This window comes from Thalassospira sp. (assembly GCF_048059015.1).
In the GTDB taxonomy this organism is placed as follows: Bacteria; Pseudomonadota; Alphaproteobacteria; order Rhodospirillales; family Thalassospiraceae; genus Thalassospira.
The window spans coordinates 1-57,671 of the sequence record NZ_JBLLNT010000008.1; the positions used below are offsets into that span (position 1 = coordinate 1).

Sequence of the window (57,671 nt, forward strand, 5' to 3'; positions counted from 1 at the left end):
GCCCATCCGAAGGTGTTTGAGGTAAATGTCGTGCTCGGTTCCTTCGGGGTAGGCAGACTGATCATAGGATGGGTCAATCTGTGCCAGGGCCAGTTCGATTTTGTCAAACAGTGCCATGTCATAGCGTTTTGATTTCTGGCGCAATTCATCGAAATGCTGTTTGACGACAAGGTCGCTATCCACAATCTTGCCCAGATCATTGAGGATACGCAAAATCCGCGACCCCAGCGGGATGTCTTTGCCTTCGGGGCCGTCAGATGGAAAACCACCATCGTTATAGTCACGGTTTTGCAAATAGACGATCTCGGCCACATTTTCGAGACGCGGGATGTTGGATACCAGATTGCGCGCGACTTCGGGCGTGCGGCGGACAATATCGCGTTCAAGCGGCTGTAACGGTTTGTCTTCGCCCAGTCGTGCCAGAATTTCGGCTGGCAAAGACACATAACCGATTGGCGCCAAAAGGGCCGCCAGACCCAATTCCCAAGGGTGCGGATAATTGATTTCACCCGTGATTATGTCGCACCAGCGTTTGGCACGCATCGCTTTGCCAAAGATGATCGGGTTGAGTTGAGCCAAAACCTCGGTCAGGACTTTGATACTACCCGCCAAGGTTTGTTCGATCAGGGCCTTTTCGGCTGTGATTAGTTGATATTGGCGAAGACCGGCCTTTAACCCGCTGATTAGGTCATCATCGTCACAGGGCTTGTTAAAGAAGCGGAAGATATGCCCGTGATTGATGGCTTCGACCGCGGTTTGCTGATCGGCATTGCCGGTCAGCATCATATTGACCGTGTCGGGGCTTAGTTTTTCGATCTCGGCCAACAGCTGCACGCCATCCATTTCAGGCATGCGCATATCGGCAACACAGATGGCGTATTGTGTGCCGCTTTTGAATTTGTTCAGTGCTTCGGTCGGGCCAAGTGCCGTGTCGATATTGAATTTGCCATGCAGCTTGCGTTTAAGCCCCATCAAAAGGTTTTCATCATCATCGACAAACAGGACAGGGGGATTTTCCATGATGCTCCATCTCCCTCATTTGACCAGATCGGCGTATCTTTCTTCGACGATACGTGCCGTTTCACGCCAGGCCGCCAATCGATGGCTTTTGCCCAACCGTTCGATATATTCCAGATCAATCCGGCTTTCGGGTGCTGTGCCGGTTCGAAGTTCAATGGCGATTTCGCGCGCAAGGTTCTGGGCAATGTAAATGGTGCTTAACGCATTCATTTCCGTATGCGGGGTGTCTTGCGGATGGTGATGATAGGCAACGGTTTGCACCATCGCGCTTGGAAAACCCCAGAGTCCCAATAGATACGCACCGACCTCGGAATGGGTTGCACCAAACTGATCGCGTTCGGCGACGCTGACGGGGATGCCTTCCTGCTCAACCCGTGCAATGACATCAGACATTTCTTTTGAGCGGAAGGCATAGAGGATCAGGCTGCCGGTATGGCTGAGCATGCCAATGGCGGCCATCACGCTTACGACTTCACGTGGCAGATTTTCCTGTTCGGCAATGATGGTGGCAAGGACGCCCAATTGCTGGCTGCGCTGACAAAGTTGGGTAATGCGTGCAGCGTCGGCTTTTGCGCCCGTGAAGCTTTGAAACAGGCCGTTAAACAGGGCGAGTGCCTTTAACGTATCAATCCCGACCATGCGGATAGCCTGTGAGATCGATGTGATCTTTTGCCGGATGGCGAAATAGGCCGAATTGGTCAGTTTCAGGATTTCGGCGGTCAGTGCGATGTCAGATGCAACAATTGCTGTTAGCGCATCGATCGAGACCATCGGGTCATCAAGCGCCTTGAGCAGATTGGTATAGGTGCTTGGCGGGGAGGCCAGACTTTCAATACCCCCGACCAGGGCGCGCAATTCCGGATTGCTGAGCAAATGGCGCAGATCAAGGGCGTTATCGATGGTTTCAAGCAACATGTCATTGTCGCAGGGCTTTGCCAGATATTGATGCGCCGGGCCGACTGTGCGCAAAACGGCTTCTTCTTCTGAAAAGCCAGACAGGATGATCCGCGCACTATGAGGGTGCTTTTTCTGCATCTGGGTTAGAAGGGCTGCGCCATCCATACCGGGCATTCGCATGTCGGATATGATGACGTCTGGCTCCATCTCGTTTGTCAGGGCCAGGGCGCTTTCTGCATTTTCGGCAAAATGAAGTTCCCAGTCCGGTCGCGCAGTGCGCAGCCGGCGGCGGAGCCCTTCAAGAATGTTGGTTTCATCATCAACAAACAGGATGATGCTCATGATTTGCCTCTTATGCGTGTCTCATCATCATTACATGGGGCTAAAAGGCTGTAAATCATAGTCCGCATATGAGGAGGATTGCTGCCATCCTGCTTTAAAAGCGCACTATTCTGAGTGTATGGACGGTTTGTGTGGCGGGATTAAATTTTTGCAACCATGCGGTGTGGCAGGGTTCTTATTCGTCGGTCAGTTCGTGATACCGGGTTGCCACGATCCGGGCGATGTTGGTCCATTCTTCAAGTTTGTGGTCTTTGCCAAGCGCGCTTAGATATTCCATGTCGATATGGCTTTCGACGGTTTTACCATTGTCATATTCGCCCAATTCACGCGCAAGATGCTGGGCAATATAGATCGTGGTCAGGGCGCTCATTTCCCGGTGGGGTAAATCCATCGGGCGGTGGTGATAGGCAACGGCCTGAATGATTGGGGCAGCAAAACCCCACAATCCCAAAAGATAGGCTCCGATTTCCGGGTGTGCTGCGCCAAATTGCTCGGTTTCGGCCTCTATGATCGATATGCCTTCTTGCTCGACCCGTTTGGTGACGGCCTCCATCTCGTCGGGTTTGTTGGTGTAAAGGATCAGGGTGCCGATATGGCTTAGCATGCCAATCGAAGGCACTGCCTGACAGATTTCCCGTGGAAGATGCTCGAACTCGGCAATCAGGGCGGCGGTGACACCGATCTGCTGGCTGCGGTGGCATAGTCGTTTAAGACTGGCGGCCTGACTGGGTGGTCCTTCAAAGCCGCGATAAAGCCCGACAAACAGAGCAAGTGCCTTAAGCGTTTCCATACCCAACATGCGCACAGCATGGGCAACGGATGAAACGTTCTGGGTTACCGCGAAATAGGATGAATTGGTCAGCTTCAGGACTTCGGTGGTCAGTGCGATATCGGACTCGACAATCTGGCTTATGCTATCAAGCGAGTAATTCGGATCGGAAAAAGCATCCTCAAGGCGCATATAGGTATCAGGCGGCGAGGCGAGGCTTTTTGAATTTGCGACAAGGCTTCGCAACTCGGGGCTTTGCAGCAACTGGCGCAAGCCAAGCGCATTTTCAATGCTGCCAATCAGGACATCATTTTCACAAGGTTTGCTCAGGAACTGATGGGCCGGGCCGATGGTGCGCAGATAGGACGCATTATCTGCATGACCAGTCAGGATAATCCGGACTGCGTCAGGGTGCGTTTCCTGGAGCGTTTCAAGCAAGGTCACCCCATCCATTTCCGGCATTTGAATGTCAGAAACGATCACATCTAAGGAATGATTGTTGGCCAGTTCGATTGCTTCGGCACCATTGGCGGCAAAGTGCAAATCCCATTCCGGGCGCAAGCCGCGCAGTCGGCGGCGCAGTCCACTTAGGATGTTGGCATCGTCATCGACAAAAAGAATGTGGTGCATGGCCTCGATTCTCGAAAATCATTTTAGTGCAGATGGGATTTTGGGGGCTTGATCACAAGATTGGATGACCACATGTCTAAAATTAGCACATGATAATTCGGGGTCGTGCAATGGTCAGTTCTGCCAATTGTGCAGTGATATCAGTGTGTAATCATTTGGTGCACGATAAGGAGGCGAGATTTAAGTCTTGCTACCTGTACAATTGTATATGTTGCTTTGGTCTAAGCATCTATATCTACAATGTATTTTATACAATTGTCATATTTTGTCAGACTGTTGATGGCCCTGCTTGAGTACAATCTGGAAGACGTAAAGAACAACAAAACATCACGCAGTCTTTGATCGACCGGGAGTGCGATCCACTAGATGACAACGCGTACAGAACTGATTGAAGCGATCAAGAAGCACCAGCTCTATGCGATGAAGCAGCCGGGCGGTAAGCGCATGCAACTGCGCAATGGCAACCTGTCGCGCATCAAGATGAGCAAGATCAGTCTGGAAGATGCAATTCTGCCCGGATCGAATTTCATTCAAGCCAGCATCCGCGAAGTAAACTTCAATTTCTGCGACTTGTTTGGCACCAACTTTGTCGAAGCCGACCTTGAAGGTTCCAGCTTCATTCGCGCGGATATGCGCGGTGCAAACATGGCGCGCGCCAAACTGCGCGGTGCCAACCTTAAGGGTGCTGATCTTCGTTCTGGCGTGATGGTCATTGTCGATGCGGGCCGCGAAAAGCGGGTCAAGCGCGAGACGGATCTTGCCAATGCCGATCTTGAAGGATCGATGATGGCGGGTGCGAACCTTTCTGAAAGTAACATGTCGGGTGCGCGGTTGGCTGATGCGGATCTCAGTGATGCCAACATGTTTGCGGTTAATCTGGCCGGTGCGGATTTGTCTGGCTGTAACCTGTCCGGGGCCAAACTTAAAAACGCCAACTTGAAAGGTGCAAAGCTTCTTGACGCCTTGCTGGTTGGAACGGACCTTTCCGGGGCAAATCTCGGCAATGTTGATCTCAGTAATGTCGATCTGACACAGGCCAATACCGCCAATTCGATTGGCAGTAAGTCAACCTCGCCCCTTCCAGAAGATGTGCGTGCAGTCATCAATGCACATACAGAATGGCTGACCAGTGGTGGGGCATCGGGTCAGCCACTTAACCTGACCGGGCGTGATCTGACCGAGCTTGATTTCACGGGGCTTGATCTATCGGCGGCCTGTTTTGATGACTGCATCCTGCGCGGGGCGATCCTGGTCGACACCATTCTTGCGATGACTTCCCTGCGCAATGCCGATCTGACCCGTGCCCGCCTGAGCGGTGCTGTCATGAATGGTGTTCGGATGTCTTATGCCAATTGCAGCAAAGCCATTTGTCAGGGTGTCAAGTTTGGTGGCGTCGAACAGCGTGACGCCAAAGGTCAAAAGACCGGCGATGTTTGGCGTGCGGATCTGACATCTGCCAACTTCTCGCACGCGGACTTGCGAAACTCGGTTTTCGATAAGCCGCAGATGAAAGGTGCCGACCTGACAAAGGCGAATATTGCGGGTGTGGCGTTTGGTGAAACAGACCTGTCCGAGGTCGAAATGGAAGGCACGAACACCAGTTCTATCCTGAGCGGGAACGTGTCGGAAAAAGCATAGGCCGCCCCACCCGGAGGCAGGCTTTCTTAAGCCACATCGGTCGTGGACAGAAAACATTTCTCCTGATGGAACAATAAGCGGGATTCGTGGCGTGATTTGCGTTGCCTTCTTGTGAAACTGTTGCATTCTAGAAGCTGAATTAAAGAAACGTAATTTAGCGGCGGAGAATGCTGCCCGATGTCATCGCGCTCTGAGCTGATCGAAGCAATCAAGCTGCATCAGCTTTATCTCAATCAAAAGCCGGGTGGCCGCCGCATGCAGATGCGTAATGGTAACCTGTCACGCATAAAAATGAGCAAGATCAGCCTGCAAGACGCGGTACTGCCTAGCGCGAATTTCATTCAGGCAACCGCAACAGAAGTCTGTTTTGATTTTTGTGATTTGTTCGGCTCCAACTTCATCGAAGCAAATCTGGAAGGGTCGAGTTTCCAGCGAGCGGACCTGCGCGGGGCCAATATGGCGCGCGCCAAACTGCGCGGTGCAAACCTTACAGGGATCGATCTACGCGCTGGTATCATGGTCGTTGTTGATGGGGCGCAAGAACGCCCCGTTAAAAGAACCACCGACATGACCAATACCGACCTTGAAGGGGCAATGATGTGGGGTGCCAATCTTTCGGGTGCCAACATGTCGGGGTCTCGCCTTGCCAATACCGATATGAGCGATGCGAACTTGTTCGCGGTGAACTTGGAGGGCGCCGACCTTACGGGCTGTAACCTGAATGGCGCGAAGCTGCGTAACGCAAACCTCAAAGGAGCGAAGCTTAAGGGATGTGAGCTGGTTGGTGCGGATCTAAGCGGTGCGAACCTGCGCAATGTCGATTTGACGGATGTCGATCTTTCACAGTCCAATACTTCCAATTCCATCGGTGGTGGTGCTCCGGCAGCACCGCTTCAAGACGATATTCGTGATCTGGTGAATGGGCACAGTGAATGGCTGTCATCGGGCGGTAAAACCGGAATGCCGATGATTGCGGCCGGGCGTGATCTGTCGGGAATGGATTTTTCGGGAATGGATCTGTCCGGTGCTGTGTTTGATAAATGCACGCTTCGCGGTGCGTTGTTTGTCGATACGATCCTTGCGATGTGCTCGATGCGCGAAGCCAATATGCAGAAGGTTCGCATGAACGGTGCTGTTATGGATGGTGTGCGTATGGCCAAATCCGACTGCACCGAAGCCGTGTTTCAGGGCGTACAGTTCGGTGGTGTCGATCAGCGTGACAAGAAGGGTGCAAAGACCGGTACGGTTTGGCGTGCTGATCTGACAGACACCATTTTCGAACAGGCTGATTTGCGTAACTCGATCTTTCAGGAGGCGCAGATGAAGGGCGCAAACCTGACAAAGGCAAATGTCGCTGGTGTGGCCTTTGGGGATACTGATTTGAACGAGGTCGAGCTTGACGGTGCCAATGTCGGGTTGGTTTTGAACGGGAATATCCCGCGCAAGAGATAAAACCGCATCCGACAGCAAAAGCAAAACGCCGCCCATTAAAGGCGGCGTTTATGTTTTTTGTGCTGTCGTTTAAGACGCAATCAATTAGCTGCGGTAATCCGCATTGATCGAGATATAGCCATGGGTCAAATCACACGTCCAAACCGTGGCAGCACCGTCACCAAAACCAAGGTCGGTATCAATGTCGATATACTGGCCTTTGATGTGCGCTTTGACGGGCGCTTCGTCATAGTCCGCAACGCGTTCGCCGTTTTTCGCAAGCTCAATGCCACCGATTGAAACGGTTAGTTTGTTTGGATCAGCGGTCACGCCGCACTTGCCAACCGCCATAACAATACGGCCCCAGTTGGCGTCTTCACCCGCAATGGCGGTTTTAACCAGTGGGGAGTTGGCAATCGCCTTGGCGGCAATCTTGGCTTCTTTTTCGTTCACGGCACCGGTGACATTGACCGTGATGAATTTGGTCGCACCTTCGCCGTCACGAACGATCTGATGGGCAAGATCACGCAGCACGGTTTCAAGGGCTTCCTTGAAATCTGCCAATGCCGGATCGTTGATATTGGAAACTGCCGAATTGCCTGCCTTGCCGGTTGCGGCCAGAAGGACGGTATCAGACGTCGATGTGTCGCTATCAACCGTGATCGCGTTGAAGCTGCGATTGTTGCAATCAGCAAGGATTGGCTGCAGCACGCTGTGCGGCAGGTTTGCATCGGTAAAGACAAAGCCAAGCATGGTGGCCATGTTCGGCTCGATCATGCCAGAACCCTTGGCAAAGCCTGCAATGGTGACCTTGGTGCCATTGATGGTGGCGGTTGCCGATGCACCTTTCGGGAAGGTGTCAGTGGTCATGATGGCCTTGGCGGCATCAAGCCAGCTTGCCTCGTTGGTCAGAAGATCACCAATCGCATCGGTGATGCGATTGGCCGTGGTTGGTTCGCCAATCACGCCGGTGGATGCGGTGAAAATCTCATTCTTTGCACAGCCAAACGCCTTGGATGCGGCTTCGACCTTATCGGCAACGAATTTCTCGCCCGCCTTGCCGGTGAAGGCAACGGAGTTACCGGCATTCACAAAAAATGCGCGACCCGATCCGCCTTTCAACGCCTCGCGCCCCCAGCGAACAGCCGCAGATGCGGTGGTCGAGGTGGTAAACAGACCGGCAACCTGGGTGCCCGGTTCAAGTTCTGCCAACAGCACGTCCGGACGGCCCTTGTATCGGATGCCAAGCGTTGCAGTATGCAGTTTGACACCATCAATGGCCGGAAGGTCCGGGAAAGCCGCAGGGGCAAGGGGTGAAAGCGAAGTCGCAACCATCAGTGCAAATTCCTTAAGTGGTATGTTGGGGGCAGTGACCCGTTGGTCAGACCCAAACTTATCCTGCCGTAATGGTGGCGAAAATCAAGCAGCAGAATAGTTCTTTGGGATCAATGTTCTGGTAACGCAAAAACGGGGCAAAGCCAATGGCCTCACCCCGTTTGTCTTTACGTCTTTTCAAGACGGGTTGCATCAACCCGGTCTGATCAGTTTTTCGGAGCTTCCTTGGCGGCTTCTTCAGCTGCTTTTTCAGCTTCGATTTCGACATTGTTGACGATATCGGCTTTTTCGCGAAGGTCATCAACGATCGCGGTGATCGCATCGCGGGTTACTTCGGCGGTAAGCTGCTGACGGACTTCATCAAGGGATGGCTGGGTGCCAGCTTTTTTCTCTTCAACCAGGATCACGTGCCAGCCAAACTGGGTCTGAACCGGTTCCTTGGAATAGCTGCCTGCGTCCATGGCAAAGGCAGCTTCTGCAAACGGTGCGACCATGTCGGCACGGTTAAAGAAGCCAAGGTCACCGCCATTCGGACCGGACGGGCCGGTGGACTTTTCTTTGGCGAGTTCGGCAAAGTCTGCACCATCGTCAAGTTCTGCGATGATGGCTTTGGCGTCTTCTTCGCTTTCAAGCAGGATATGACGTGCGTGAACCTGCGGTTCCGGTTCGTTGCTTGCGACGAACTCGTCATATTTTGCTTTGATCGCGTCTTCGGTGACCGCTTCATCAAGTGCACGGTCAAGGAAGGTTTCTGCGATCACGCGGCGCTGCAATGCTTCAACGCGTGCCTTGACGTCGGCATCTTCGGCAAGACCGGCGTCGCTGCCAGCAATCATCAGCAGGCGCTGATTGATTTCACGGGTCAGCAGATCAGGTTTAAGCATCTCGAACGGAAGCTGGCGATACTGTTGCGGCAGGCCCTGCTGGGTCGCGCGGACTTCAGATTCAAGGATTTCCTCGCCATTGACCGTCGCCAATACCGGATCTTCGGCCGGTGCAGCGTCCTGTGCCATGGCAGGGGTAGCAAAAATGACGGATGCCAGCGACGCGGCAAGAAGGGTTTTGCGCAGCATAGTTTCTCCAGACTTTGATTTCAGACGGGCTTTTTTGCCCGGCGCCTCGACCCACGGGTAAATCACATAAGCGTTTCATGCACAAGGCTTCGCCGTGGGAGGTTGGCCTTTTCGCAAAGCAATCTGTCCAAATTGTGAAACGCTTACATACGCGCTGGGACATATGGGGAGGATGCCTGCGGGTTAAAACCGCAAGGCTGTGTGAGCCCACCGGGATGCCGGGCGAGATGATGTTTCAAACTCGGAGATCTACGTCACCATCATAAGGTGACCGTTGCGTGAAATTTATTGGGGGAGTTAGATGCTGCTGACTGCCTAAGCCCTGACGTCAAAGAAGACTTCGCCAACCTGGCCGGTCGATCCGTCTTCACGCTCAAACTGCGAACTTGCCACCAGATCACCGCCAATCAGGCGTTCATCAAGTTGTGTCACAAGCGATAGCGAAATTGATTTGATCCCCGCATCGGCAAGGCTTTGTTGGCTGCCGTCAGCATGCAATAGAACGAGCGAGCTGAATACACCATCCATTTCGTCAATCAGGCCGTCCAGATTATCGTCAAATTTGGCCAGCTCTTCAAAGCCGTCCTTGGCACCGTTTTGATCGCCAAACAGCTCACGGCCATCATTGATCTCGCCATCACCATTACGATCCAGTGCCAGAAGCGCATCGGCACCGCGGATCCATGCGGTTTGATCAACCGATCCGTCGCCATCAATGTCAAACTGAACACCGTCTTCAAGGCTTGTGATGTCAATGCCATTGCCATCAAGGTCAAGGATCAGCGGATCCTTTTGAAACGCTTGGGCGATCTCGACCCGGATCATTTCGATATGCGCTTTGAATTCTGATACGGAAATATCAACTTTGCCCGCAGCCTTGGCAAAGCGGGTTTCAATTGATGAGAAATCGATTGAAACCTGACGGGAGCTAACCGACACCTGACCAAGATTAACCTTGGCCTTGCCATGGGAAATGTTAACGGCCAGTTCCTGCACGGATGCAGAACCACCTGCACCAGTGGCATTGGCAAGTTTCAGGTCGGAGGGATCACCGCCGGTCATGGCATTGGCCATCGCACGTGCCTTGGCGGGCGGAACACCCATCATGGCAAGAACGATGAAAGCCTCGCGGTTCAGACGTGTCTGGGCGTCATCCAGTGCCGGTTTCAGACCTTTGTAGACTTCAAGGATATCGGTCTCGAACTCAAAGACCGGGCGCTGAAATTCACCAATGGCATCATTGATGCGGCGGTTGGCCTCAAGGCTTAAATCGATCTGATCAACGATGGAGCGTTGCTGTGCAAGATTGGCATCCTGATCACTGGTCGCATCAGATGCCAGCGCGCCATTCGGTGCTGCGCGCGATGATGCGATGTTCGCTGCATTTTGAACAGCGCTCTGATTGGAAAGTGTGGAATGATCAAACATACAGCGCCTCCTTCCTGAAGGGCTGCGGGATGTTGGTGACCAACATCCCGTCGCAGATTAAATCAGAACATCCTGTTCCTGGGTCGGGTCAATCACCGGCACAGTTTCACCGGTTGGGAAGCTGAAGGTCGCATTGCCATCATCCTGGCCAAACCGGCCCATCGGCATCAGCATATCGACGCTCAGTTGCAGCTGATTGCCTCCTTCGCCATTTTCGGCCGGGATTTCGTTGATGCCACGAACGATCAACGTCGCCTGTTCCATGAACTGTTCAGTGATCTGGGCATTCAAGGCCGCCATCCGTTCAGCGGAAATCGACGGACCAGCCACGGCATTACCAGAGGCGAGGGTTCCGTCTTCGCCTTCTTTGGTGTCTTCGGTGCCAACGGTTGCGTTCATCAATTCACGGATGAACTCGGCGACTCCGTTGTCATTGATGTCAAACAGAAGGCCGCCATCCCCGGCACTTGCCGGGTTGCCAAGCATATCAACCAGCGATCCACCACCAAGCCCGTTCATGACATTGCCAAGCGCGCCAAGGGCAGCACCCATGCTGTTGCCAATTGCAACCGCTTCGGTGCGGACGACTTCAACCTTTGCCGCTTCGTAGTTAAACGAAAACTCGCCGGTTTCGTTGTTGATGCTGATATCAAGCGATTGTACCGCCATCATCGCAGACTCCGATACACCAACCGCGGCACCATTGGCCCCGGCATAGGAGATCGCGGTTTTGCTGTGGCTGGCGATAGCCTGATCAAAGGAAAATTCGAACTGGTCCTGGCCCTTCGCCGCGTCCTTGATGCCGTTAAACATCGCATCGGTAGCGGCAATCGCGTCTTCCTGGCTCATGCCAGACAGGGCAAACATTTCTTCGACACTGCCACGGATCAGCTCAAGCGACGCATCAAGCGCGCGCTCAAACAGCTCTTCGGTCGTCAGTGGTTTTGAAGACAGCGCCTTGCTGTTGGCTGGTGCCAGTTTCTGGCTGTCATTGTGGGCCGCCAGTGCATCATCAGATAGTGCAACCGGATCAATGCGGGTGCGCGCATCGGTATTGGCCTGCGCGGAATTCTGCCCCGCATCGGGATTGGTTTTGGCAAGTGGCTGACGCGCATCAGTCAGGCCTGATTGGCCCTGACGGAATGGATTAAGCGCGGAGAAATCGACCATTTCCTCCTCCTGAGGATGTTTTTGGCGTGGATATCAGGATCATCCTGATTGCCAAAACAGAGCTACATGCTCTTTGAGTTTTAAAACTATGACGCGAATAGTACGATTATTTTGCACATATCTCAAGCTTGAAGCGTATTCGGTGGTCTGTTTGGCAATATGTAGACAGGAGATTTCACGCCGATTTGCGTAAATTCCGGCCCAACATTAGCGATATTGGTTCGTTCCGTTGACAGATGGCAGGCAGGGTTCTATCTGTGATCGGGCTCGGCTTTCTGCCGTTGCCTAATCGTGTCTTTATTCATTTGTTCAGGAACGTATTAATGCTCGGCGCCATTGCCCGGAAAATTTTCGGTTCAGCTAACGATCGTGAAGTCAAAGCCCTGCGGGCCACGGTCGAGCAAATCAATGCCCTGGAACCCGAAGTCGAGAAGCTGACTGACGACGAACTGCGCGCCCGGACCGATTGGCTGCGCGAACGTCTCAAGAATGGCGAGACTCTGACCGATATCCTTCCTGATACCTTTGCCACCATCCGCGAGGCATCCAAACGTGTCCGCGGCGAGCGCCATTACGATGTGCAGCTTCTGGGCGGTATGGTTCTGACATCCGGCAAAATTGCCGAGATGAAAACCGGTGAGGGTAAAACCCTTGTTTCGACCCTTCCGGTCTATCTGAATGCGCTTGAAGGCAAGGGCGTTCACGTGGTCACGGTCAACGACTATCTGGCCCGTCGTGATGCGGAATGGATGGGCGAAGTTTATGGCTTCCTTGGTCTGACGGTTGGCGTGATCATGCATGGCATGACCGATGATCAGCGTCGCGAAGCCTATGCGTGTGACATTACGTACGCGACCAATAACGAGCTGGGCTTTGATTATCTGCGCGATAACATGAAGTTCCGCCTTGAAGACATGGTGCAGCGCCCGTTCAACTTTGCAATCGTCGATGAAGTCGACTCGATCCTGATTGACGAAGCCCGTACCCCGCTGATCATTTCCGGCCCGGCCGAGGACAGCTCGGAACTCTATCGCGCGATTGATGCGCTGATCCCGAAACTGACCGAAGAAGATTTCGAGAAGGATGAAAAGGCACGCGCCGTCACCCTGACCGAAGAAGGCACCGAGCATGCCGAACAGCTTCTGATGGAAATGGGTATTTTGACCGAAGGCACGCTTTATGACGTTGCCAACGTTCATCTTGTCCATCACGTCAATCAGGCACTTCGTGCGCACAAGCTGTTCCAGAAAGACACCGACTATATCGTCAAGGACGACAAGGTCGTCATCATTGACGAATTTACCGGTCGTATGATGGAAGGCCGCCGTTATTCTGATGGCCTGCATCAGGCGCTTGAAGCCAAGGAACAGGTCAAGATCCAGAACGAGAACCAGACTTTGGCATCGATCACCTTCCAGAACTATTTCCGTCTGTATCCGACCTTGGCGGGTATGACCGGTACGGCAATGACCGAGGCCGAAGAATTCGAGGAAATCTATAGCCTTCAGGTTATCGAAATCCCGACCCATCGCCCGATTGCCCGTAAAGACGCCGATGACGAGATTTATCGCACCGCCAATGAAAAGTGGGTCGCTATTTCCGAGCAGCTTGAAGACTGCCACAAACGTGGTCAGCCGGCACTGGTTGGTACGGTTTCGATCGAGAAATCGGAAATTCTTTCAGAGCTTCTGAAAAAGAAGAAAGTCCCGCATGAAGTTCTCAACGCCAAGCAGCATGAGCGTGAAGCATTGATTGTCGCACAGGCTGGTGCACCGGGCGCAATCACCATTGCGACCAACATGGCCGGCCGTGGTACCGACATTAAGCTTGGCGGTAACGTCGAGATGCGTGTTGAGCACGAACTGGCTGATGTTACTGACGAAGCCAAACGCGCGGCAGCAATTGAAAAGATCAAAGCCGAAGTCAAAGCCGATCAGGAAAAGGTTCTGGCGGCTGGTGGTCTGTTCGTGATTGGTACGGAACGTCACGAATTACGTCGCGTGGATAACCAGCTGCGTGGTCGTTCCGGCCGTCAGGGTGACCCGGGTGGTTCGAAATTTTATCTGTCGCTTGAAGATGACCTGATGCGCATCTTTGGCTCGGAACGTATGGACGGTATGCTCCAGAAGCTTGGTCTGCAGGAAGGTGAAGCGATTTACCATCCGTGGATCAACAAGGCACTTGAGAAAGCCCAACAGAAAGTTGAAGCGCGTAACTTCGACATTCGTAAGAACGTTCTGAAGTTTGACGATGTCATGAATGACCAGCGTAAGGTTGTTTATGAACAGCGCCGCGACCTGATGCAGGCAAAACATGTTGCCGAAGATGTTGCTGATATGCGTGCCGAAGTCATCGAGGACCTCGTTGATAAATACTGCCCGGCCAAGGTTTACCCGGAACAGTGGGAAGCAGCCAGCCTGCACGAAGAAACCACCCGTCTTCTGGGCATTGATCTGCCGATTGCAGATTGGGTTACCGAAGAAGGCATCGATCAGGAAGCCATGCGCGAGCGCATCGAAAAGGCTGCTGACGAGAAAATGGCGGCCAAGGTTGCCAATTACGGTGCCGATATCATGCGTCAGGTCGAAAAGAGCCTGGTGCTTCAGCTGCTTGATCAGTCCTGGAAAGAACACCTTCTGGCCCTTGATCACCTGCGTCAGGGCATTGGTCTTCGTGCCTATGGTCAGCGCGATCCGCTTAACGAGTTCAAGCGCGAAGCGTTTAACATGTTCGAAGCCATGCTGGTTTCCTTGCGTGAACGTGTGACCCAGATGCTCTCACATGTTGAACTGCAATCGACCCCTCGCCCCGAAGACCTTGAAGCGCGTCGTCCGCAGCAGGAAATGCACGAAAACCGTGATGAGCTTGAAGGTGGCGAAGCAGCTGCCGAAGGCGGAACTGTTCAATCCCGTCAGGCATCTGGTCCGGCGAACCCGAACGACCCGTCAACCTGGGGCCGCGTCGCACGCAACCAGGCCTGCCCATGCGGTTCAGGCAAGAAATACAAACATTGCCACGGTCAGATCGCCTGATCAGACCGTTGGAGTAAGGTCAAAAAAAGCGCGCCTTCGATTGGAGGCGCGCTTTTTTGTTGTTGGGTTCAGCTTGATGGCAAGTGTTGCCCAAGGAATTCGGAAACTGGTCCCAAAACAGCGTTATTGGTGGTCAGATAGAAACCTAGTGAAATCAAGGTTCCGGCATGACCGGTTTCCTCGATCTCAACCAACTTGGCGTTAGGGGCCAGTTCCGCAAGTCGGCGCGAATTGCGCGGGAAAACGGTGTGGTCGCGATTGCCCGTGATCAGAAGAAGCGGCGGCATGGCGGATAGGTCCATTTCGACTGGCTGACTTTTGCTAGCCGGGGTGTCGCCAAAGGCAATCTGTGTTGCGCTGACATCGTAAGGATGGAAGTCATAGGGGCCAGATAGACCGATAATCCCGGCAATATCATCACTATCCAAACCGACATCACGTAAATAGACCGGGTCGGCTACCACCTGAACAGCATTATAGGCGCCTGCCGAGTGCCCTGCCAGCATGATTGGACCAGGTTTGATTTGGGTACGATGGTTCTTGGCATAACCCTTCATGAAGGCAATCGCAGATGCACTGTCTTCGATGAATGCCGGGAAATGTACATCGGGTACCAGCCGATAATCTGGGATCGCAACTGCATAGCCAAGCTCGGTAAAGCGTTTGGCGACGAACGCATATTTCGCCTTATCCCCCGAATCCCATGATCCGCCGTAAAACCAGATCAAAAGCGGGGCCGGCTGAACAGCAACGTCTGGCAGATAAAGATCAAGCTTTTGACGGGGATCATCGCCATAGGAAAGATCAGCGATGTCAGGTTTGAAATCCCCTGCCTGCCAATAGTTATAGGCACCCAGTTTGTCGCAGGCTGTCAGAAGAAATGCAGCAACAAGGACATTGGTCGTTAATTTCAAAACGCGCATTGGCCATTCAAATCAATAAAGGTCGTAACAACATCAATCTATACGCCGCAAATGAAGCGTAAGATCGTTTCTTTGCTAAATTGCTTGTTGGGCTGGCATCAGGACGACCACAAATGATCCTGCGATCGCTGATATCTGTCGCAATGTTGACGGCCGTGACTTGGGCCGCACCAGCCTGTGCCCAAAGTTCCGACTATGAAAAGGCAATTGCAGGAATCCTTTCCAATCCGCAAGCGGCGTTTGGCAGAATTGCCGGGCGAAATGATGCGCTTGGTGTTCTTGATCAGATGCTGATCCGGTTTGCGCTTGAGCAGCAAAGCTCTGAACGTGACCAAGTCATTTCTGAGTTACAGGATGCGTTGTTGGCGGCCGTTCCAAACGATCTTGATCCTGCAGTGAGGGAGCGCATTGGCACGCCGCCAAAGTTTGATGGTACTGCGCAAAGTCTGTTTCCAACCATCATTCTGGCATCTGTCAGCGGCGCCGCCATCACGCACCCGGATTTTTATGCCATTCCTTGTGCCGTCTTGCGTGTTGAACCAGCGTTTCTTGGCGCACTTGATCCTCTGTTTGGTGGGGCAGGGGATGAGAAAATCCCACGGGGTGGCTGTATTTGGGGGTGCGGCGTTTTGCCGAACTTCCCGTTGGCCGAAACCTCAGAATTTTTGGAGCAAAGCTATGCACTGACCGCATCAAATAGCTCCAAACAGATCCTTGATGTGGTTAGGAAAACGCGTGTCTTGCAATCGGCAATGATCCGTCCTGAAACCATGTCAGATCGTTGGCCAGTAACGGGACTTCCGTTCGAGAACTGGTCACTGGTCATCCCAAGCAAGCAACAGGCATATGACAGGATTTCAGAACTTGGTGCACGAACAGCCGAACTATTGGCGGCCTATTGGCGATCCGAGGGGGGGGGCTGATCCAGCGGCAACGCAATACGCAACGCGGTTGTTGTTTGAGCTGACCTACGGTGTTGATTGCGACGGGCTGGTGCCGGAAAATGCGATCCGGGCAATGCTGCTTGGTAATGCATCTGCTGTGGCCTTCGCTGCCCTTCCATCCATCCCGAGTGTAGCGATGCTTTACATGATCAGAGCATGCGGTGGCGTTGGTCCATCGGCACCTTTGCTTCATGCTGTGGTCGCACGCGGCGATGTATTGCCGATCTTGTGGGCGCGGGGGTATTTCACCGATGTCGAGGCGCGCGACCAGAACGGTAAAACCGCCCTTATGGCAGCAGCAGAACGCAACGATCTGCGTTCTGTGATCTGGTTGCTGGGGCACGGCGCAGATGTAAATGCCAAGACAAATTTGACGGGTCCGGCAGAGGTGCCAAAACATGGTGCGCAGACAGCACTTCACTATGCCGCTTCTTCCGCCAGTCTTGAGGTGATTACCCGTCTGATGGCTGCAGGTGCTGATCCCTATAATGCTGATGATGAAGGGTATCGTGCGCTTGATTACCTGACCGGTTGGGCACAGGGTGGCGGCAACAGGGTACTTCCGCGTACTGATTTTGTGCAGGCGGAGCGGATGTTGGGTGGCTAATTTGAAGTTGGCTGCGCTCAGCACTTGGCGAACGCAAAACGGCGCGATAAAACAGTGCCATGACAATACAACAACCAGATAAAGGCTGCATGTCGGTTGACTTGCGCCAGGGGAAAATCCCGGAGAAAACGGTGTTTGTCAGTGCGATTGCGCTGGTGGATGCCGATCATCGTGTGCTGATTGCGCAGCGCCCGGAAGGCAAGTCGATGGCAGGGCTGTGGGAGTTTCCCGGTGGCAAGGTTGAGCCTGGTGAAACGCCCGAAATGGCGCTTGTGCGCGAGCTTAAGGAAGAGCTTGGCATCGACATCACCGAAAGCTGCTTGGCACCTTTTACCTTTGCCTCTTTCACCTATGATGATTTTCATTTGATGATGCCGCTTTATTTGTGTCGCGTCTGGAAGGGAGAGATCACGCCGATGGAAGGGCAGCAGGTCAAATGGGTGCGCCCGGTGCGGCTCGGCGATTATCCGATGCCGCCGGCTGATGTGCCGCTTGTGGCGATGTTGCGCGATTTTCTGTGAGCCAGCGGGCGCACCGCGCCGTATGGTTTGCAGATCGAAATTCAATTGAAGTTGTGGGGATGTAATGTCTGATCCGGTCCGTGCCTGTTTGATTATTATCGGCAATGAAATCCTGTCGGGCCGTACCCACGACAAGAACCTGCCCTATCTGGCAGAAGAACTGAACAAGATCGGTGTGCGCCTGTCTGAAACGCGCGTCATCCCCGATATCGAAGACACCATCATTGCAACCGTCAATGAATGCCGGGCGAAATTTGACTATGTCTTTACCACAGGCGGCATTGGCCCGACCCATGATGACATCACATCAGAATGCGTTGCCAAGGCATTTGGCGTTGATATTGAGCTTAATGCGGACGCCCATGCGCTTCTGAAAAGCCATTACGAAAATCCCGAAGACCTCAATGAGGCGCGCTTGCGCATGGCCCATGTCCCGGTCGGGGCGGAGCTTGTGCAAAACCCGATTTCAAAGGCGCCGGGTTTCCGGATGGAAAATGTTTATGTCATGGCCGGTGTGCCGATGATCATGCAGGCGATGTTCCAGGGCATCAAACATCAGCTGATCGGTGGCAAGCCGATGGTGTCGCGCTCTGTCGGCGGCTACATCCCCGAAGGCACGATTGCCAAGGTGCTGGCAGAAATTCAGGGTGATTATCCCGAAACCGACATCGGGTCTTATCCGTTCCTGCGCGAAGGCAAGCTTGGTACGACACTGGTCGTACGGGGTGAAAATCCCGATGACGTCAATCAGGCATCCGAGCGCATTCGCACGGTTATTATCGATGGCGGACGAGATGTCATCGAAGATACCGGTGAAGTAAGCGCCGTATAAGCCCAAGACCCAGCCAAAGCGATCAATTGCGTTTGGTCAAAGAACCAAGTGCAAAGCACGTCTAGAATTGTTCTGACCTTTTGGGAAAAGAACATGAATAGCGACACACCAAATCACCCACTGCCGGACGGCGATGATCCACGTGCGAGCAAGGCATCACGCGAAGCGCGTTCGATTGTGCGTTTTATGATCGAACACACGGCCTATGGCGGTGTGGGCGCGTTGGTGTTTGGCGCACTCGTGCTGTTTTTCGATATTGGTGGGATCTATAGCCTTGCGATGTCATCGCGTGATGCGCCGGTCTTTATCTTTTTGTTGTTCTTTGGCCTGTTCATCACTTTTGGCGGCATCAGTCTTGGCATCGGGATCATGACGCTGGGCGGGTTTTCCGATGACGATCGATATCGCGATGAACGCACACGTAATCGCGATGATGTTGACCGGAAATAAGAAAAAGGCGCCATCAAGGCGCCTTTTGCAATGATGGGGTCAGGATGCCTTACGGGCGATCCGCACCGGTTTTCTTGGCGATTACACGCGCAATGATCATGCCGATGATCCAGCCTGCAAGCGGGACGATGAAGATATAGTCAAACATCGGATGGCTAAAATCACCACCGGATGCCGCCAGAATGAAACCGACCCAGCCTGCGGTCAGCAGATAGCCCATGATCTTGAAATAAACGCCATTGGACATGCCCTTTTTCTGGGGCTGATCCGGGGTGCTCGGTTGGCCTTTATCGGCAGACATCCTGATATCCTTGTTGGTTGATATTCTTGCTGTGGGAAGCGGGTTTTACAGACTTAGCGTTCAAGTGTCAGGGCATCAGGATCAATGCGTTCCTGCCAGCCTTCACGCACCAATTCGGGCACGACGTGATCCTGTTCCGGATAGCCGATGCACAGATAAGCAATCAGTCGCCAGTGATCAGGAACCTCAAGTGTCTTGCCAACCACATCAGGTTCAAGGATAGACACCCAGCCAACACCAATGCCCTTAACGCGCGCGGCCAGCCACAAAAGCTGTACGGCGGCAACGGCTGAGTAATCGAGCATTTCCGGCATCGTCTTACGACCAAGACCCATACCCGCCTCGGTCTCTTCGTCGGCAAAGACGGCAAGTTGAACCGGCGCCTGATCCATGCCCTGAAGCTTCAGCGATGCATAAAGCTTGGCGCGTTCACCGTGATAGTCATTGAGCGCCTCGTTATTGGCGCGCTCGAAACTGTCGCGGATGGATTTACGGCGATCCGGGTCGTTGACCTTTACAAAGCGCCATGGCTGGCAATTGCCAACCGACGGGGCAAGGCAGGCTTCCTTGATCAGGTCATTGATGTCTTCTTGCGGGATCGGATCGGTGCGGAAGCGTCGCACGTCACGGCGCCAGAGCAAAAGATCGATAAACTGCTTTTGAAAAGCCTGGTCAAAGACCGGTGGGCTCAACTCAGTATCTTGGTTGGTGCTTTTCGATATCGGATCGGTTTGCGTCATGGCGCGGGCCTGCTGGTATTTGGCTATATCTGTTTTCTGCTCTGCACCCTACCTGTCAGCGCTGCGAACGCCAATAGCAAGATGCGCCTTGATGCCGACATCTGTGAACAGGGTATCGTGTGAAGTCGGCCTTTACCCTAGAACGGCACATCAATGCTGAGCAGCCCGGTATAGTTACCGCGCGGAATTTCATAGGTTAATTTGCGCCGGACCTCAAACCGAAGCTGTCCGGGGAAGTGTCCCCATTCCTGTGTCACCCCGCCACCAGTATCAAGATAACGGTTGGTACTTTCAATACTGACAAAGGGCTGCAGGGTTAATTGCGACTGGAACATGTCACGCGACAGGGAAAATTCAGACCGCACACCTTCAACCGGATCGGACCCGGTTGCCAAATCACGGAACCCCTGAATGCTAAGATCAAAATTCAGCGGGTCATAGGCATAGTCCGACCCGACATAATAGCGGGTCGACCCGCTGCGCCCGTAATTCTGGTTCAACAGCGAGATGGTTTCTTCCTGCCCGGCAAAGGGGATGATGCGGTGATTGCCAAATGACAATCGATAGCGGGCTTCAAGTGCTGCATCAAACAGGCGTGTGGTCGCCGTGCTTCCGGCAATCAGCCCGCCATCAGTTGCCCGCCCATCGCCAAGATACTCGCGTGCGGTGATCATGTCGCCTTCAAGCGACAGGCTAAGTGGTACAACGCCAAATTCATATTCCGAGCCAAAGCCGATGGAATTGGAAAGCGTGGTGCTTTCAATGGTTTCGGCATAGGGCAGGTCATTGGGAACGGTGCCGATCGCCGATTGGCGGATTGTGCTTTTGCCAAGGCTGACACTGCCGCGCAGATTAAGCCAGTCGGTCACGCGGGCAACGAAATAGGGCGACAGGGCAAAGTTGCTTTCGCGGTAACGCAATTGATGTTTGCTGCTTTCGCCAAGGGTGCTGCCCCATCCCGCCCCAAGGCCAAGCACCAGCCCATCGCCGACAAGGTAATCAACACCACTATCGATCGAAACCGTGTCACCACTCAGTCCCGGATCATAACCCGATCCGGTGACGCGGTTTTCAAGATCGGCCTGATTGCCGACAACCCAGATGCTGATCGGCACACGTACGGTGCGCGATTGAGTTGGGAATGTTCCCGCCGCACTGTCAAAATCAATCTTGCGTGCCAGTGATGACAGGGCTGCGCGCCCGCCAAAGACTTCGGACGGGGTCGTAACACCGGATCCAAATTGCAGGTTCTCGGTCGCCTGCTCGGCGGGTGGGATGAAGCCGTCAAACAGCAACGGGGCCAGTGTGCTGTCATAGATATCCTTATCCATCTTGTCATACAGACGGTTCATATGACGACGGCGATTGTTCGCGCGATTAAGAGTTTCACTGCGCAGGATCGGTGGGGCAGGGCCAACACCATCATCCTCGGCAAAGGCCAAGGTGATGATATTTGGTGTGACACCGCGGGAAGCATAGATCGCAGCAGTGGCGACACATACCGTGGCGGCCAGTATGGTTTTCGTATGCCTGTGCATGAATATCTGCGCATTGGTTTATGAGCGCAGACAACTATGAGCAGCAAAAGTGCAGGGAATGTGGAATGAACCGGGCAATCTTGCCCCATTGCGCAGTGGGGACGCCCGCTTAGTTGCCGATGTCTGGCAGATCGGCAATCGCGCAATAGGATGTTGCACCGATCAGAAAGTCGCGCTAGAACCCTGATCTGCCGGTTGGAAGGCCGGTTTTCACACGCTTTGCGGGCGTGGCGAAATTGGTAAACGCAGCGGACTTAAAATCCGCCGGCCCTAAAGGCTTTGCCGGTTCAAGTCCGGCCGCCCGCACCATTCCCCTAAAAATGTAAACATCCCCAAAAGCCGCGTCGGCATGAAATGGCCATATTACGCCATCGTTTCACCGATTTTTGCAGGCATAAGGTTCATTCGTCGCTTTGTGTGCGGATCGATACAGTCCGAAACAGGCGTGTTTCATCCTGTCTGAAATCAGGAGATTGCTGATGATCCATCTTATTGCTTTTGGCGTGATTGCCATTGCGGCATTGACGGTGGCCTGATCGGCCACCTTACGCAGTGCGGAGCCCGTTTGGGTCGGGGTACATCCTAATTCGATGCAGCGGTGAGTTGTTGGATGATCGGAACCGGGTCAGCAATGGCCAAGTGGCGGCGCAGATGACGCATGTCGACCTTGGTTTCAGGGGATGTCGCAAAATAGAATGTCTGGGTCGCAACTGGCTGCTTGCTGATGTACAGCAACTCGCCAAGTTCCGGATAGGTGTGCATCAGGGAATCGGCGACGGCCTTTTCCATGAGGCCGGCATCTGCACGCTGGCTTGCGATCATGCGCAGGATGGTGTGATCATCAACGACTTCAATGGTTTCTACATCTGATCTGCGACTTTCAAATACATCGCCATACCAATAACCCGCGCCAACCGCGATGCGGTGGTCCCAAAGCTGGTTGGCTTCCAGCGGGTAGTTCTTGTGCGAGATCAGGATGGTGTCGCTGACAAGGATCGGGAATTCGTAATTCAGTCCATAGGTGGTTGCCTGGCCGGCCTCGGCGCAGAAAATCACATCAACCGATCCGTCGCGTGCGGCATCAATCGCGCGTTTCCATGGATAGACTTCGATCTTGACGTCATAGCCAAATGAGGCAAGCAGGTCGTGGACATAGTCGACCAAAAGGCCACCCGGATTGGCGCCATCGACCACATAGGGCGGCCAGGGACTGCAAGATGCGACAACCGGGACACCTTTTTCCCGGACGCTTTGCCCGGGGATGGCATCAACAAGATCGCAATTAACAGAAAGCTTAGCGTTAGAAGGGTGCGCTGCATCCGGTGGTCCAATATTGCATTTATCTGATGTGTATGTATGGGCGTGCTGCACCCATTGTTAGCCTTTACCTGTCCGTAAGAGTGTCTCATTACGCAGGTGAAACCAGAAGCCTTTGAAAAGGTGCGCAAACATGCAGTAATTCAGCAAAAAATAATTTTGCCAGAAACCTAATCTTAAGGGTAGGTTTCGATGTTTGGCTGCTTCTAATATGCATTTATCGTCTGCGCTGTGACGAAACGCACATAGGAATTTGGTTTACCGGATTTAAATCGGTTGGGCCTAGGGTCAGGACCAAGAACGAGGCAAAGTGCGATTATCGCTCGGAGTTGAAAGAGATCCCGTGAACATGATCGAGAAAGAACTGGACGAAGGCCCGCGCAAAAAAGAACGGATCGGCAAATATGTTGCCCCCGAAGAGCGTGCGGCAAATATCGTCAAGCAGCTCGATGATTTCCTGCGCAAAGGTCCGCGCAAGGGGCTCAAATATTCCCGTTGGCAGCAGCTGGCCTGGTACGAGATCGTTGATGAGATCAAACGTGCCGAAGCCGCCCAGAAAAATCAGGATACCCTGACAAAGTCGGCTTTCTTAAGCCTTGCGATCGGTTTTGGTACCGTTGGCTTCTGGGGGCTGGTATTGATGGCTGGAAATGGGCTTGGCGGGATTGCTGCGGCAATCATCGTTGTTGCCGGGCTGGTCGTCTGGCGTGCCATGGCCAAGGCCAAGTGGTTTAAATAACTCTATCTGTCGGACATTGTGATGAACAAGGAAGCTGCTGAAACGCTGGCCATTCGCGCCATTGCCCATATTGCCGGTGATGAGGAGCTGCTTGAAGGCTTGGTCGCGCAAACCGGTATGGGGCTTGAAGACCTGCGGGCAGGGATAGGCTCGAACGAGGTTCAGGCAGGGGCGCTGGAGTTCCTGTTATCACATGAGCCGTTTCTGATGCGCTTTGTTGAGGATTCCGACTATGCGCCCGAAGACCCGGCGCGTGCGCAGATCATTCTGTCGGGTGGCCCGATCTGGCAGGACTAACGGAGCCCGAATGCCGGTGATTTAGCCTGCGATGAATTCCGGCGGGTTTGGGATATCGGCCAGTTGGTCGGTGCGCAATAATCCGAAAATTACCGAATCCCGAATGCCGATATGGGTTTCCCATTCGCCGCGTAATACGCCTTCGCGGGTGAAGCCCAATTTCTCAAACGTTTTGATTGATGCATGATTGTCCGGGTCGATATCGGCAAAGACCCGGCGTGCATTGGTGTTGGCAAACAAATAGCGGATCGCGAAATGAAGCCCGCGCGCGGCATAGTTATGTCCGCGCGCCTTGGGGGTCACCATGCAGGCGGCTTCCCAGACATTCTTGTCGCGCCCGACATTATAAAGCGCAATGCGGCCAAGTGCCGGGCCGTCGGGCGTTTCGCAAATCACCCATGAGGTCGCCTCAAGCCCCGTTGTCCAGTTACGCAGCTTGGCGATTGTTGCATCCAGATCGGCAAAAGCTGGTTCGGGAAGCCAGGTGCAACATTCAGGATCGCCAAAAATAACGTGCAATGCGGGGCCATCGGCCACCGGGTCAAGGGGACCTAAAAACATGTGGGGCTCTTTGAGTTCAGGCAGAGGTGGCTGGTGAGCGTGTGCTGATCAGCTCATGAACGGAAGCGGTGCGCCGCCATAGACATAAATCCAGACCAGAAGAGCGCCGCCCAAAAGGACGCGATAAATGGCAAATGGCGTGAAGCTAGATCGTTTAAGCCAGCTCATAAGAACGGCAATCGCGATCAGTGCGGTCAGGAAGGAGAGACCGGCTGCCAGAAGAATGTCTTCGGTAAGCGCAATGTCGCCGCTTTGATGCAGGTCGAGGCCCGCCAAAAGACCGGCACCGAGAATAACCGGGATCGACATCAGCATGGAAAACTGTGCTGCGTCTGAACGCTCATACCCCATGAAGCGCGCAGCCGTCATGGTGATGCCCGAACGGCTGGTGCCCGGAATAAGGGCCAGAACCTGTGCCAGGCCGATAAACAAAGCACCGCCCCAACGCATATGCTCGAGCCGGTTGATCGTCATGCCGACCTTATCGGCAATCCACAACAGGATGCCAAAGCCAAGCGTGGTCCATGCGATGATCTCGACCGAACGCAATTGTTCTTCGATGCCAGACACCTTCAGATAGAAGCCAACGGCAATAACCGGGATGGTGGCCAGAACAATGTGAATGGCAAGGCGTGCGCCGGGATTGATGCGCCCGGTAAACAGCCGAACGAATCCGCCGAGCATGGCGAACACATCACGCCAGAAATAGATCAGAACCGCTGCCAAAGTACCAACATGCACAGCCACATCTACCAACAAACCCTGATCCGTGCTGCCGGTGATGGCAGGGGCAAGGATGAGGTGGCCAGATGAGCTGATGGGAAGAAATTCGGTGATCCCCTGAACGACTGCCAGAAGAATAATGTGCTGTAGGGTCACTCCGGCCTCTGTGGCTGTTCGCGGCAAAAACTCATCGCTTATAGCAGTTTAGCGCATTTGCACGAAATGCATAAATAGTACCATTTCGGTACTATTGAAACTTTATTGCGGTTCAAAATTCGGTTCAAATCCAAAAGACCAGAATTGCTGTGCGGATATTTAAGTCAATAAGGCTGACCTATAATGTATTTTGTGCTAGATTATTGCGTATTAGCCGCGTATACAGACCGAAACCCGCAACATAAAACCCTTTTAGAGGGCCGCTATGACAGAAAAGATGCTGAAGTTTGTTCATCTCGAACAAAAATATCCGCACAAAAGAGAAGCCGCTGCACGTCGCACCGACTTCAACGAGATTTACGAAGCGTTCGAGGATGACAAAGCCGCTGACCAGGCGTCGCGCTGTTCCCAATGTGGTGTGCCATTCTGCCAGGCGCACTGCCCGCTTTATAACAACATCCCTGATTGGCTGCGCCTGACCACCGAAGGTCGCCTTGAGGAAGCTTATGCTATCTCGGCAGCAACCAATAACATGCCAGAAGTCACCGGCCGCATCTGCCCGCAGGATCGTCTGTGCGAAGGCAATTGCGTGATCGAACAATCGACCCATGGTGCTGTTACCATTGGTTCGGTCGAGAAATACATCACCGACACTGCATTCGCGAATGGCTGGGTCAAGGCACCGAAGCCTGCCAAGGAAAATGGCATGTCGGTTGGCATCATTGGTGGTGGCCCGGGTGGCATGGCCGCAGCCGAACAGCTGCGCCTTAAAGGATATGAAGTTCATATCTATGACCGTTATGACCGTATGGGCGGGTTGCTGGTTTACGGTATTCCGGGCTTCAAACTTGAAAAAGACGTTGTCGAGCGCCGCGTTAAGCTTCTGGAAGAAGGTGGCGTTGTCATGCATACCGAATTCGAAGTTGGCCGCGATGCGACCCTTGATGACCTGCGCAAGAAACATGACAGCGTTCTGATCGCGACCGGCGTTTACAAGGCGCGCGATCTGAAGCTGCCGGGTGCTGGTCTTGGCAATGTGTATCCCGCACTTGAATATCTGACCACGTCCAACCGTCAGGGTCTTGGCGATACGGTTCCGGCTTATGAAGACGGAACACTGAATGCCAAGGACAAGAATGTTGTCGTGATTGGTGGTGGTGATACCGCCATGGACTGTGTCCGTACCGCGATCCGTCAGGGTGCCAAATCGGTTAAATGTCTCTATCGCCGTGACCGTGCAAACATGCCGGGCTCCCAGCGCGAAGTGGCCAATGCCGAGGAAGAAGGCGTTGAATTTGTCTGGCTGACCAACCCGGAAGCCTTTGTCGGTGATGACAAGGTAACCGGTGTTCGCGCGGTCAAGATGCGCCTTGGTGCCCCGGATGCCGGTGGCCGTCAGAGCCCGGAAATCATCGAAGGTTCAAGCTACACCATGGATGCCGACATGGTCATCCTGGCCCTTGGTTTTGAGCCGGAAGACCTGCCGACCCTGTTTGATGCACCGGAACTGGGTGTGTCGCGTTGGGGTACGGTCAAAATCGACTTCCGCACCATGATGACCAATCTTGATGGCGTGTTTGCTGCTGGCGATATCGCCCGTGGTGCATCGCTTGTGGTCTGGGCAATTCGTGATGGCCGTGACGCGGCAGACCGGATTGATGAGTATTTGCTGGCGCGCAAAGAAGCTGCTGCTTAAGCCCGCTGCCGCATTAGGAGAGAGACGTTATGAACAAGATCGTTCAGGACAAAATGGATCAGAACCGTGGTGCTTCCGACATCGCCCGTTTTGAAAAGAACGCGGCGCATCTTGAAGCCAGCGGCATGTATGACCCGGCCGAAGAACACGCCAACTGCGGCGTAGGTCTGGTCGGTGCGATTGATGGCAAACCGCGCCGTGAAGTGGTTGAAGCCGGTATCGAAGCGCTTAAAGCCATCTGGCACCGTGGCGCTGTTGATGCCGATGGTAAAACCGGTGACGGTGCAGGTATCCATCTTCAGATCCCGCAGGATTTCTTTAAGGCCTACCTTAAAGTCATCAACCAGGAAGCGCCCGACAGCCTGATCGCTGTTGGTCAGGTCTTCCTGCCGCGTATCGACATGTCCGCACAGGAACGTTGCCGCGCGATCGTGGAAACCGAAATCCTCAAGCAGGGTTACGGCATTCTTGGTTGGCGTCAGGTCCCGGTTGATGTTTCGGTCATCGGTGAAAAAGCAAACCAGACCCGCCCGGAAATCGAACAGGTTCTGATCGGTGTTCGTGATGACGTGGATGAAGAGCAGTTCGAGATTGATCTCTATGCGATCCGTCGTCGCATCGAAAAGGCTGTGCTGTCCGAAGCGATCAAGGATTTCTACATCTGCTCGATGTCGTGCCGTTCGGTGATCTATAAGGGCATGTTCCTGGCAGAAGACGTTGATACCTTCTATCCGGATCTGCGCGACGACCGGTTCATTTCGAACTTCTGTGTCTATCACCAGCGCTATTCGACCAACACCTTCCCGAGCTGGCCGTTGGCACAGCCGTTCCGCGTGCTTGCCCATAACGGCGAGATCAACACGCTGCGCGGTAACGTCAACTGGATGAAAAGCCACGAAGCGCGTATGGCGCACGAAGCTTTTGCCAACAGCATCGACGATCTTAAGCCGGTCATTCAGCCGGGTTCGTCTGACTCGGCTGCTTTGGATGCCGTGTTTGAGCTGATGGTGCGTGCGGGTCGTGACCTGCCGATGGTGAAAACCATGATGGTGCCAGAAGCCTGGTCGAAAAAGGCATCCACGCCAGACAGCTATAAAAACCTGTATGCCTATTGCAACGCCGTGATGGAGCCGTGGGACGGCCCGGCTGCACTTGCAGCTTATGGCGGAAAATGGCTGATGGGTGGTACGGACCGTAACGGTCTGCGTCCGCTGCGTTATGCGGTGACGGGCAATGGTCTTCTGATTGCCGGTTCCGAAGCAGGCATGGTTCATATCGATGAGGAAAGCTGCGTCGAGAAAGGCCGCCTCGGCCCGGGCCAGATGATTGCGGTGAACCTTGAAGAAGGCAAACTGTTCCACGATGCCGAGCTGAAAGACAAACTCGCGAACCGTCGTGACTGGTCGAAATGGGTTGGTCGCACCAAGGTGCTTGATGACCTGATTTCGCCGGAACATACCGAACCGTCCCATATCGACAAAGAACGTCTTCTGTGTCTGCAGAAGTCGATGGGCCTGACCCACGAAGACCTTGAACTGATCCTTCATCCGATGGGTGAAGACGGCAAAGAAGCCATCGGTTCGATGGGCGATGACACCCCGCTTGCAATTCTGTCGGATCGTTATCGTGGTCTGCACCACTTCTTCCGTCAGAACTTCTCGCAGGTGACCAACCCGCCGATCGATAGTCTTCGTGAAGCACGCGTCATGAGCCTGAAGACCCGTCTGGGCAACCTTGGCAACATCCTTGATGAGGATGAAAGCCAGTGTGACCTGTTGCAGCTTGAAAGCCCGGTTCTGACCAACGCCGAATATGACGCAATGCGCGGCTATATGGGCGATACGGCAATCGAGATCGATACCACCTTTGACATCAATGGTGGCAAGACCGCGCTGCGCGATGCGATTTCCCGTATTCAGCGCGAAGCAGAAGAAGCCGTTCGCGGTGGTGCGCTTCACGTCATCCTGACCGACGAAGCCATCAGCGAAGATCGTGCGGCAATCCCGATGGTCCTTGCGACCGGTGGCGTTCACAGCCATCTCGTGAAGACGTCGCTGCGTACCTACATCTCGCTGAACGTGCGTTCGGCTGAATGTATGGATGTGCATTACTTCGCCGTTCTGATCGGTGTTGGCGCAACCACGGTTAACGCCTATCTCGCACAGGAAGGTCTGCTGGACCGTTATGCGCGTGGCCTGTTCCCGAATGTGGGCAGCACCGCAGAAGTCATGCAGCGCTTCAAAACCGCGATTGATGCCGGTCTGCTCAAAATCATGTCGAAAATGGGCATCTCGATCATCAGCTCGTATCGTGGTGGCTATAACTTCGAAAGTATCGGCCTGTCGAGATCCCTGGTGGCTGAGTTCTTCCCGGGCATGCCGTCACGTATTTCGGGTATCGGTCTTCAGGGTATTCAGCGCCGTACCATCGCGCAGCACAAAGAAGCCTTTAACGGCAATGTTGTGGTTCTGCCGGTTGGTGGTCTGTACAAATACCGCCGCAGTGGCGAACGTCACGTCTGGACTGGTCCGCTGATCCATACGCTTCAGTCAGCTGTTTCGACGGGCAGCTACAACACGTTCCGCAAATTCTCTGAAGGTTTGCGTTCGCGTGAGCCGCTGCATCTGCGTGACCTGCTTGATTTCCGTTCTGACCGTGGCTCGCTGCATCAGGACAAGGTCGAAAGCATCACCGAAATCCGCAAACGTTTCGTAACGCCGGGCATGTCCCATGGTGCATTGTCGACCGAAGCGCACGAAGCGCTTGCGATTGCGATGAACCGTATCGGTGCGAAATCGAACTCCGGTGAAGGCGGTAAATCGCGTGAACGTTTCCGTCCGCGTGCGAACGGTGACAATGCGCGTTCCTCGATCAAACAGGTTGCGTCTGGTCGTTTCGGTGTGACCGCCGAATACCTGAACAACTGCGAAGAAATCCAGATCAAGGTCGCACAGGGTGCGAAACCGGGTGAAGGTGGTCAGCTGCCGGGCTTCAAAGTCACGGTCGAGATCGCCCAGCTGCGTCATGCGACGCCGGGTGTGACCCTGATTTCGCCGCCGCCGCACCATGACATTTACTCGATCGAAGATCTGGCTCAGCTGATCTATGACCTCAAACAGATCAACCCGCGTTGCCGTGTCTGCGTGAAGCTGGTGTCGCGTTCGGGTGTTGGTACGATTGCCGCTGGTGTTGCCAAGGCAAAAGCCGACGTGATCCTGATTTCCGGTTATGACGGTGGTACGGGTGCAAGCCCGCAGACCTCGATCAAATATGCAGGCGTTCCGTGGGAAATGGGCCTTTCGGAAGTCAACCAGGTTCTGACGCTCAACAACCTGCGTGACAAGGTCAAGCTGCGCGTTGACGGTGGTTTCAAAACCGGCCGTGACGTCGTGATCGGTGCGATGCTGGGTGCCGAAGAATTCGGTATCGGTACCGCGTCCCTGATTGCGCTGGGCTGCATCATGGTGCGTCAGTGCCACTCGAACACTTGCCCGGTTGGCGTTTGTACCCAGGACCCGGCACTGCGTGCCAAGTTCGTCGGTACGGCTGACAAGCTGGTAAACCTGTTCACCTTCATGGCTGAGGAAGTCAAAGACGTTCTGGCCGAGCTTGGCTATGACAAGCTTGAAGACGTTATCGGTCGCTCTGACCTGCTGCAGCAGGTTCACCGTGGCGCGAAAGACCTCGTTGACCTTGACCTTAACCCGCTTCTGGCACAGGCAGACGCTGGTGACCATGCACGCTTCTGCACCATCGAGGGTCGTAACGAAGTTCCGGACACCCTTGATGCGCAGATGATCAAGGATGCCCGCCCGCTTCTTGAAGACGGCGAAAAGATGCAGCTTCAGTACAACATCCAGAACACCCAGCGTGCGATTGGTACGCGGATGTCGTCACTGATCACGCAGAAATACGGCATGACCGGCCTGAAACCGGGCCACCTGCATGTCCGTCTGCGCGGTTCGGCTGGTCAGTCGCTTGGCGCCTTTGCGGTTCAGGGTCTGAAGATCGAAGTTCAGGGCGATGCCAACGACTATGTTGGTAAGGGTCTGTCGGGCGGAACGATTGTTCTGCGTCCGCGTCCTTCCAGCCCGCTTAAGACGAACGAAAACACCATCATCGGCAACACCATTCTTTATGGTGCGACCGCGGGCAAGCTGTTTGCTGCGGGTCAGGCTGGTGAACGTTTCTGCGTCCGTAACTCGGGTGCCACGGTTGTGGTCGAAGGTTGTGGTTCGAACGGTTGTGAATACATGACCGGCGGTACCGCAGTGATCCTGGGTTCGGTTGGTGAGAACTTCGGTGCAGGGATGACCGGCGGCATGGCGTTCATCTATGACAGGGAGAATACCTTTGCCGATGTCGTCAACGATGGCTCCATCCTGTACCAGCGCATTGAAACCCAGCATTGGGACGAACAGTGCCGCGCTCTGATCGAAGAGCATGTTGCAGAAACCGAAAGCGGTTATGCACGTACGATCCTTGATAACTGGGATCGTGAACGCGGCAACTTCTGGCAGATCGTGCCGAAGGAAATCGTCGACAAGCTGGAACACCCTATTCGCTCCGAGAGCGAAAACCAGGCAACTGCGTGATCTGTCACGCTTTTGCGCAAGCTCCCTTGTCCAACACACCTGGACAAACGAACTCGCCCCGTACTTCGGTACGGGGCACTTTTCTTTGTCTGGTTTGATCAGATAGGGGCAGGCAAAAGGCGGGTCTTCGGGCCCGCCTTTTTCTTTTGAGGCGTACTAGCCAGACACAGTTGTCCTGTGGCCAAGAACAGGGCCGGACAGAAATAGCAATTTACAGAAGAATGTTCAGATAGGTGCCGCGACGCGCATTATGGTCGATCTGATCGGTTGCGATCAGGTTGCGCAGGCGGGCCAGCTGGGATGCAATGAAACTGTCTGATGACGGTTGTTCGGCATTGGCATTAACCCGGCCACGGGCACCAACGGCCCCTTGCGGACGCGCGCGTGCATCCTGAAGACCGGTTTGTGAGGAGCCTGTGCCAATTCTGTTGGTGGTCATTATGCCGTCCAGATTTCAATCAAGTGCCAATTCTAGCATGGCATCAAGCAGTTGTCATGATTGTGCTGGATCAGGGCCGCGTGTCGTACGCGCAAGAAAAAGGGTGGTCAAGGACCACCCCTGGAGGAAGCTAACGAGAGGGAAAAATCACGTTAGGATATTAACCTTGGTGCCACGGCTGCCGCTGGTTTCAAGCGGCTGGTGTTCGGTTACGATAGAACCGATAACCTTTGCCAGACCGGTCGCCTTATTGATCGCGCCTTCTGCGGCTGCGAATGGAAGGGACGGACCTGATGCACCACCACCGGGGGTAATTGCGTCGTTCACGGCCTGTGCCGCGGCGCTTAAACCTGAACCTTGTACCGAACCGATCATCCTGACCTCTTAACTTGCCTGGAGGGGCCTCTACCCAACTCAGGGATCAATGCAATCTCTGATTACAGAATATGGTTTTATAATGCCTGAAAAAGTGATGGCTGTCACACGGGCCTCGGCAATTGACCAAGACGACGCGATAACGGCTTGGATCACAAGCGTTTCTGGTGATTTGGGCGGGTAAGATTTATTTAACCATTGCGCGAAGGTGGCGATGGTTCCGGACGATTATGGTTGGGGACTCGGCCTGTTGGCTACGCCAGAACTTAGGTGCGTTGACGTTCTGACCGAAGGGCCAGCGCCTCGTGGATAGCTTTTTGCAGTTGGGTCGGGCGGAACGGTTTTTTGACAAAGACGTAATTGCCAAGAAGGTTATCAAGTTCCTTGCGCGACCGTGCCGGATAGCCAGACATAAAGACAACACCATAACGCGGGTTTTGACGCAGGGCTTCAATGATCAATTGCGGGCCACTGCGCCCGGACATGACCACATCGGTCAGGATCACATCAAACGGCTCGTTACTCTCGGCCTGCTTGATGACTTCAAGGGCTTCTTCGGTGCTTTTGGCTGTCTGGGTGACAAAGCCTGCATCTTCAAGAATGATGCGCGCCGTGGTCCGAAGCGACTGTTCATCATCAACAATTAAAATCCGTTCGCCATTGCCCGGAAACTCATCGACATCATCAATGCGATGGACCGGCTCAACACCCGGCTCAGAGCGCGGCAAATAGACCGAGAAGGTCGTGCCTTCGCCTTCGACGCTTTCGACATTGATAAAGCCGTGCGCTTCTTCAACCCAACTATGAACGATCGAAAGGCCAAGACCGGTACCCTTGCCCGGTTCCTTGGTCGAGAAGAACGGTTCAAAGATGTTCTCGATAATGTCATCGGGGATGCCGGTTCCCGTGTCCTGTACAGTGATCACAACGAAATCACCGGCGAAATTATCGGGATAGGTATCTTCGTCTTCGTCCGGGTTGCGCTGATCCAGTGGCGGGATATCGACGCTACTGCATGAGATCTGCAGCGATCCGCCATCTGGCATCGCATCACGCGCATTGATCGCAAGGTTCAGAATGCAGGCGGACAATTGGGTCGGGTCAACGCGAGTGTAAAGTTCCGGCTCGTTTGACCAGATTTGCAGCTCGATCCGGTGTTCAAGCAGCGTCATCAGCAACTTCTCCATCTCGGAAAAGATGCTTTGAACCCGAACATTGGTCGGCTGATCGATCCGACGGCGCGAGAACATCAAAAGCTGATCTGCAACGCTGGTTGCGCGTTCACCCAGTGAAATGACGTGATCGATATATTCCTTTACCCGTTCCGGATCGTCGATCTTGGCACGCGCCACTTCGGCAAAGCTCAGAATACCGGCAAGGCAGTTATTAAATTCATGGGCAACACCGCCTGCCATCTGACCAACGGCTTCAAGTTTTTGCGATGTGGCCAACTGGCGCTGCAGGGCTTCTTGTTCTTCGGCGGCACGGTGCTGGGCTGTGATGTTGCTGCCCGTTCCGCGATAGCCGTTGAAGCTGCCATCAAGGGCAAAGACAGGCACACCGTTGATGCGTCCGTAATGCTTTTCGCCTTTGCGCGAGGTCCATGAAAATTCAACGTTCTGGAATGCCATATGATCGTCCAGACGCCGTTGCAAGTAATGCCAGCCTTCCGGGTGCTCGGATTGCAGGCCAAGTCTGTCAAACGACTGGCCTTGTGGCGATCCGTTGATTTCTTCGATCAGCTGGTAAAACTTGTAAGACGCAAAGGCGATCTTAAGGTCGCTGCCCATCTCCCAATACCAGTCCGCCGAAGACAGGGTGAAGTCACGGAAGCGTTCTTCACTGTCGCGGAGCGCGTCCTGGGAGATATGATGCTGTTGTGTGCGGCGTTCCAGACTTTCGGCCATGGCATTCAGGCCACGTTCCAATGTGCCGATCTCGTCACGTCCCATCGGCGTCAGGCGCGCGCTCAGCTTGCCAATCTGTATCTTGTTCACAAACTGGGCCGCCGTAATCAGGCGTTTTAGGACGGTGTGCTGGGTGAACAGGAAAATCAGGGCCGATGTCAAAAGAATGCACATCGCCGAACCGACCAGCAGGACCGATTGCATCTGACGCTGGCTTTCTTCAAGGCCCTTGGTCGAGACCTTGATATAGACATACATGAACGGCTGATTGGCATTCAGGCTAAAAAGCGGGGTGATGCTGACGATGCTGCGACCGGATTGGTCATCATAGGTCGTTAGCACCTGGTCCTTCATATCCGCAGTCAATTTGTGGATAGGGAATTCCGGCAGGATCTTGACCGACGTTCCAATCATGAACGGATCAATGGAATGATAGATCGTGCCATCAAAGCCAATCGCCATGGCTTCTAGTAGATGCGGGCCAAGCAGGCCCTTCATCTGATCGGCGTCGCTAAGGATGGAGACTTTAAGCTGTTCGTCCTGAATCAGGCGACCGGGCGTGCTGATTTGTTCCGCGATGCGGCGGTCAATTTCAGCACCGAAATATTGGACGTAATAGCCGCCAAAGAGGCCCAGCAGTATGGTTTCTACAATTACGATCGCAAGGGCGATCTTGAAGACCAGACTGCCGATCATCCGGTCAAACAGCTTCTTCACGCGAATTCGTCTCCCCGTCGTCCTGCGAACTCTATTTTGCGCACCTTATTACTTTTGCTCAATATAATATTGGCTTGGGTTTGTCGGTGCTGGCGTTGCGTAGCTCCAGGCTGCCGGAATAACTTTCGGAACGTTGTGGAAGTCCTTGGCGACCACGCCTTTCCGGTTCGGCGGCAGAGCAATTCCCATAACGTAGAACTGATCTGCGCTGATGTCGAGAATGTCGCGCATCAGTTGAGATTGTTTTTCTGCATTCGCGGTTTCCTTGAGCTCGTTATAAAGCCCAAGCTGACGCTGAACAGCATCAGGCGGGGTCATCGCATCGGGGCTGTTGGGGTTGATATACCAGTTGGCCCAAGCGGTTGCGAACCATGATGATTCCGAAGAAATCGGCAGATAGTTGATCGGAATAACCATGGCATCAAGACCACCATCACCACCCCAGGCACTTGCATGGTGATCGTTGCTTTCGCGAAGGGCGACGAACTCGTCACGCGGCAGGTTGCGCGGGGTGACATCGATGCCAAGATCGCGCCAATATTCGATCACGGCGCTGAGCATCTCAAAACGATCAGCACCTTCGGTATCGATGAAGAACGACAGCGGCTGACCATCCGGGCGCAAAAGAATGCCTTCTTCGTTACGCTGGATCAGTCCGGCCTTGGCAAGGTAGTCCGCGGCAAGGTCGCGATCAAAGTTGATGAACTGACGGGCAAGAACCGTGTGATATAGCGGGCTTTCCGGGCGCGGGGCTGCCTGATGGGGCAGGGCACCTGGCACGAAACGATTGATGATCGCATCGCGGTCAATCGCGTGTGACAGGGCAACGCGGAAATTCTTGTTCTGGAAAATCTCGCGCAGAACCGGGTCCTTGTCATTAAGGTTCAAGGACAAGGTCAGCGTGTTCATGTCGCTTTCAACAAGCGTGAAGGGCTGCAGATTGTCATTTGCGGCCAGAACTTCGTCGGCGCGCGTACTGACATGGCGTTCCTGCATGTTGACCTGACCGGCAATCGCGGCATCACTCGCCGCACTCTTTGACGGCACAAGGGTAAAGGAAACCTCGTCAATGTATGGAAGCTGACGACCGGTCGGATCGATTTTCCAGTAATACGGGTTACGCTTGGCAATCAGCGGGTCATCCTGCCCATAAACACCGGTCAGAACCCATGCATTCAGGGTCGGAACATCGGGGTTATCCCAACGGGTCGGGTCATCAATTGTGCCGGGGGTTCCAAACACATCGACAAAGCGATCTTTCCACCCTTCAAAGCCAAGCGCCTTGGCTTCCGCGTCGGCATTGGCGTTATATTTCGGCAGCAATGGTTTGAGGAAATGCGCCGGATAGCTCACCGGCTCAACGCCTTCGGGGCGGGCCAGTGCGGTCGGGAACAGGCCATAAGGCGTGCTGAAACGGAAGGCTACGGTATTATCGTCAACCGCGTCGACCTGAACGGTGGTGCCGCCTGACGTCAGCCATTCGGGGACCGTGTCGGCAAAGGCAGGGTTGCTCAGGATGTCTTCGTACCAAAAGATGATGTCATCAGCGGTGAACGGCGCACCGTCGGACCAACGCATGCCCGGACGCAGACGGAAGAAGAACTCAGTCGCGTCGCTGCTTGGCTGGAAGGAAAGGGCAACGTTCGGGATCGTTGTTGTCCATTGCGGCGTCCAGCGAAGAAGCGGCTCATAGCCGATATTACGGATCAAAAGGGCATGGTCGCGCTGATTACGCTGCGCCATTTTCCAGGTGCCACCATAAACACCAATTTTATCGTTCGGGGTGACGATCATCGGGGTGGTCGGCAGGCGGTCCTTGACCGGCGGCAAAGTGCCAGCAGCCACTTGCGTTGCCAGCATCGGCGCTTCGCCAAATTCGACGGCGTGCGTGTCCGAGATGCTCGCAAGCATTGTGCACAACGCGATGATCAGAATATAACTACAATGTCTCAAAGAACCCTGTGCCCCCGTGGCGTTTACGGCCTCTGTTCAAAAGTATCGACGAGGCTACTCAAAGGTGGTGGATACCGTGAGTAGTCATGAAGGTAAATAGAGCAATACGCATGATAAACCTTAAAATGCATGCATGATCGTTTTTTCATATTAAAATGATCCACACTTTAGTTTGGTTCTATCAATAGCTTTACAATATCCTTTGCCAATCTTTTGCAGCGCGGAAATTCGCTAATCCGCGGATTTGAATGGTTTCCGCGCGAATTCGAACAAGTCCCTTTTTGTGCGGCTTTGACCTGCGCACTTACTCTTAAGGGTGGCTTGTCAGAATTGTTCCAAATTCATTCGACTAAAGTTTAATGGGTTCTAAATTAGCAACGCATCGACTGATCGTGTGAAAATGACTTCGGCGACATGCATTTTATAACGAGTTGTCATATATATTAAGGCATGTCCAAATCCTTCGACGAGATGCGAACTGATGGCGCCATCTGACAATGCAACAAAGCCGAACACTGGACCGTCCTATATGGCCGGCCCAAAGCCCGGTGCGCCGATCCCGCGCTATGAACCTGGGACGGACACGGGGCTTCGTGATCGGTTGCGCACGTCATCGGCCAGCACTGCGGTTGCGCCGATTACTGATGGGGAAGACGGTTTTACGGTTCCCGGTGTCGAAGGCATGATTGATCGCAAGAAGGCCAATGTGGCAGCCAAGATTGTCGATACAGATCCCGATCAGGCCCTTCGCGTTATCCGCAACTGGTTGCTTCAAGACTGATACCCTATCAGTTACGACGCACCGTTCCCGAATGCGTTGCGCATAATTCCTTGGCATTGTTTTGTTTTTTGTCATTCTGATCAGACAGGTCAGGAAACTGATAGAAAAACAATGGGGAGTGTTTGGCGATCATGACCGATTTCAGTGCATTGATTACAGAGCAATTCTGCGCATTCGATCAGAATTATGTCATGCAACAGGAAAGCTATGCTGGGAAACTAGCACCACTTCAGGACCGGCTGATTGCCGCCCAGAATGCTGGTAACAGCATGGCTGCATCCGATCAAAAGATGATCGAAAGCAAGTGGCTCCTGCTTTACACCGCCGACTGGAACACGCTTGATGCCAAGCTTGCCGACTTTTCAAAGTCGCTTGATAACCCCGATCAGAGTTGGGCGGAAAAACAGGTGCCAAGTGATGGATCCTGGGGGCCTTGTTATGATCAGTGGTTCCTGAAAGTCGATGCGATGATCGATGCGGTCAACACGTTGGCCGATGCCGGACAGGCACCCGAATATCCGTTCCTGTTCATGGAACCGATCGCCACACCCGATAAAATGATCGCCTGGCTTGAAGATCAGAAGACCTCAAAAATTTATGCGGATGGTTTGGATCGGCGTGATGCGCTGGGGGCGGTGACCGCAACCCTGTCGCAGATGTGCTTTAAAAGCGAAATCCGCGATTATTTCCAAACACATGTAAAGGGTTTTGATCTGACCGAAGATTACATCACGGCCTATAAAAACTGGCTGGATGACTGGCAGGATGATCAAAGCGGTTATTGGGGTGGATGGTTTGAAACACCTGATCAGGGCGTGCTTAAAAGCAATGACCTTAGCCTGACTTTCCACAATATTTCCTATCAGCATGGCAAGGTTGATCTTTGGCCCGAGATTTTTGAAACGACACTTGCCATCCGTGATGACGCCTATCCGTTCGGCTGGAAACACAATGGCGATTTCAACAATCACAACAATTACGATGTGACCAAAATATTCGAGCTTGGCTGGGACAAGGTCGATACAGATACCCAGAATGCCGCATCAAAAGACATCGGCCTTGTTCTGGATTGGTGTCTGAACAAATCCATGACCCCGGATGGCGGGTTCATTGATGATCCGACCTTCTATAACTCGGTCGGGGCGGCCTATTATTACGGTGTATCGTTCCTTGATCAGGCGGGATATTTCGGAACCACGGCCCCGTTCTGGACCGATAAGCCGTTCCCGGATGGTCCAGAACTTTGCTGTAAAATCCAAAAGAAAATGAAATCCGAAGGCCTTGATGACGACGAAGCCAAGGCCGCCATGGAAAAGCTCGTTGATGCGTGTGGCAGCTGCAGCTAGTTGCAGCATCCGGCACAATGAAATCATCATCGGGGGTTGGCGAAATACCCCACCCCATCCCCATATGAAAAGGAACAAGAACAACAAGTCATGAGGTTTCGGATGACGGACCGAACAGATATTGATCTTGCAACCCTGCGTGCACGGCTTGAAGAACGCCGTGCTGACATATTGGCGCATTCAAATCATTCCGAAGATTACCGAAAGCCGGTCGAGCTGGATCAGCAGGCGGTCGGGCGGTTGTCCCGAATGGATGCCCTACAAAATCAGCAGATGCATCTTGAACAGGAACGTCGTCGAACTGCAGAACTTGATCGCATAGCAAAGACCCTGCTTCGAATGGATGACGACGAATACGGGCATTGCCACAATTGCGGCGAGGCGATTGAAAAGAAGCGCCTTGAGTTCGATCCGACAACGCCGCTCTGTGTCGACTGTGCCGATCAGGTGAGCCACGTCTGAAATTTCACCGTAAAGTGGGATATGAATGCCAGCTTCGTTTGGCGATGAAGCTGGCATTGTCATTGGTTCAAAACCGGGAGAAGCCCTTTGCCTGCCTGTCGGCAATTTCATGAACGGATTTCATTCTTCGGCATCGGGTTTGGGGTGGCGATGCTTGTGATCTGTTTGGGCATGATCTTCTCCCGCCCGGCATCCGCTCAAGGAAGCTGCGCACCCGTGCGTGCGCCGGAGGCATCGCTTGAGTTCAATCACATGGACCCATTGCTGGATCGGCATCGTTCGGTCCGCTGGCTTAACAGTCGGGCCGGCGGCAGTCCGCGCTATCTTGTGACGGGCTTGACCGAATATGAAATGCGCGCGTCATTTGACATGCGCTTTGAACCCCGCCAAGTAGGCTTTGGCCGCTATTGCCTTGATCCGGTGCGCGTTAGCCCCAAGGTCGACGTTGTCAAACATCTGGTCTATGTCGCCTCCGAGCTCGAACGGGGCACGTGCGAATATGATGTGGTCTATGCCCATGAAGGCGAACATGTGAAGATCAACCAAGGCATGGAAGCTGACATTCACGTTGCACTTGATGATCTGGTCAATGACGTGGTCGGCAGGGTCAGTGCCATGTTCCCGATGTCGGCGGAAAACACGCAAGGTGCCATGAAACGTTTGCTGTCGGAATATGGCCGGGATTTTAAACGTCGGATTAGCGAGGTTGATCGGAACCGTCGTGAACAACACAAGATGATCGACACACCCGCCGAATATGAAAAGCTATCGATGGCCTGTGGCCCGAATTCCGCATTTCATACGGTTCTGCAAGCCGCCGCGCGTTAAGGATGTCTGAAATTTATCAGAGCGTTATTCGAAGTCGGTGCCTGCAAAATCATCAATCCCCGCCATATCGCGCAGTGCGGCAAGGTTAAGACCAAACACATTGCGTGAACGGAATTCCAAAAGGTCACTGCGGCGGAAATCGGCAATGATCCGGCTTGCAGTTTCTGTGGTGATGCCCAGCATAGCACCGATATCTTCGCGCCCGGGGAGGTGGCAGCTATTGGTTTCAGCATCATGCAAGAACAGGCACAGGCGGGCGACGCGTTCGCGCGCTGTCCCGGTTGTCATCTGGGTCAGCCAGTTATCTGATTCCATTACCACCTGATGCCAGCGGTTTAGAACCTGCTTGTGCAAACGCGGGCTTTCGCGATCAAGCTTCTCAATCACGGCAATCGGGATGCGACACAATGCGCTGTCTTGCAGGGCTTCGGCGTGATGAGTGAAGCTGTCGCTCACAATTGCCTCAAGCCCGATGGTACCGCCAGGACGAACTAGCCGAACAACACGCTGGTTGCCGTCGGGCAGGTAATGCACCAGTTTGATCAGGCCGCTACGCAGTGTGAAGATCGATTGTGCATCATCACCCGCGTTATAAAGGGTGCCACGTTTGGGAAGTGCTATATCTTCGACCGGCATATGGACAAGTTTGAAATCTTCGTCCGTCAGATTGTTGAACAAGGCAAACTTTCGCACGCCGCAATCGCGGCATCGTGCAAGTTCAGGTCGGAATGTAAAGCCTGCCGTGTGGTTCAAATGACGCATCCTTTTGGACGGAGCAGTCGCGCGTTCGAAGAATAGGAGCTGCATGGCAGCTCAGTCAGCGCCTGATTTCAATGTACCGCAGTGATTTGTAAAATCAATCTAAAGTCGTGGCAGCGCAATTTGCAAAGCCCCGTCACGATTAGATATCAGGCGCCAGCATCAAGGGTCACAAGGCCCTTTTCAATCGCGTAGCGGACCAAGCCGGCAGAGCTGTCGATATCAAGCTTGCGCTTGATGTTGCGGCGGTGGGTTTCGACTGTGCGCACACTGATGTCGAGTTCACGTGCAACATGCTTGTTGCTTGCACCCTTGGCCAGCAGACGCAGAACCGTACGTTCGCGGGTGGTTAGGGGCACACCGTCGCTGTTGCAGCCTTCACCCGCACTGATGCGATCAAAGGTGGAGCTATATGCTTCGCCGCCATTGGCGATGGTTTCAATCGCGCGCACCATGTCATTGGATGATACGTCTTTGAGGATAAAGCCCTTGGCACCGGCCTGTTGGGCGGTGCGAAGATATTCCGGGTTTTCGTGCATCGACAGGATGACGACCTTGGTATCGGGCAGTGCTTCGCGGAATTTCTCGGCTGCTTCGAGCCCGTTCATCACCGGCATGGAAATATCCATCAGAACAATATCGGGGCTGAGTTCGCTGGCCAGTGACAGGGCTTCAACGCCGTTGCTGGCTTCGCCAATGATGTTGATATGCTCAAAACATTCCAGTCGCGAACGGATGCCATCCATAACAAGTGCATGGTCATCGCAAAGCAGGATGCGCAAAGGTCGGTCGGTGGAATAGATCTGATTGGCATTATTCATTGATCGAAACTAGGTCCTGTCGCTTGAATATTAGTGCTGATCCAGATTAACCGCTGTTGGCGCGGTCGGGTAGCGCATTCTCGGCAGATGCGGGAATAAATGCTGTGATTTTCGTCCCGTCATCTGGTTCGGAGCGGACCGAAAGCCCGCCACCATGGAATTCCATGCGTTCGCGCATGTTGCGAAGGCCAATACCGGCCCGAGGATCACGGTTACGGATATAGCGGTTGGTTTCAAAGCCAACCCCGTTATCAGAAATTCGCATCACAACACTTTGGCCTTCGCGTTTGATCGTCAGTTTGATGACGGTCGCATCGGCATGGCGTTCAATATTGGTTAGGGTCTCCTGCAGAACGCGGTACAGCGTGGTTTTCTTGGCGATATCAAGCTGGTTGTCGATATTTTCGCACTTCACCTCGATCAATATGCCCGAGCGGTCCTGAAGTTCTGCACACATGCTTTCGATTGCCGGTTTCAGGCCAAGGTCATCAAGAACGGCCGGACGCAGATCGCGCGAAATGCGGCGGACTTCATGGATGGCGTCCTGCAATCGTTTCGCGGCCTTTTCCATCGGTTCAATCGCGTTGTCGCGCTTTTGCCCGATCCGGGCAATGGCGGTTTCGACGGAATATTTGACCGATACCAAAATCTGGCTGATGCCATCATGCAGTTCGCGCGACACCCGAAGGCGTTCCTGTTCCTGCACATCAACAACGCGATGGGTCAGTTCCTTAAGCTTGGCATCGGCAAGCTTGCGTTCAGACAGGGTGACAACCGTGCCGGAAATCCCGACCAGCAAGACGGCAAGGATCGTAACCCCGATGATCGAAATGGTGGTTTCGCGGATATGGGTGGAAACTTCGGCTTCGATCTCGGCGACCTGTTCGGAAATATCGTCGATATAGATCCCGGTACCGATCATCCAGTCCCATTTTTCCAGCATCAGGGAATATGTGATCTTTTCGGTCGGCTCGCCCGTCGATGGCTTTTCCCAGACGTGGCGCATGAAATCGCCGCCCTTCTCCGCATTGAAAATCAGGCCCTGAATAACCGAGTTGCCATTGATATCGCGCAGGTTCCAATAGGTCCGCCCAAGGCGCCAAGGCTGCGGCGGGTCAACCAGCGCGGTGCCATCGCGGTCGTAAATAAAGAAATACCCGTCTTCGCCATATGACAGGTCTTCAATGATCGCTTTGACGCGTTCCTTGGAAACCGCATCAAGCGGGCTTGCCACCGAATAGATGTGGTCAATCGATGCAAGGGCCAGTTCAAGATAACTTTTCAGCTCATCCTTGCGGGCCTGAAGGATGTTGCGTTCAAAGGTTCTGATTTCTGCTTCGGCCAATCTTTCAGCCTGGGCGAACACCAGCCAGGAGATCGCGGAAGCGGCCAAAACCAGCGGCAGGATGGAAAGCAGCAGGAACTTTAGTCGAAGATTTAGCTTCGGCATGGGCGTAACCGTCTTGCGATAGTGGTGTTTTGCGTTTGCGGACAATAGCATATCTGTAACAAAAGTCGCTGAAAGATCGCGGTTTTCACCCCGTTTGGTTGATCAGTCCCGCTTTTGTTATTCCACATGGTGAAAAGCGGGTGGCGTGATCTAAGTCAGATTGGTATTACCAATTTTCGAGATCATGCTTTGACAGGAGGTGGGCGATGCGCATATATGATAACCAACGCCTGCCCACCGGGCGCCAAAAGCTCTGGATGCAATGCACAAGTTACTTCCGTGCAGGCATCTTGTTCCGCCACAAAAGGTATGGCGTTGCAGGCATCCCGCACCGCAACGCATTCCGGGACCATATCGTGGCGTTTCACTTGGTTTTGGCAGGCGCGCACAGGCACGTTCCTGCCAGGAAAATGTGGTAGGAGCCCGGTGTCAATGACGCGTTCTGCACCAAAGCGTATCCGTAAACTTCTGGTCGCCAACCGTGGCGAAATCGCGATTTGTGTTTTGCGAGCTGCCAACGAGCTTGGTATTCGCACAGTTGCGATTTTCTCTGACGAGGACCGTTTTGCCCTTCATCGTTTCAAGGCTGACGAAAGTTATACCGTCGGCAAGGGCAACAAACCTATTCGCGCGTATCTTGATATCGAAGACATCCTGCGTGTTGCCCGTGATGCCGGTGTGGACGCGATCCATCCGGGTTATGGTTTCCTGTCCGAGAATCCTGAATTTGCCGATGCCTGTGCCGAAGCCGGTATCCAGTTTGTTGGGCCGAATTCGGACGTCATGCGCACCCTTGGCAACAAGGTAGCTGCGCGCAATCTGGCCGAAAGTGCCGGTGTTCCGGTCATGCCGGCATCCAGCGCCCTTCCAGAAGACATGAACGAAGTCACCCGCATTGCCGAGGCAATCGGCTACCCGCTGATGCTGAAAGCCAGCTGGGGTGGCGGTGGCCGTGGTATGCGTGTCATTGAAAATGGCAAGGATCTGGCTGGTCAGGTTCTGGCGGCCCGCCGTGAAGCCGAAGCCGCCTTTGGCAATGGCGAGGTTTATTTCGAAAAGCTGATCCGCCGTGCACGCCATGTCGAGGTTCAGCTTCTGGGTGATACCCACGGAACCCTTGTGCATCTTTATGAGCGTGATTGCTCGGTCCAGCGTCGTAACCAGAAGGTCGTCGAACGCGCCCCGGCACCGTATCTTAATGAAGATCAGCGCAAGGAAATCTGTGATGCGGCAATCCGACTTGGCAAGGCTGCCAATTATGTGAATGCCGGGACTGTCGAATTCCTGATGGATGTTGATACATCCAAGTTCTACTTCATCGAGGTCAACCCGCGTATCCAGGTCGAGCACACCGTTACCGAATGTGTGACCGGCTTTGACTTGGTAAAGGCGCAAATCCTGATCGCGCAGGGCGGGCGTATCGGTTTCCCGTCTGAAACCGGTATTCCGTGGCAGGACAAGATCAAGCTGCGTGACCACGCGCTTCAGTGCCGTATCACCACTGAAAACCCGGAAAACAACTTTGTCCCGGATTACGGGATCATCAAGGTCTATCGTGGTGCCAACGGCTTTGGCATTCGTCTTGATGGCGGCACGGCCTATTCGGGTGCAGTGATCACGCCTTTCTATGACAGTATGCTGGAAAAGGTCACCGCATGGGGCAGCACGCCGCGTGAAGCGGTGGACCGTATGGACCGTGCACTTCGCGAATTCCGTATTCGTGGTGTTGCGACCAACCTGGCCTTCCTTGAAAACCTGATCAACCACCCGAAATTCCGGGCTGGTGAATACACCACGCGCTTTATTGACGAGACGCCTGATCTGTTCAAATTCGTGCGCCGTCGTGACCGTGCGACCCGCTTGCTGCGCTTCATCGGTGAAGTCGCGGTCAATGGCAACCCGGAAGTCGAAGGTCGCGTTGTCCCGACCAATCTGCATGATCCGGTCATGCCGAAATCCATCGATCTTGGCGAAATCCGTCCGGGCACCAAGCAGAAGCTTGATCAGCTTGGGCCAGAGGGTTTCTCGCGCTGGATGAAGGATCAGGAACGCGTTCTGATCACGGATACCACCATGCGTGATGCGCATCAGTCCCTGTTGGCAACGCGTATGCGTACTTACGACATGCTCGAAATTGCGCCTTACTACGCGCATGGTCTGCCGGAACTGTTTTCGCTGGAATGCTGGGGTGGCGCGACGTTTGACGTTGCCATGCGCTTCTTGAAAGAAGATCCTTGGGATCGCCTGGTCAAGTTGCGTGAGCGTGTACCAAACATCCTGACCCAGATGCTTCTGCGTGCGTCGAACGCAGTTGGCTATACGAACTATCCCGATAATGCGGTCGATTACTTCGTCAAACAGGCTGCCGAACATGGCATGGATGTCTTCCGCGTGTTTGATTCCCTGAACTGGGTCGACAACATGAAGGTCGCGATGGAATTGGTTCTGAAAACCGACAAGCTTTGCGAAGCGACCATCTGCTACACCGGTGACATCTACGACAAGAGCCGCCCGAAATATAACCTTGATTACTATGTGAATATGGCCCGCGAGCTTGAGGCATCCGGTGCACATATCCTTGGTCTTAAGGACATGGCGGGTGTGTTGCGTCCGGCGGCTGCGACCGAATTGGTCAAGGCGCTCAAGGATACGGTCAATATTCCGATCCACTTCCACACCCATGACACCAGCGGCATTTCAGCCGCAACCGTGATTGCAGCGATCGATGCCGGTGTTGATGCGGTCGATGCGGCAATGGATTCCATGTCGGGTCTGACATCGCAGCCAAACCTTGGCTCGATCGTGAATAACTATATCGGTCAGGCGCGTGATCCGGGCCTTAAGACCGAGGCGCTCAAGGAAGTTTCCACCTATTGGGAACAAGTCCGTCGTTATTATGCCGGCTTTGAAAGCGACATCCGCAGCGGCACGTCCGATGTTTATGTCCATGAAATGCCGGGCGGCCAATATACCAACCTGCGTCAGCAAGCCCGTGCCTTGGGGATCGAAGATCGCTGGCCTGAAGTGTCCAAGGCATATGCTGCGGTCAACAAGATGTTCGGTGATGTCGTCAAAGTAACGCCAAGCTCCAAGGTCGTTGGTGACATGGCGCTGATGATGGTGACGTCAGGTTTGTCGGAAGAAGACGTTCTTGATCCGAAAAAGGACATCGCCTTCCCCGATAGCGTCATTTCCTTCTTCCGTGGTGAAATCGGTCAACCGGTTGGCGGCTTCCCGCCGGCCCTTCAGCGCAAGGTTCTTAAAGGTGCCGAAGCACTGACCGATCGTCCGGGCAAGTCATTGCCGCCGATCGATTTTGAAGCGACCCGCAAGGACATCGAAAAGAAAACGCATCGTAATATCAGCGACGCCGAGGTTGCATCCTATGTGATGTATCCCAAGGTGTTCCTTGATTACGCCGAACATCGCAGCCATCACGCCGATGTTTCCGTTCTGCCGACCCCGGTCTTCTTCTATGGGATGAACCAGAACCAGGAAATCTCGGTTGATCTGGAAAAGGGCAAGACCCTGGTGATCCGCTATCTCGCGACATCAGAGTTTGGCGACGAAGAAGGTCACCGCACGGTGTTCTTCGAGCTGAACGGTCAGCCCCGTACGGTCAAGGTTGCCGATAAGACGCTGGCAGCGTCGGGCAAGGCAAAACCAAAAGCCGAAGACGGCAACAAGCTGCATGTCGCAGCACCGATGCCGGGTCTTGTGGTCGAGGTGCATGTCTCCGAAGGCCAGAAGGTCAAATCCGGTGACGTGATGTGCTCGCTTGAGGCGATGAAAATGGAAACCGCGGTTCACGCGGAAAAGGACGGGATCGTGGCGAAAATCCACGCGCCTGCCGGTACACAGGTCGACAGCAAGGACTTGCTGGTCGAATTGAGGGAGTAACCACCGATGCTTAGGATGCCTGAGCCTGATCAAAACACACTTGCGCGTCGCAAGGACATTATTGCCGCCATGCGGGACATCATTCCCTCTGTTGGTGGTGTCATTGTCGATGATGATCAGCTCAGGCCCTATGAATGCGATGGTTTGATGGCCTATCGCCAACTTCCGATGATTGTGGTCCTGCCCGAAAATACCGGGCAGGTCGCAGCCATCCTTAAATATTGTCACGAAAACAAGGTGCGCGTTGTCCCGCGCGGGGCAGGTACCGGCCTTTCGGGTGGGGCGCTGCCAATGGCAGATGCGATCACGATTTCGATGATGAAGTTCAATCGCGTGCTCGAGATTGACTGGGACAACCGTGCTGCCGTCGTGCAGCCCGGTGTCACCAATCTGGGCATCACGCGCGCGGTCGAACATGAAGGTTTCTATTACGCCCCCGATCCATCAAGCCAGATTGCCTGCTCGATCGGTGGCAATATTGCCGAAAATTCCGGCGGGGTGCATTGCCTGAAATACGGGCTTACCACCAATAATGTGCTTGGCGTCGAGATGGTCACCATCGAAGGCGAAATCCTGCGTGTTGGTGGCAAGGGGCTTGATCAGGCGGGCTATGACCTGCTGGGCATTATTACCGGTTCCGAAGGATTGCTTGGCATCGTTACCGAAGTAACGGTGCGTATTCTGCGCAAACCGGAAACCGCACGTGCGCTTTTGCTTGGTTTCAATTCATCCGAAGAAGGCGGCAATTGCGTTGCTGCCATCATTGCCGCAGGCATCATTCCCGGCGGGCTTGAGATGATGGATGCACCGGCAATCCAGGCGACCGAGGATTTCGTTCATGCCGGTTATCCGCTTGATGTCGAGGCGTTGCTTCTGGTCGAACTGGATGGTCCGCAGGTCGAAGTGGATTATCTGATCGACCGGGTTGGCCGGATCGCCAAGGATTGTGGTGCGGTTTATTCCCGCATTTCCGAAAACGAAGAAGAACGACTTCTGTTCTGGTCGGGCCGCAAAAACGCGTTTCCTGCCATCGGGCGTATTTCACCAGATTATATGTGCATGGACGGCACCATCCCGCGTGGCCGTCTTGCCGAAGTCCTGACCGGTATGCAGGACCTGTCCAAGCGTCACGGTCTTGGCGTTGCCAATGTATTCCATGCAGGCGATGGCAACCTCCATCCGCTGATCATGTTTGATGCCAACAAACCCGGAGATCTTGAAAAGGCCGAGGAATTCGGGGCCGATATCCTGAAACTATGCGTTGCTGTTGGCGGCGTTCTGTCCGGTGAACATGGCATTGGCGTCGAAAAACGTGACCTGATGGGCGAGATGTTCACGACGGATGACATGAAGCATCAGGAACGCATCAAGATGGCCTTTGACGAGGACCAGCTGCTCAACCCCGGCAAGGTATTCCCGACCTTGCACGGCTGTGGAGAACTTAAAACCCTTCATGCCAAGGCGGTTGCCGACAAATTCCCGGATATCCCGCGCTTCTGATTGGCGCGCATAAACCAAGACCCAAAGAATAGAAAACAAAAGCCGGCCAATTGGCTCCCGCAAATCTGATTGGCACGGCTCAGGAGAGGAAGAGAGATAACCATGGTGGACGTGCTTTCCCCCACCACGCCAGAACAACTGCGTGATGCAGTTGGCTGGGCGCTTGGATCGAAGACCCCACTCGAAATCATTGGAACAGGAACCAAGCGGGCTTTTGGCCATGCGGTCAAAACCAATGCGGTTCTGGATTGCTCAAAACTTTCAGGCATCCTGTTTTACGAGCCGGAAGAACTGGTGATCTCTGCGCGCGCAGGTACACCATTGGCCGAGATCGAGGCTGCCTTGGCGGAAAAGAAACAGCTGTTCCATTTTGAGCCGGGATATTTTCCGGGCTTGCTGGGCGCGGGTGCGCATCAGGGTGCCGGGACCATCGGTGGTTTGGTTGCCTCCAACATTGCCGGTTCACGGCGCATCAAGGTTGGATCGGCCCGTGACCATGTTCTGGGATTTGAAGCCATTTCCGGTCGGGCAGAAGATTTCAAATCCGGCGGCCGGGTGATGAAGAACGTGACGGGCTTTGATCTGTCCAAGCTGATGTCGGGGTCGTTTGGCACCTTGGGCGTTATGCATACCGTGACGCTTAAGGTCATGCCGCGTGATGAAACCTCGGCCACGATCATTGTTGGTGTTGATGACCCGCAAGCAGCAGGCAAGGCCATGACCCTTGCGATGCGCAGTGAAAACGAAGTTTCGGCGGCGGCTTGGATCGCATCGGGTGACATTCGTATGCTTGATATCCCGATGGCATCCGAGTTTGGCTGTGGATTGGTGGTTTTGCGTGTCGAGGGACCGAAGCCCTCAGTCGCCTGGCGGGCCGAGGCACTTTGCAAGGCCTTGGCACCGTTTGGTGAAACCCATGAATTGGCGGATGGCTATAGCCAGCGTGTCTGGCATTTCGTTGGCGATGTGAAGCCGTTTGCCGGGACTGCGGACAGTAATAGCCTTCTGTGGCGGGTATCGGTTCCGCCAGCAAGTGGCGGCGACGTTTGTGCGCGTCTAATGGCGGAAACCGGTGGTCGAACCATGATGGATTGGGCCGGTGGTCTGATCTGGCTTCAAAGTGCCGGACCAGATGCAATGGCGACCGTCATTCGCGATATCGCAAGTTCGGCTGGCGGTAAGGCTGATCTGGTGCGTGCGTCTGAGGCTGTGCGTGAAACCGTTCCGGTGTTTCAGGCGGAAAACGCGGCTTTGGCCAAGATTAATGCCAAGATCAAAGAAAACTTCGATCCCGAATGCATCCTTAATCCGGGCCGATTAACCCCGGCATCGATCAGCGGGGAGGGCGCGTAATGCAAACCAACTTTACCCCGGCCCAGCTTGAAAACCCGATCATCGCCGAAAGCGAACAGATATTGCGCAAATGCGTGCATTGCGGCTTTTGTACCGCGACCTGCCCGACCTTTGTGACATTGGGCGATGAACTTGATAGCCCGCGCGGGCGCATTTATCTGATCAAGGACATGCTCGAAAATGACAAACCGGCAACAGATCGGGTGGTAAAGCACCTTGATCGCTGTCTGTCATGCCTGTCTTGCACCAGCACCTGCCCATCGGGCGTCGATTACATGCATCTGATCGACAATGCCCGGGCGCATATCGAAGAAAACTATGAACGCCCCTTGGGCGACCGGTTGTTGCGCAAATTGTTGGCGCTGGTTGTGCCGAACCCGACCTTGTTCCGGCTTTCTCTGATCGGGGCAAAATTCGCAAGCCCCTTTGCCCGTCTGATGCCAGGCCGGCTTAAGGGCATGGTGAAAATGGGTGCGCGTCATATGCCACCCCCCAGCTGGGTGGATAAGCCACAGGTCATTCCGGCGGTGGGGCAGCGCAAAGGACGCGTTGCGATCCTGACCGGATGCGCGCAACAAGTGCTTGAGACCGAGATCAACGAATCGACGGTTCGTCTACTTACCCGCCTTGGCATCGAGGTTGTCGTGGCCAAGGGGGCCGGTTGTTGCGGGTCGCTTGTCCATCACATGGGTAAAGAAGAACAATCCCATCATCAGGCAAAGGGCAATATTGACGCTTGGACTGCGGAGCTTGCAGGTGACGGGCTTGATGCGATTGTCATCACCGCGTCTGGCTGTGGCACGACGGTCAAGGATTACGGCCATATGTTGCGAAATGATCCGGCCTATGCCGATAAGGCAGCCAAGGTGTCCGGTCTTGCCAAGGACATTACTGAATATCTTGCCGGGCTTGAGGTTGATGATGCGGTGTTTGCCGGGGCACAACACGGGAATCCGCGCGTGGCTTATCATTCGGCCTGTTCGATGCAGCATGGTCAGAAGATCACCCGTCCGCCACGCGATCTGTTGAAGCAGGCTGGATATGACGTGGTTGAGATTGCCGAAGGCCATCTGTGCTGCGGATCAGCCGGTGTCTATAACCTGTTGCAGCCTGAAATCGCCGGAAAGCTTCAGGAACGCAAACGTGGCAATATCCGCGCGACGCAGCCTGACTTGGTGGCGACCGGTAATATTGGCTGCATGATCCAGATCGAAACGGATGATCTTAAGGTGATCCATACAGTTCAGTTGCTTGATTGGGCATCTGGCGGGCCGGTTCCATCAAAGCTTCAAGACAAGGCGATGGCAGCGCGCTAACCAATCCGGATTTCGATCGTTTAAACCAAAAGAAGACGGCGGGGCATCAACCCCGCCGTCTTCTTCTATAGAATTGGTGCGGCCATCGTTATCTGGCGCAATCCGAAAACCTGTTGAAGGTTGTCTGTACTAGTCTTCTTTGCCAAGCAGGCTTTGCGCGATGCCTTCGGCAGCGGAACCTTCGCTGCTGTCTTCGGCATAGGCTGCGGTTTTGTCACGAATCCACTGCAGCGCGTCTTCTTCGCTGACCTCAACCTTTTGGGCAACAAGCGAAAGCACGGCTTCGATCGCCAGAACGTGGGAAGCGACGTTATTCACCGCGATATGAAGATCATCGATATGGCGCGATGCGGCTTCGGACATCTCACCGAGTTCACCAGACAGTTTCTGGATCAGCTGCTGAATCTCGTCGAGCGAGGCGTTGCTCATGTCTTTCTCCTTATATGACTGTGCGTTAAGTGCACGGCCTTCCTGTTCCCTATGGTGCAAGAGTTGCGGGAAACGGGGGGTATGTAAAGAGCCAGCTCAGAATAAACCCTTCGCACGCCCGATCATGACAGTGCCAGATGGTTGGCTGGGGCAAATGTGACAGTTTTTGTTACAGCCTGTCGCAAATAACCGTCATTTGGCCGGGAATGGCGCGAAAATCGGTAAAAATGACCATGATAGTGATATTGCTAAATTATTGAAAAATATAATGAAAAATCCATATTTTTACCGCTCTGATGCGTTGTCACATAACGTTAACAAAAGCGACACAATACCGTAAGCGCCCAGCGGTAGAGTCCGCCTCGCAGATCGTTGCACCGTTCCGAAGTGGAACAACCATTGGGGAATTTATGATGAAGAAGACTCTTGCTGTTGCGGCGCTTATGAGCGTTGCCTTTGCTGGCGCTGCCGAAGCACGCGACCAGATTCGTATCGTTGGTTCGTCCACCGTCTTCCCGTTCGCAACCGCGGTTGCTGAAGAATTCGGTAAAACCACCTCTTTCAAGACTCCGGTTATTGAATCGACCGGTTCTGGCGGTGGTCTGAAGCTGTTCTGCGCCGGTGTAGGCGAACAGCATCCGGACATCACCAACGCTTCGCGTCGCATCAAGAACTCCGAAGTTGAAACTTGCGCAAAGAACGGCATTGCCGAAGTAACCGAAGTTAAAGTTGGTTTCGACGGTATCGTTCTTTCGAACTCGAACGCAGCACCGCAGCTGGATCTGACCAAAGAACAGATCTTCCTGGCACTTGCTAAAACCGTTCCGTCCAAAGACGGTAGCTCGCTGATCGACAACCCGTACAGCACCTGGGCCGAAATCGACCCGAGCCTGCCGGACGTTAAAATCGAAGTTCTGGGCCCGCCCCCGACCTCCGGTACCCGTGATGCCTTCACCGAGCTGGTACTCGAAGAAGCTTGCGATGAGTTCCCGGCAATCAAAGCACTTAAAGACACCAACAAAGACCAGCACAAAGCTGTCTGCGCTGGCGTTCGTGAAGACGGTGCATATGTTGAAGCTGGTGAGAACGACAACCTGATCGTTCAGAAACTCGAAGCCAACAAAGACGCATTCGGCATCTTCGGCTTCTCGTTCCTCGACCAGAACGGCGACAAACTTCAGGGTTCGATGATCTCTGGTGTTGAGCCGACCTTCGAAGCTATCTCTGCTGGTGACTATCCGGTTTCCCGTTCGCTGTTCTTCTACGTGAAAAACGCGCACGTTGGCACCATCCCGGGCATCAAAGAATACCTCGCAGAATTCACCGCTGACAAAGCTTGGGGCGATGAAGGCTACCTTGCTGACCGTGGCCTCATCCCGATGAGCGCTGCTGAGCGTGAAGCTGTTCGCAACGCGACGATGAACCTTTCGCCGCTGAGCATGTAACGCGATCTTTCAATCGGTGGCAGCCAATGCTGCCACCGGTTTCTTTGTTTCCAGGCTTGATTGTTTTATTGTTTTTGTCCTATTGGCCTCTCATCTGATTTCTACAGGCTCACCTGGCAAACGGATTTAACGTAATGTCCCTGTCTTTCCTGTTGCTCGCGGTTGCCGCACTTTGTGCGCTGTCCTTCTATTTCGGACGCCAGCGGGCCGTAGCCCTTTCGGGCGGCCGGCACAGCAATCTTCATTCACTTCCGGCGCACTATGGGACCTATGTCGCCCTGTGGTGTGGCCTTCCTGCGTTGTTGCTGCTGCTTGTCTGGTACATGTTCCAGGGTTCGATCATCGAAGCGATGATCATCTCCGATTTGCCGGCCGAAATTACCGGCGATACCGGCCAGCTTTCACTGGCGCTTAACAGCATTTCGCTGATCGCAGCTGGCAATGGCCAGCATCTGACGGTCTCCCCGGAAGTTGTCGAAGCCGGTCAGCGTTTGTCCAACCTTCAGTCGATTGCAAATGGTGCACTGGTTGTCGTGATGCTCAGCGTCGCGATGGTCGGTACTACGCTGTCGTTCCGCAAAATTGATCCGGAACTGCGTGCACGCAACAATGTCGAACGCATCGCGCGCGCGATGATGATTGCCTGCTCGGCGATTGCGATCCTGTCCACGGTTGGCATCGTTTTCTCGCTTCTGTTCGAAGCATTGCACTTCTTTAGCAAGATCAACCCGTTCGAGTTCCTGTTTGGTCTTGAATGGAGCCCGCAGACAGCCATCCGCGCAGATCAGGTGGCATCCGAAGGTGCCTTTGGCGCGATCCCGCTGTTTGTTGGCACACTTCTGATCACCATCATTGCGATGTGTGTCGCGGTTCCGGTTGGTTTGTTCTCGGCCATCTATATGGGCGAATACGCGTCGTCGAAATTCCGCGCGATTGCAAAGCCTGCTCTTGAAATTCTGGCTGGTGTTCCGACGGTTGTTTACGGCTTCTTTGCTGCCCTGACCGTTGCACCGTTCCTGCGCAATAATGGCGCGGTACTTGGTCTTGATGTCAGTTCCGAAAGTGCGCTGGCGGCGGGTCTTGTCATGGGTGTCATGATCATCCCGTTCGTATCGTCGCTTTCTGATGACGTGATGTCGCAGGTGCCGAAATCGCTTCGTGACGGGTCTTATGGTTTGGGTGCTACCAAATCTGAAACCATTCGCCACGTGATTTTCCCGGCTGCTTTGCCAGGCATCGTTGGTGCGGTTCTTTTGGCGGTGTCGCGCGCGATCGGCGAAACCATGATTGTGGTGATGGCTGCTGGCCTTGCTGCGAACATGACGGCAAACCCGCTTCAGGCTGTCACGACGGTAACGGTTCAGATCGTAACGCTTCTGGTCGGTGACCAGGAATTCGATAGTGCAAAAACCCTCTCGGCCTTTGCGTTGGGGCTGGTTCTTTTCCTTGTCACCTTGGGCTTGAACGTATTTGCCCTTAAGGTAGTTCAGAAGTATCGCGAGAAATATGACTGATATGGCATCTCTTATGGAAGACAGAGCCGCAGCAAAGGTGATCTCGGACAACACGCATAAGCCCGTTGATTGGGATAGCCCGAAGATTGCCCGTAACATCAAAAAACGTTACGCCGCAGAACGCCGCTTTAAAGTTTATGGTTTGAGCGCAATCGGTATTGCGCTTATGGCCCTGTTCGTCTTGGCATTTTCGATCGGGTCTAAAGGCTATAGCGCCTTTTACCAGACCTATGTCCAGCTTGAAGTGACCTTTGATCCAGCTGTTATTGATCCGGATGGCACGGGTGATCCCGCTGTTATTGGCCGGGCGAACTTTGATGGTCTGATCAAGGAATCGCTTCGCACACGTTTCCCGGAAGTCACGAGCCGTCGCGAAAAGCGCGACCTTTATGACATCGTTTCGGGTGGCGCATCCTATGACCTGCGCGAGCGCGTCATGAACAACCCGTCGCTGATTGGTCAGACCCGCAAGATCTGGCTGATTTCGGGTGATGATTTTGACATGCTCAACAAGGGCTATATCGACGCCAATGTCGATGAAGGCAGCCGTCGTCTGAACGATCAGCAGATCAGTTGGTATAACGATCTTGTCGAAGCCGGCGCTGTTGAAAAGCAGTTCCACGCGCGCTTCTTTACCAGCGGTGACTTCCGCGAGCCGGAACTTGCCGGTATTTGGGGCGCTGCGGTCGGATCGTTCTATACCCTGCTTGTGACCCTGGCATTGTCCTTCCCGATCGGTGTTCTGGCTGCGGTTTATCTTGAAGAATTCGCACCGAAGAACCGTTTCACCACGATTGTTGAGGTTAACATCAACAATCTGGCTGCGGTTCCGTCGATCGTGTTTGGTCTGCTGGGGCTTGAGGTCTATCTCAACGTTATGCATCTGCCGCGTTCGGCCCCGGTCGTTGGTGGCTTGACGCTGGCACTGATGACCCTGCCGACAATCATTATTGCATCGCGTGCCGCGATCAAGGCGGTCCCGCCGTCGATCCGTCAGGCAGCACTTGGTCTTGGTGCTTCACCGGTTCAGACCGTAACCCACCACGTCCTGCCGTTGGCAATGCCAGGCATTCTGACGGGCACGATCATTGGCATGGCGCAGGCGCTTGGCGAAACTGCACCGCTTCTGATGATCGGTATGGTGGCGTTCATCGTCGACATTCCGGGTGGTGCACTCGATCCGGCGACGGTTCTGCCGGTTCAGATCTATCTGTGGGCAGACAGTCCGGAGCGTGCCTTTGTCGAGAAAACCTCGGCGGCGATTATGGTTTTGCTGGCTTTCTTGGTTCTGATGAACGGATTTGCCGTGTATCTGCGCAAAAAATTTGAACGGAAGTGGTAAAATGGCTGTTGTATCCCAAAGCGCAATGACGGCAGAGCCGTCGGTCGCAAGCCCGAAAATGACGGCGCGTGACCTTAATCTTTTCTATAGCGACAACCAGGCCCTGTTTGACGTCAATCTTGATATCGTCGAACGTCAGGTAACCGCGCTGATTGGTCCGTCTGGTTGCGGCAAGTCAACGTTCCTGCGCTGCATGAACCGTATGAATGACACAATTGATGGCGTCACGATTAACGGTCAAGTCACCCTTGATGGTCGTGACATCTATGACAAGCGCATCGACGTTGTTCAGCTGCGTGCACGTATCGGCATGGTGTTCCAGAAACCGAACCCGTTCCCGAAATCGATCTATGACAACGTGGCTTATGGCCCGCGTATCCATGGTCTGGTCAATTCGCGTGACGAGCTTGACGAAATCGTCATGACCTCGCTTGAGCGCGCTGGTCTTCTGAAAGAAGTCAAAGATCGCCTGCAGTCACCGGCAACCGGTCTTTCCGGTGGTCAGCAGCAGCGTCTGTGCATTGCACGTGCGGTTGCGGTTAGCCCGGAAGTGATCCTGATGGATGAGCCGTGCTCGGCACTGGATCCGATTGCAACGGCAAAGGTTGAAGAGCTGATTGACGAACTGCGTTCGAACTACACGATCGTGATCGTCACGCACTCCATGCAGCAGGCCGCGCGTGTATCGCAGCGGACCGCATTCTTCCACCTTGGCAAGCTGGTTGAAGTTGGTGAAACCGATCAGATCTTCACCAACCCGAAAGACGAACGCACCAAGGGTTACATTACCGGTCGCTTTGGTTAAGCGACACGAGGAGAGCGAATAAATGGCTGACGACAAAACCCATATCGTAAGTTCGTTCGACGAGGAACTCACCCGTCTGAACAACATCATCTCGCAGATGGGCGGGCTTGCAGAAAGTCAGCTGATCTCTGCGATCCGCTCCATCGTCAAGCGTGACTCCGAACTGGCTGAAAAAGTCATTCTGTCGGACAAGCGTATCGACGTTCTGGAACAGGAAGTTCAGGATTTTGCTGTTCGTCTGCTGGCGCTTCGCCAGCCGATGGCAGATGACCTGCGTCAGGTTGTGACGGCACTCAAGCTGTCAAACGATCTGGAACGTATTGGTGACTTGGCCAAAAACATCGCCAAGCGCGCCCAGGTCCTGAACCAGATCCCGCCGATCCGTCCGGTTCAGGTGATCCCGAATATGGGCAAGCTGGCCCAGGAGATCATCAAGGACGTTCTTGATGCCTATATCGAAGGCGATGCCGAAAAGGCAGAACGTGTCTGGGCACGCGATCAGGAAGTCGACGATATGTACAATT

The 57,671-nt window shown here is 54.0% G+C and carries 47 protein-coding genes and 1 tRNA gene (1 of these 48 running past the window's edge); 26 read left to right on the forward strand and 22 right to left on the reverse strand.

Going from position 1 to position 57,671, the window contains the following annotated elements; all coding sequences use genetic code 11:
- The 3 genes from ACMZ66_RS12020 to ACMZ66_RS12030 form a co-directional block, all read right to left on the reverse strand.
- The coding region (locus tag ACMZ66_RS12020) for an HD domain-containing phosphohydrolase (RefSeq protein WP_416937446.1) at positions 1–1,020 on the reverse strand (1,020 nt) is incomplete at its 3' end.
- Positions 1,021–1,035: 15 nt separating this feature from the next.
- Entirely contained in the window at positions 1,036–2,259 is a 1,224-nt protein-coding gene (locus ACMZ66_RS12025; RefSeq protein WP_416937447.1) for a response regulator, read from the reverse strand.
- A 175-nt stretch (positions 2,260–2,434) separates the two neighbouring features.
- Positions 2,435–3,658, reverse strand: coding sequence for an HDOD domain-containing protein (locus tag ACMZ66_RS12030; RefSeq protein WP_416937448.1), 1,224 nt, complete (start codon positions 3,656–3,658; stop codon positions 2,435–2,437).
- A gap of 366 nt (positions 3,659–4,024) precedes the next feature.
- On the opposite strand from ACMZ66_RS12030, the gene ACMZ66_RS12035 reads away from it, so the two are divergent.
- Both ACMZ66_RS12035 and ACMZ66_RS12040 read left to right on the forward strand, forming a co-directional pair.
- On the forward strand, positions 4,025–5,296 hold the full coding sequence (locus tag ACMZ66_RS12035; RefSeq protein WP_416937449.1) for a pentapeptide repeat-containing protein: 1,272 nt from the start codon (positions 4,025–4,027) through the stop codon (positions 5,294–5,296).
- Between the two features lie 177 nt (positions 5,297–5,473).
- Positions 5,474–6,748, forward strand: a complete 1,275-nt coding sequence (locus ACMZ66_RS12040; protein ID WP_416937450.1) for a pentapeptide repeat-containing protein — start codon at positions 5,474–5,476, stop codon at positions 6,746–6,748.
- Positions 6,749–6,832: 84 nt separating this feature from the next.
- Here ACMZ66_RS12040 and argJ read toward each other — a convergent pair whose 3' ends face one another.
- The 4 genes from argJ to ACMZ66_RS12060 all read right to left on the reverse strand — a co-directional run bounded on the left by argJ (position 6,833) and on the right by ACMZ66_RS12060 (position 11,733).
- Positions 6,833–8,062, reverse strand: coding sequence for a bifunctional glutamate N-acetyltransferase/amino-acid acetyltransferase ArgJ (gene argJ / locus ACMZ66_RS12045; RefSeq protein ID WP_416937451.1), 1,230 nt, complete (start codon positions 8,060–8,062; stop codon positions 6,833–6,835).
- A 206-nt stretch (positions 8,063–8,268) separates the two neighbouring features.
- On the reverse strand, positions 8,269–9,135 hold the full coding sequence (locus ACMZ66_RS12050) for a peptidylprolyl isomerase (RefSeq protein ID WP_416937452.1): 867 nt from the start codon (positions 9,133–9,135) through the stop codon (positions 8,269–8,271).
- 315 nt (positions 9,136–9,450) lie between these two features.
- Positions 9,451–10,563, reverse strand: a complete 1,113-nt coding sequence (locus tag ACMZ66_RS12055) for a hypothetical protein (protein ID WP_416937453.1) — start codon at positions 10,561–10,563, stop codon at positions 9,451–9,453.
- Between the two features lie 57 nt (positions 10,564–10,620).
- The gene (locus ACMZ66_RS12060; protein WP_416937454.1) at positions 10,621–11,733 is read right to left on the reverse strand and encodes a hypothetical protein; all 1,113 of its coding nucleotides are present in this window, start codon (positions 11,731–11,733) and stop codon (positions 10,621–10,623) included.
- A gap of 323 nt (positions 11,734–12,056) precedes the next feature.
- Here ACMZ66_RS12060 and secA point away from each other — a divergent pair, with 323 nt between their 5' ends.
- Positions 12,057–14,765 carry a preprotein translocase subunit SecA gene (gene secA / locus ACMZ66_RS12065; RefSeq protein ID WP_416937455.1) on the forward strand — a complete coding sequence of 903 codons (2,709 nt, stop codon included), beginning with the start codon at positions 12,057–12,059 and terminating at the stop codon, positions 14,763–14,765.
- 68 nt (positions 14,766–14,833) lie between these two features.
- Here the strand turns inward: secA and ACMZ66_RS12070 are convergent, their stop codons facing one another.
- Positions 14,834–15,688 carry an alpha/beta hydrolase gene (locus ACMZ66_RS12070; protein ID WP_416937456.1) on the reverse strand — a complete coding sequence of 285 codons (855 nt, stop codon included), beginning with the start codon at positions 15,686–15,688 and terminating at the stop codon, positions 14,834–14,836.
- 113 nt (positions 15,689–15,801) lie between these two features.
- On the opposite strand from ACMZ66_RS12070, the gene ACMZ66_RS12075 reads away from it, so the two are divergent.
- The 5 genes from ACMZ66_RS12075 (at position 15,802) to ACMZ66_RS12095 (ending at position 19,042) form a co-directional block, all read left to right on the forward strand.
- Positions 15,802–16,611 (forward strand): hypothetical protein, encoded by an 810-nt coding sequence (locus ACMZ66_RS12075; RefSeq protein ID WP_416937457.1) that lies wholly within the window; start codon positions 15,802–15,804, stop codon positions 16,609–16,611.
- 31 nt (positions 16,612–16,642) lie between these two features.
- Positions 16,643–17,239 (forward strand): ankyrin repeat domain-containing protein, encoded by a 597-nt coding sequence (locus ACMZ66_RS12080; RefSeq protein ID WP_416937458.1) that lies wholly within the window; start codon positions 16,643–16,645, stop codon positions 17,237–17,239.
- An 89-nt stretch (positions 17,240–17,328) separates the two neighbouring features.
- Complete coding sequence (gene mutT / locus ACMZ66_RS12085) at positions 17,329–17,760, forward strand: 8-oxo-dGTP diphosphatase MutT (RefSeq protein WP_416937459.1); 432 nt, start codon at positions 17,329–17,331, stop codon at positions 17,758–17,760.
- A gap of 64 nt (positions 17,761–17,824) precedes the next feature.
- Positions 17,825–18,592 (forward strand): competence/damage-inducible protein A, encoded by a 768-nt coding sequence (locus ACMZ66_RS12090; protein WP_416937460.1) that lies wholly within the window; start codon positions 17,825–17,827, stop codon positions 18,590–18,592.
- A 93-nt stretch (positions 18,593–18,685) separates the two neighbouring features.
- Positions 18,686–19,042 (forward strand): hypothetical protein, encoded by a 357-nt coding sequence (locus ACMZ66_RS12095; RefSeq protein ID WP_416937461.1) that lies wholly within the window; start codon positions 18,686–18,688, stop codon positions 19,040–19,042.
- Positions 19,043–19,091: 49 nt separating this feature from the next.
- Here ACMZ66_RS12095 and ACMZ66_RS12100 read toward each other — a convergent pair whose 3' ends face one another.
- From ACMZ66_RS12100 to ACMZ66_RS12110, 3 genes are all read right to left on the reverse strand, one after another.
- Positions 19,092–19,343 (reverse strand): hypothetical protein, encoded by a 252-nt coding sequence (locus ACMZ66_RS12100; RefSeq protein ID WP_416937462.1) that lies wholly within the window; start codon positions 19,341–19,343, stop codon positions 19,092–19,094.
- A 53-nt stretch (positions 19,344–19,396) separates the two neighbouring features.
- A complete protein-coding gene (bluB, locus tag ACMZ66_RS12105) occupies positions 19,397–20,083 on the reverse strand; it encodes a 5,6-dimethylbenzimidazole synthase (RefSeq protein ID WP_416937463.1) in 687 nt (228 codons plus the stop codon).
- A 137-nt stretch (positions 20,084–20,220) separates the two neighbouring features.
- Positions 20,221–21,621 carry an autotransporter domain-containing protein gene (locus ACMZ66_RS12110; protein ID WP_416937464.1) on the reverse strand — a complete coding sequence of 467 codons (1,401 nt, stop codon included), beginning with the start codon at positions 21,619–21,621 and terminating at the stop codon, positions 20,221–20,223.
- Positions 21,622–21,842: 221 nt separating this feature from the next.
- Between ACMZ66_RS12110 and ACMZ66_RS12115 the strand changes: the two genes are divergently transcribed.
- A tRNA-Leu gene (locus ACMZ66_RS12115) sits at positions 21,843–21,930 on the forward strand.
- Between the two features lie 273 nt (positions 21,931–22,203).
- Here ACMZ66_RS12115 and ACMZ66_RS12120 read toward each other — a convergent pair.
- Positions 22,204–22,815: a substrate-binding periplasmic protein gene (locus ACMZ66_RS12120; protein WP_416937465.1), complete on the reverse strand. Its 612-nt coding sequence runs from the start codon at positions 22,813–22,815 to the stop codon at positions 22,204–22,206.
- Between the two features lie 472 nt (positions 22,816–23,287).
- Here ACMZ66_RS12120 and ACMZ66_RS12125 point away from each other — a divergent pair, with 472 nt between their 5' ends.
- Together ACMZ66_RS12125 and ACMZ66_RS12130 are read left to right on the forward strand one after the other, a co-directional pair.
- Positions 23,288–23,677 carry a hypothetical protein gene (locus tag ACMZ66_RS12125; RefSeq protein WP_416937466.1) on the forward strand — a complete coding sequence of 130 codons (390 nt, stop codon included), beginning with the start codon at positions 23,288–23,290 and terminating at the stop codon, positions 23,675–23,677.
- Positions 23,678–23,698: 21 nt separating this feature from the next.
- Positions 23,699–23,974 (forward strand): DUF3572 domain-containing protein, encoded by a 276-nt coding sequence (locus ACMZ66_RS12130; RefSeq protein WP_416937467.1) that lies wholly within the window; start codon positions 23,699–23,701, stop codon positions 23,972–23,974.
- Positions 23,975–23,995: 21 nt separating this feature from the next.
- Here ACMZ66_RS12130 and ACMZ66_RS12135 read toward each other — a convergent pair whose 3' ends face one another.
- On the reverse strand, positions 23,996–24,535 hold the full coding sequence (locus ACMZ66_RS12135) for a GNAT family N-acetyltransferase (RefSeq protein ID WP_416937468.1): 540 nt from the start codon (positions 24,533–24,535) through the stop codon (positions 23,996–23,998).
- A gap of 48 nt (positions 24,536–24,583) precedes the next feature.
- On the reverse strand, positions 24,584–25,414 hold the full coding sequence (locus ACMZ66_RS12140; protein ID WP_416937469.1) for an undecaprenyl-diphosphate phosphatase: 831 nt from the start codon (positions 25,412–25,414) through the stop codon (positions 24,584–24,586).
- Positions 25,415–25,679: 265 nt separating this feature from the next.
- Between ACMZ66_RS12140 and ACMZ66_RS12145 the strand changes: the two genes are divergently transcribed.
- Positions 25,680–27,110: an NAD(P)-dependent oxidoreductase gene (locus ACMZ66_RS12145; RefSeq protein ID WP_416937470.1), complete on the forward strand. Its 1,431-nt coding sequence runs from the start codon at positions 25,680–25,682 to the stop codon at positions 27,108–27,110.
- A 29-nt stretch (positions 27,111–27,139) separates the two neighbouring features.
- Positions 27,140–31,705, forward strand: a complete 4,566-nt coding sequence (gene gltB / locus ACMZ66_RS12150; RefSeq protein WP_416937471.1) for a glutamate synthase large subunit — start codon at positions 27,140–27,142, stop codon at positions 31,703–31,705.
- Positions 31,706–31,916: 211 nt separating this feature from the next.
- Here the strand turns inward: gltB and ACMZ66_RS12155 are convergent, their stop codons facing one another.
- From ACMZ66_RS12155 to ACMZ66_RS12170, 4 genes are all read right to left on the reverse strand, one after another.
- Positions 31,917–32,144 (reverse strand): hypothetical protein, encoded by a 228-nt coding sequence (locus tag ACMZ66_RS12155; protein ID WP_416937472.1) that lies wholly within the window; start codon positions 32,142–32,144, stop codon positions 31,917–31,919.
- Between the two features lie 147 nt (positions 32,145–32,291).
- Entirely contained in the window at positions 32,292–32,519 is a 228-nt protein-coding gene (locus ACMZ66_RS12160) for a hypothetical protein (RefSeq protein ID WP_416937473.1), read from the reverse strand.
- 266 nt (positions 32,520–32,785) lie between these two features.
- Positions 32,786–35,143 (reverse strand): ATP-binding protein, encoded by a 2,358-nt coding sequence (locus ACMZ66_RS12165; RefSeq protein WP_416937474.1) that lies wholly within the window; start codon positions 35,141–35,143, stop codon positions 32,786–32,788.
- A 48-nt stretch (positions 35,144–35,191) separates the two neighbouring features.
- Positions 35,192–37,054, reverse strand: coding sequence for an ABC transporter substrate-binding protein (locus ACMZ66_RS12170; protein WP_416937475.1), 1,863 nt, complete (start codon positions 37,052–37,054; stop codon positions 35,192–35,194).
- A gap of 523 nt (positions 37,055–37,577) precedes the next feature.
- Here ACMZ66_RS12170 and ACMZ66_RS12175 point away from each other — a divergent pair.
- The 4 genes from ACMZ66_RS12175 (at position 37,578) to ACMZ66_RS12190 (ending at position 40,513) form a co-directional block, all read left to right on the forward strand.
- Positions 37,578–37,877, forward strand: coding sequence for a hypothetical protein (locus ACMZ66_RS12175; protein ID WP_416937476.1), 300 nt, complete (start codon positions 37,578–37,580; stop codon positions 37,875–37,877).
- Between the two features lie 131 nt (positions 37,878–38,008).
- Positions 38,009–39,223 carry a hypothetical protein gene (locus ACMZ66_RS12180; RefSeq protein ID WP_416937477.1) on the forward strand — a complete coding sequence of 405 codons (1,215 nt, stop codon included), beginning with the start codon at positions 38,009–38,011 and terminating at the stop codon, positions 39,221–39,223.
- A gap of 102 nt (positions 39,224–39,325) precedes the next feature.
- Entirely contained in the window at positions 39,326–39,685 is a 360-nt protein-coding gene (locus ACMZ66_RS12185) for a TraR/DksA family transcriptional regulator (RefSeq protein WP_416937478.1), read from the forward strand.
- 150 nt (positions 39,686–39,835) lie between these two features.
- On the forward strand, positions 39,836–40,513 hold the full coding sequence (locus tag ACMZ66_RS12190; RefSeq protein WP_416937479.1) for a hypothetical protein: 678 nt from the start codon (positions 39,836–39,838) through the stop codon (positions 40,511–40,513).
- Between the two features lie 24 nt (positions 40,514–40,537).
- On the opposite strand, the gene ACMZ66_RS12195 is transcribed toward ACMZ66_RS12190, so the two are convergent.
- The 3 genes from ACMZ66_RS12195 to ACMZ66_RS12205 form a co-directional block, all read right to left on the reverse strand.
- Entirely contained in the window at positions 40,538–41,266 is a 729-nt protein-coding gene (locus ACMZ66_RS12195) for a Crp/Fnr family transcriptional regulator (protein ID WP_416937480.1), read from the reverse strand.
- Positions 41,267–41,421: 155 nt separating this feature from the next.
- Positions 41,422–42,093: a response regulator gene (locus ACMZ66_RS12200; protein WP_416937481.1), complete on the reverse strand. Its 672-nt coding sequence runs from the start codon at positions 42,091–42,093 to the stop codon at positions 41,422–41,424.
- Positions 42,094–42,139: 46 nt separating this feature from the next.
- Positions 42,140–43,543, reverse strand: a complete 1,404-nt coding sequence (locus ACMZ66_RS12205; RefSeq protein ID WP_416937482.1) for a cache domain-containing protein — start codon at positions 43,541–43,543, stop codon at positions 42,140–42,142.
- A 432-nt stretch (positions 43,544–43,975) separates the two neighbouring features.
- Between ACMZ66_RS12205 and ACMZ66_RS12210 the strand changes: the two genes are divergently transcribed.
- The 4 genes from ACMZ66_RS12210 to glcF all read left to right on the forward strand — a co-directional run bounded on the left by ACMZ66_RS12210 (position 43,976) and on the right by glcF (position 51,612).
- Positions 43,976–47,443 carry a pyruvate carboxylase gene (locus ACMZ66_RS12210; protein ID WP_416937483.1) on the forward strand — a complete coding sequence of 1,156 codons (3,468 nt, stop codon included), beginning with the start codon at positions 43,976–43,978 and terminating at the stop codon, positions 47,441–47,443.
- A 15-nt stretch (positions 47,444–47,458) separates the two neighbouring features.
- Positions 47,459–48,943 (forward strand): FAD-linked oxidase C-terminal domain-containing protein, encoded by a 1,485-nt coding sequence (locus ACMZ66_RS12215; protein ID WP_416937686.1) that lies wholly within the window; start codon positions 47,459–47,461, stop codon positions 48,941–48,943.
- A 102-nt stretch (positions 48,944–49,045) separates the two neighbouring features.
- Positions 49,046–50,296 carry a glycolate oxidase subunit GlcE gene (glcE, locus tag ACMZ66_RS12220; RefSeq protein WP_416937484.1) on the forward strand — a complete coding sequence of 417 codons (1,251 nt, stop codon included), beginning with the start codon at positions 49,046–49,048 and terminating at the stop codon, positions 50,294–50,296.
- Positions 50,296–51,612 (forward strand): glycolate oxidase subunit GlcF, encoded by a 1,317-nt coding sequence (gene glcF, locus ACMZ66_RS12225; protein WP_416937485.1) that lies wholly within the window; start codon positions 50,296–50,298, stop codon positions 51,610–51,612. Before glcE ends, glcF begins: the two co-directional genes overlap by 1 nt.
- A gap of 129 nt (positions 51,613–51,741) precedes the next feature.
- Here the strand turns inward: glcF and ACMZ66_RS12230 are convergent, their stop codons facing one another.
- Positions 51,742–52,041: a hypothetical protein gene (locus ACMZ66_RS12230; protein WP_416937486.1), complete on the reverse strand. Its 300-nt coding sequence runs from the start codon at positions 52,039–52,041 to the stop codon at positions 51,742–51,744.
- A 410-nt stretch (positions 52,042–52,451) separates the two neighbouring features.
- On the opposite strand from ACMZ66_RS12230, the gene ACMZ66_RS12235 reads away from it, so the two are divergent.
- From ACMZ66_RS12235 to phoU, 5 genes are all read left to right on the forward strand, one after another.
- Positions 52,452–53,486 (forward strand): PstS family phosphate ABC transporter substrate-binding protein, encoded by a 1,035-nt coding sequence (locus tag ACMZ66_RS12235; RefSeq protein ID WP_416937487.1) that lies wholly within the window; start codon positions 52,452–52,454, stop codon positions 53,484–53,486.
- Positions 53,487–53,620: 134 nt separating this feature from the next.
- The gene (pstC, locus tag ACMZ66_RS12240; RefSeq protein ID WP_416937488.1) at positions 53,621–55,000 is read left to right on the forward strand and encodes a phosphate ABC transporter permease subunit PstC; all 1,380 of its coding nucleotides are present in this window, start codon (positions 53,621–53,623) and stop codon (positions 54,998–55,000) included.
- Positions 54,993–56,342 carry a phosphate ABC transporter permease PstA gene (gene pstA / locus ACMZ66_RS12245; RefSeq protein WP_416937489.1) on the forward strand — a complete coding sequence of 450 codons (1,350 nt, stop codon included), beginning with the start codon at positions 54,993–54,995 and terminating at the stop codon, positions 56,340–56,342. The genes pstC and pstA overlap by 8 nt, the downstream gene beginning before the upstream one ends.
- A gap of 1 nt (position 56,343) precedes the next feature.
- A complete protein-coding gene (gene pstB / locus ACMZ66_RS12250; RefSeq protein WP_416937490.1) occupies positions 56,344–57,147 on the forward strand; it encodes a phosphate ABC transporter ATP-binding protein PstB in 804 nt (267 codons plus the stop codon).
- A gap of 22 nt (positions 57,148–57,169) precedes the next feature.
- Positions 57,170–57,671 carry the 5' portion of a phosphate signaling complex protein PhoU gene (phoU, locus tag ACMZ66_RS12255; RefSeq protein ID WP_416937491.1) on the forward strand. The gene runs 221 nt beyond the window's last position, so only the first 502 of its 723 coding nucleotides appear in the window; the start codon lies at positions 57,170–57,172; its stop codon lies beyond the right edge, outside the window.

What these genes read in the sequence shown, in the direction of transcription:
- ACMZ66_RS12100 (WP_416937462.1), bottom strand. Translation starts at nt 19,343, where the DNA reads ATGTCTGCCGATAAAGGCCAACCGAGCACCCCGGATCAGCCCCAGAAA.
- gltB (WP_416937471.1), top strand. Translation starts at nt 27,140, where the DNA reads ATGAACAAGATCGTTCAGGACAAAATGGATCAGAACCGTGGTGCTTCC.
- ACMZ66_RS12090 (WP_416937460.1), top strand. Translation starts at nt 17,825, where the DNA reads ATGTCTGATCCGGTCCGTGCCTGTTTGATTATTATCGGCAATGAAATC.
- ACMZ66_RS12070 (WP_416937456.1), bottom strand. Translation starts at nt 15,688, where the DNA reads ATGCGCGTTTTGAAATTAACGACCAATGTCCTTGTTGCTGCATTTCTT.
- ACMZ66_RS12130 (WP_416937467.1), top strand. Translation starts at nt 23,699, where the DNA reads ATGAACAAGGAAGCTGCTGAAACGCTGGCCATTCGCGCCATTGCCCAT.
- ACMZ66_RS12050 (WP_416937452.1), bottom strand. Translation starts at nt 9,135, where the DNA reads ATGCTGCGCAAAACCCTTCTTGCCGCGTCGCTGGCATCCGTCATTTTT.
- pstB (WP_416937490.1), top strand. Translation starts at nt 56,344, where the DNA reads ATGGCTGTTGTATCCCAAAGCGCAATGACGGCAGAGCCGTCGGTCGCA.
- ACMZ66_RS12060 (WP_416937454.1), bottom strand. Translation starts at nt 11,733, where the DNA reads ATGGTCGATTTCTCCGCGCTTAATCCATTCCGTCAGGGCCAATCAGGC.
- ACMZ66_RS12145 (WP_416937470.1), top strand. Translation starts at nt 25,680, where the DNA reads ATGACAGAAAAGATGCTGAAGTTTGTTCATCTCGAACAAAAATATCCG.
- ACMZ66_RS12155 (WP_416937472.1), bottom strand. Translation starts at nt 32,144, where the DNA reads ATGACCACCAACAGAATTGGCACAGGCTCCTCACAAACCGGTCTTCAG.
- ACMZ66_RS12180 (WP_416937477.1), top strand. Translation starts at nt 38,009, where the DNA reads ATGACCGATTTCAGTGCATTGATTACAGAGCAATTCTGCGCATTCGAT.
- ACMZ66_RS12055 (WP_416937453.1), bottom strand. Translation starts at nt 10,563, where the DNA reads ATGTTTGATCATTCCACACTTTCCAATCAGAGCGCTGTTCAAAATGCA.
- ACMZ66_RS12125 (WP_416937466.1), top strand. Translation starts at nt 23,288, where the DNA reads ATGATCGAGAAAGAACTGGACGAAGGCCCGCGCAAAAAAGAACGGATC.
- glcE (WP_416937484.1), top strand. Translation starts at nt 49,046, where the DNA reads ATGGTGGACGTGCTTTCCCCCACCACGCCAGAACAACTGCGTGATGCA.
- ACMZ66_RS12110 (WP_416937464.1), bottom strand. Translation starts at nt 21,621, where the DNA reads ATGCACAGGCATACGAAAACCATACTGGCCGCCACGGTATGTGTCGCC.
- ACMZ66_RS12205 (WP_416937482.1), bottom strand. Translation starts at nt 43,543, where the DNA reads ATGCCGAAGCTAAATCTTCGACTAAAGTTCCTGCTGCTTTCCATCCTG.
- mutT (WP_416937459.1), top strand. Translation starts at nt 17,329, where the DNA reads ATGTCGGTTGACTTGCGCCAGGGGAAAATCCCGGAGAAAACGGTGTTT.
- bluB (WP_416937463.1), bottom strand. Translation starts at nt 20,083, where the DNA reads ATGACGCAAACCGATCCGATATCGAAAAGCACCAACCAAGATACTGAG.
- ACMZ66_RS12135 (WP_416937468.1), bottom strand. Translation starts at nt 24,535, where the DNA reads ATGTTTTTAGGTCCCCTTGACCCGGTGGCCGATGGCCCCGCATTGCAC.
- ACMZ66_RS12190 (WP_416937479.1), top strand. Translation starts at nt 39,836, where the DNA reads ATGCTTGTGATCTGTTTGGGCATGATCTTCTCCCGCCCGGCATCCGCT.
- ACMZ66_RS12170 (WP_416937475.1), bottom strand. Translation starts at nt 37,054, where the DNA reads ATGCTTGCGAGCATCTCGGACACGCACGCCGTCGAATTTGGCGAAGCG.
- ACMZ66_RS12230 (WP_416937486.1), bottom strand. Translation starts at nt 52,041, where the DNA reads ATGAGCAACGCCTCGCTCGACGAGATTCAGCAGCTGATCCAGAAACTG.
- ACMZ66_RS12075 (WP_416937457.1), top strand. Translation starts at nt 15,802, where the DNA reads ATGATCCTGCGATCGCTGATATCTGTCGCAATGTTGACGGCCGTGACT.
- ACMZ66_RS12235 (WP_416937487.1), top strand. Translation starts at nt 52,452, where the DNA reads ATGATGAAGAAGACTCTTGCTGTTGCGGCGCTTATGAGCGTTGCCTTT.
- ACMZ66_RS12095 (WP_416937461.1), top strand. Translation starts at nt 18,686, where the DNA reads ATGAATAGCGACACACCAAATCACCCACTGCCGGACGGCGATGATCCA.
- argJ (WP_416937451.1), bottom strand. Translation starts at nt 8,062, where the DNA reads ATGGTTGCGACTTCGCTTTCACCCCTTGCCCCTGCGGCTTTCCCGGAC.
- ACMZ66_RS12035 (WP_416937449.1), top strand. Translation starts at nt 4,025, where the DNA reads ATGACAACGCGTACAGAACTGATTGAAGCGATCAAGAAGCACCAGCTC.
- ACMZ66_RS12025 (WP_416937447.1), bottom strand. Translation starts at nt 2,259, where the DNA reads ATGAGCATCATCCTGTTTGTTGATGATGAAACCAACATTCTTGAAGGG.
- ACMZ66_RS12160 (WP_416937473.1), bottom strand. Translation starts at nt 32,519, where the DNA reads ATGATCGGTTCGGTACAAGGTTCAGGTTTAAGCGCCGCGGCACAGGCC.
- ACMZ66_RS12200 (WP_416937481.1), bottom strand. Translation starts at nt 42,093, where the DNA reads ATGAATAATGCCAATCAGATCTATTCCACCGACCGACCTTTGCGCATC.
- ACMZ66_RS12215 (WP_416937686.1), top strand. Translation starts at nt 47,459, where the DNA reads ATGCCTGAGCCTGATCAAAACACACTTGCGCGTCGCAAGGACATTATT.
- ACMZ66_RS12185 (WP_416937478.1), top strand. Translation starts at nt 39,326, where the DNA reads ATGACGGACCGAACAGATATTGATCTTGCAACCCTGCGTGCACGGCTT.
- ACMZ66_RS12040 (WP_416937450.1), top strand. Translation starts at nt 5,474, where the DNA reads ATGTCATCGCGCTCTGAGCTGATCGAAGCAATCAAGCTGCATCAGCTT.
- ACMZ66_RS12030 (WP_416937448.1), bottom strand. Translation starts at nt 3,658, where the DNA reads ATGCACCACATTCTTTTTGTCGATGACGATGCCAACATCCTAAGTGGA.
- glcF (WP_416937485.1), top strand. Translation starts at nt 50,296, where the DNA reads ATGCAAACCAACTTTACCCCGGCCCAGCTTGAAAACCCGATCATCGCC.
- secA (WP_416937455.1), top strand. Translation starts at nt 12,057, where the DNA reads ATGCTCGGCGCCATTGCCCGGAAAATTTTCGGTTCAGCTAACGATCGT.
- ACMZ66_RS12210 (WP_416937483.1), top strand. Translation starts at nt 43,976, where the DNA reads ATGACGCGTTCTGCACCAAAGCGTATCCGTAAACTTCTGGTCGCCAAC.
- pstC (WP_416937488.1), top strand. Translation starts at nt 53,621, where the DNA reads ATGTCCCTGTCTTTCCTGTTGCTCGCGGTTGCCGCACTTTGTGCGCTG.
- ACMZ66_RS12175 (WP_416937476.1), top strand. Translation starts at nt 37,578, where the DNA reads ATGGCGCCATCTGACAATGCAACAAAGCCGAACACTGGACCGTCCTAT.
- pstA (WP_416937489.1), top strand. Translation starts at nt 54,993, where the DNA reads ATGACTGATATGGCATCTCTTATGGAAGACAGAGCCGCAGCAAAGGTG.